Source organism: Paradesertivirga mongoliensis, from assembly GCF_024436395.1.
Taxonomy (GTDB): domain Bacteria; phylum Bacteroidota; class Bacteroidia; order Sphingobacteriales; family Sphingobacteriaceae; genus Paradesertivirga; species Paradesertivirga mongoliensis.
The window spans coordinates 57,672-115,342 of record NZ_JAFMZO010000003.1; the positions used below are offsets into that span (position 1 = coordinate 57,672).

Sequence of the window (57,671 nt, forward strand, 5' to 3'; positions counted from 1 at the left end):
GCTCATAGTTACTTTCCGATACAGAATTTGGAGAAGATGTTTTCTAAAAGATCATCGGTGGTCACCGTCCCGGTTATCTCGCCAAGATAATGCAGGGCCTGTTTGATGTCCATCGATAGAAAGTCGGATGTTACCGGGTTATCGATACCATAAAGTACCCGTTCCAATGCGTCCCGGGTTTTTTGTAAAGCCTCAACATGTCGCACATTACTTACCAAAACATCGTCTGTACTGATTTTGTGCAGGTTCACTTTTCGTAAGATCTCGTCCTTAAGTTCATCGATGCCTTCCTTGTTTTTGGCCGAGATAAAGCTTGGGTTTAATGTCGCTAACTCCTGCTGCTGTTGCGGGCTTAACAGATCACTTTTATTTACTACGGTTACATGAGGAATATGTAACTGGCCGACTTCTTCCGTCTGCTGTTTGATTGTGTCGGTACTTTGCAATGGATCCACCAGGTAGATGATGAGCTTGGCCTGTCGCATCTTTTCGTGCGTGCGTTCCACACCTTTAGCCTCAATAATATCTTCCGTTTTTCGTAGTCCGGCGGTATCTATAAAGCGAAAGAGAATCCCGCCGATGGTCATCTCGTCTTCAATAGTATCCCGGGTGGTTCCGGCAATGTCGGATACTATGGCGCGCTCTTCGTTAAGGAGTGCGTTCAGGAGGGTTGATTTTCCAACGTTTGGCTTTCCGGCAATGACGACTGGGACACCGTTCTTCATAACGTTACCTTGCTCGAAGGAACGGATAAGCCGGGTTAATACTCTGGTGATCTGAAGAATGAGTTGTTTTAATTGATCGCGGTTTGCGAACTCAACATCCTCTTCCGAGAAATCGAGTTCGAGCTCAATAAGCGAGGCAAAGTTGATAAGTTGTTCCCGCAAGGCTTTTAATTCGCTGGAAAATCCACCGCGCATTTGCTGCATAGCTACCTGATGAGAAGCGGAAGAGTTGGACGCAATTAAATCGGCCACAGCCTCTGCCTGAGAAAGATCAAGTCCTCCGTTTAAGAACGCTCTCAAGGTAAATTCGCCCGGTTTAGCAGCTCTGGCACCCTCTTTTATCATCAGCTTTATGATGCTCTCAATAATATAAGGAGATCCGTGGGTGGAGATCTCAACCACATTTTCTCTGGTGTAAGAATGTGGTGCAATAAACAGCGACACGAGCACTTCATCCAAAATCGTCTCCCCTTCACGGATAGTACCAAAATGAATAGTATGCGAAGCTTGCTTCTCGAGATCCCTGCTTTTGAATACGCGGTTAGTTATCCCAATAGCATGGGGGCCCGAAAGCCGGATAACAGCGATTGCGCCGATTCCGGAGGGGGTGGCAAGAGCTACAATGGTGTCGGGGTTGGTGTTATTTATCACAGGGCACAAAGGTAGGATTTATTGCACAGGAATTCGAGAACCGATTTTCTGGGGGTCGGCTGTGGCCATCCAAATAAAATTTCAAAAATCTCGCGAAACGGATTCTGGTGGCATGATTTTTAAGCCGATAAGGAATATAATTGGACTGTGAGCGAGGGATACTGCGAAGATTAATCAAATAAATTGATCACAATTTTAAATCTAAAACTATGCGAACTGCATTATTAATTTCTGCATTTATAGTACTTTCAATTGTTATTGCATTTACTATCCGCACTGATGTTGTTGAGGTTCCGAAACTTGTGGCGAATTCAAAGTCAGACCGCCATGAGCTTAAAGCCGGAAATGAAGACGTGGAACTGAATGTTTTACACAAATGGGATGTCCCAGCTCAACTTAAAGAGATATCTGCATTAACGTATCTTGAAAAAGAGCGTTTCGCCTGCATCCAGGATGAAGCAGGCAAGATTTTCATTTATAATACACACGAAAATAAGATCGAAAAAGAAATCCCTTTTGCCGGGCCCGGCGATTATGAGGGACTGGCAATTGCGGGAAAAGACGCCTACATCTTGCGTGCTGACGGCCGGATCTTCGAGATTAAGAATTACAACGGCTCCTCTCCAAAAACCATTGAACACAGAACTACTCTAAACAGGAAACACGACACCGAAGGTTTGTGCTTCGACAGCAAAAACAACCGCTTGCTGATTGCCATAAAAGGTAGTGAATCGGAATCTGACGATTACAAGGGGATTTACAGCTTTAGCCTGAACAATAAAGTATTTTCCGATCAGCCAGTGTATAAAATAGACCTGAAGAACAGTGTTTTTGAGGACATTAAAGCAAAGAAACCGACTGATGTAATGCAACCCGCTGCTATTGCAGTGCACCCTAAAACCGGCGACCTGTATATCATGGAGGGCGCCAAACCCAAGTTATTAATAATGGGCAGCGATGGTGTGATAAAGAACCTAAAAAAGCTGAAGGATAAAGAATTCGCGCAGCCCGAAGGAATTAGTTTCAGCCCCGAGGGGCAGCTTTTTATTTCTAATGAGGGTGGGAAGAAAGAGCCTGGGAATATTTTGGAGATTGTAGAGAGGTGATAACGAGATGCGTTCTGGCAGGGAATTGCAATTTACTGGAGTCACTTGAGATTATTCACGTTCCTTCGCCGTAAAAGAGGTTTTGTCCGATTCGCGAAGTGTGAGCCTTGATTAAAGGTCTCGTTAAGATTTTCTGCGTTCGCCCTCATAGCCGGGCGGTGGCCTAGTCCTTTTTTCTTGATAAAAAAGTACCAAAAAATCATGAAAAGAAATAAGCTCAGCCGCATTTCTTTTCATCCCCACGCTCGCACTTCGGCTACTTAAGAAGGATTGAACTGTTACTTTCTTATGGGTCTGCGATTTCCGTGCAACTGTTCATATTAAGCGCCAAACATATAAGCATCCAGCAACCTCTCAACTTTACCAAACTCAAACTACGAAGACCTGCCGTCCCGTAAGTGCCGGAAAATTTCGCCAGCAGCAGGACTTGTAGGCAGGAAAAGGCATGGGCTGGTTTCTTAGGCTAAAGCGAGTGCGCCAGGGAAAGCAGACGCAGCCTGAGCGCTGCTGGTGAAATGTGCGCGGGCCCTGCGCCCAAAAGGCACCTTCGGGATGGCTTGATTTTTTGCCAACTTTTTTATCAAGAAAACCGATCCGCCAGCTGGCGGAGAGCTCATGAAAACCGATAAAAAAAACAATAAACTCCTTGAATAAAAGCAGGGTGCCTCCGCGGCGGAGAGCGGACGAAAGGAAATCATGAAAACTTAAGCTCTTCCCATCATTACAACTTTAATAGACTTCAATAATAGAGCAAAAAAAGGAAGGAGGCATCTGCCTCCTTCCTTCGTTTAAATATTTCGTAATTCTTATTTCAATCGATACGTCATCGCCATACCGCTAAAACCATTACCCATTAAAGGCTGAACGCTTAGGCCGTCTACCGCGTTCTTCTTTTTATGGAAGTGAGGCACTAAAATCCCGGTTGCCATACCAATACCGAATCCAAGAATATTATCGCTTAAGAAATGTTGACCGGCTTTTAAACGCATGTAACCAACACTACCGGCTGTTAGAGCTGCGGCTCCCCAGATGTAGGGCTTTAGCTTTGAATCAGGATTAAAGTCGGCGAACACTTTTGCGGCGAAGAAACTCGCTGCTGCCGTTGCCGCTGTATGTCCGGCGTAGAAGGAACGCTGTGAGTTCTTGCTCATGCGTTTACCATCGGCAGCACCACCGGTAGCCTCCCGGCCGTATACCAAAGGCCTCGGTCTGTCGATATAACCTGCTGATAAGGTAAATAATGCACCTGTGATGGCCATTGTTTCGAGGTATAGACCCATCACCTGCCCTGCCTTTTTACTGGTTCTTTTGTTTAGCAAACCTATAACTGGATAAGCGAAGGAAGCATAAAATGGAAGGTAACTATTATCATCTGCTTTATTGGAGAACCAGCCTGCGCTAAAGCGGTCAAAACCGTTAACATCCTCTTTCGTCAAAGCATTAGCTTTCTCCAGGGTAAGCGGATCTTTATTTTGGATCCCTTTAAATCCTAAAAAAGTAAGACCGAGTGCGCCCGCAATGATCGGAGCATCAACAGCAAAGCGGGTAGTATAAGGCGATTCGTTCCCAGCTGCCCTAACCGGATCGCTTACAGCTAGTTGCGTGGAATCGCTTTGTGCTAATGCCCCAAAAGAAATTTTAAATACTAAGAGGAATATAAGTGTGTTTTTCATACAATTTCTAATTTATAAGTTAACACCACTTATCAATAATTGTTTAGTGAGGCCCGTTTAGAATTGCTCTTCTATACCCAGGCCGAAAAGTGCAAAATCATATTTTACAGGGTCTGAAGGATCAAGTTCACTGAGGTGGCGGGTGAGTTCCACAGCAGTCAGCCAGTCTGTCTGCCTGCGTGTTATAAGATTTAGCTTTCGGGCTACCCGGTCTACATGCACATCGCAGGGGCAAATCAGTTTAGAAGGTTTGATTTTATTCCAGATACCAAAATCCACCCCCTTGTTGTCTTTGCGTACCATCCATCGAAGAAACATGTTTAAGCGTTTACAGGTGGATTTCTGAGCGGGTGAGCTTACATGTTTAATGGTACGGGGCGGAAAATCGGGCAGACTAAAGAAGTACGTTCTAAAATAATTCAGACTGATTTCTGTATCCAATTCCTGAGTCCGGGAGTTCAATTCTCCGGCGTAACAAACCGGGGAAGAAAGCTCGGAGTCTCCCGTATGCGCGGATTCTTCCAGGTATTCTTCCCGGTAAATGCTGCTCTTTGGCGAAGGAATAAAAGCATCTTCGAGCGAATTATAATTAAGATAATGATGTTGAAAGAAGTGGACGAAATAAAGAAGGTCGGTATCGTTAAAAGTGCGGTGTTTAAATCCCAGCAACGCTTTTAGATCAGTCTCTTTGTGGTCTTTTATAAACTCAAAAGGCTGATTATCCATCCTATCAGACAATTCATTACATTTATTGATGATGGTTTTTCGCTGCCCCCATGCTAAAATCGCGGCAAAGAAACCCATAATTTCTATGTCCTGTTTAAGTTTAAACTGGTGAGGAATTACAATGGGATCTCTGGATATAAAGTCGGGACAATTATACTGCTCGACTTTTGCGTCTAAAAAAGCCTTAAGGTTTTCTATCATACAGGCAAGTCCAAATATTAAGAAAGCGCCTGTTTCAAATCCTCCAGTAAATCTTCAATATCTTCTACTCCCACGCTTAATCTGAGTAAATTATCTGTCACTCCAACTGCATCTCTTGCTTCTTTGGGGATAGAGGCATGTGTCATGCTTACTGGATGGTTCACCAGCGACTCCACTCCGCCTAACGACTCGGCCAGGGTAAACACCTTAAACCTGGAGGCCACTTCGAACGTTCGCTTCAGATCGGCGCCTTTTAATGTAAAGGAAATCATTCCGCCAAAATCGCGCATTTGTCTTTTGGCTATGGCATGGTTCGGGTGATCCTCGAAGCCGGGCCAGTGAATCTTATCGACGGCCGGTAATGTCTTTAAAAAGCGCGCTATCTCCCTCCCATTTTCGCAATGGGCCTTCATTCGTAAATGCAGGGTTTTAATCCCTCTTAACACCAGGAAACTATCCATCGGACCGGGAGTTGCACCACAGGCGTTATAAATAAACCAGAGCCTTTTATAAAGCGCTTCATCACTTAACATCAGAGCTCCCATCACCACATCCGAGTGTCCGCCCAAATATTTGGTAGCCGAGTGCATTACAATATCCGCTCCCAGGTCTATCGGATTTTGAAGATAGGGAGAAGCAAAGGTATTATCTACAGCAAGCAGTACATTATGAGCTTTAGCAATAGCAGCAACCGCCTCAATATCCACTATTTGCATAGTCGGGTTCGTAGGCGTTTCAATCCAAATGAGCTTGGTTTTATCGTTAATTAAGGGAGTGATATCGCCCGCGTTCGCGAAATTGATGTAGTGAAATTTTATCCCGTAATTAGAAAATATCTTACTAAACATCCTGAAAGAGCCGCCATATAAATCGCTGCCTGTAATCACTTCATCACCGGGCTGCAGCAGTTTCATCACGGCATCAGTAGCGCCCATACCGCTTGAAAATGCCAGGCCATATCTGGCGTTTTCAAGAGCAGCTAAACAATCTTCCAGCGCTTTCCTGGTGGGATTGGTACCACGCGAATACTCAAAGCCTTTGTGCTCTCCGGGAGATTTCTGCCAGTAAGTAGAGGTTTGATATATGGGGGTCATCACCGCACCGGTAGTTGGATCTGGCTCCTGACCTGCATGAATTGCTTTGGTTCCAAATTTCATGTTATAGTATTTATCCTGCAAAAGTATAAAACCTTTCGACACTCATCCGGGATAGCAAATGCATAAGCGGATATTATCGAAAGATTATAAGGAAGATATTGCCGCTGTCTGACTGAAGAAAATTTATAGATCTATCTCACCATGCTCGCCCCCAAGTGAACGTTCGTTGGTTAAAGCTGAACCAAGAATTCCCATGAAATGGACCATAGAACTAGAGTGGCTGTCCCAATATTCCGCATGATGGGGCTGCACTTTCAGTAACGCTAATTTGGGATCTTTTAATCCTTCGGGAAAAAACATCTTCACCGATGAATTAAAAAGTTCTTCCATCTTCGAACGATCGTTTACAATAGAAGCGGTTCCGTTGATGGAGATGTATTTACTATTGTCGTGATCGGTATAACAAAGTGTAATATTATCATTCTGCTCAACTTCTTCAACCTTTGACGAGTATTCATTGGTAAAGAACCATAGGTTTCCCTGCTCATCCAGATCTGAAGTAGCCATCGGCCGGCAATGTATATGATCTGCTTTAAGCGTGCATAAAACAGCAATATCGCCATTATCAATAAAGCTTCTTAGTTTATCCAGTCCTGAGCGGTGGGTATTTTCCATGATGATATTTTTCTTTGATGAACACTTATCACCCCCTTATGGTTTTTGTTGTATTACGATGCACCGGACATTCGCCCACTAAGGCCTGCTGATAAACTTATTGCCCGCAATATAAAACCGCCAGGGCATACTCTTATACGGTTCTTCTATATTTAATCCAATCCTGGGACAGGCTATTACATCTTCTTTGGTCAATTCATATCCGTGGTCTTCAATCCATATCATATCACCCTGCAAAGAGGTTCCGTTGTGGATTTTCCTTAATCCAAGAGCTTTTGCCAGCGCACCCGGACCTTTACATAAACGCTTATCGTCGTTATCAAAACCTCTGCGTTTTCTCATAACATCCACACCATCAGTAGGTTCTATCGCTCTGATCAGTATGGCATGAGATTCGCCTTCCTGGCCCGTTACAATATTGAGCATGTCGTGTATCCCATAGCAGATATACATATATACCACGCCGCCTTTTGAATACATAATATCATTGCGACTGGTGCGGCGATGGTTGTATGCGTGCGATCCGACATCTTCCGGTCCGCGATATGCTTCAGTTTCAACAATAATCCCTCCGCTAAGCTCTCCGTCAATCCGGGTAAACAGATGTTTTCCTAAAAGCTTCTGAGAAAGAGATATTACATCGTCGTTTTGATAAAAAGATTCGGGAAGTTTCATGATTCTGCTCAACAACAAATTACAAGGGCTTGTGTTGCTTTGCAAAGCAAAATAATGAATTTCGGGGTTTTCTGATTTTGTAATTTTTGATTACCTTATTGCGTTTGTATAATTTAGATATGAGATATAGATATGTTTTAGCTACGGCCCTCGGCATAGGATGCCTGAGTACTGGCCAGTTAACTGTCACTGCACAAACCACACCTGCAGAAAAGAATTTTAAAGTAACGGCAGAATCATTTGCCGACCTGCAAATACTACGCTATCAGGTGCCCGGATTTGATGAATTAACGCTTCAGCAGAAAAAACTGGCGTATTATCTTTCCGAAGCTGCCCTTTCGGGGAGAGATATTATATATGATCAAAGCGGAAAGTATAATTTACTGATCCGTAAAACGATCGAAAATATCTACAGCACCTATAAAGGAGACCGTAAATCTGCCGACTGGCAGAAATTCTTGACCTATGCCGGACGTTTTTGGTTCAGCAACGGTAATCACCATCATTACGGGAACGAAAAGTTTATCCCCGAGCATTCTTACGCTTATTTTACAAGGCTGGTGCTGAACTCGAATCTTAAAGGATTTCCGGTGAACAAATCAGAATCCATTACCGCCTTTCTTACCCGGATCAGACCGATCATTTTTGACCCGAAGTTTCAGCCAAAGATGACAGATACTTCTCCCAACATCGACAATGTGGTAGCCTCTTCCAACAACTTTTACGAGGGAGTGACTCAAAAAGAAGTGGAAGACTACTATGCCAAGTTTAACACAGAGGGTAACGCTCCATCTTGGGGTTTAAACACCAAAGTGCTTAAACAAAACGGGAAGGTTGTTGAAAAAACCTGGAAGGTTGGTGGAATGTACAGTCCGGCAATCGAACGGATTGTCTATTGGCTGGAAAAAGCTGTTCCGGTAGCAGAAAACGCAAAACAAAAAGATGCGCTGCAAAAACTTGTGAAATATTACCGTTCGGGTGATTTAAGGGATTTCGACGAATACAGCATCGCCTGGGTTAATGATACTGCATCACGCCTGGATGTTGTAAACGGATTCATCGAAGTATATAAAGACGCCATCGGAAAAAAGGGAAGCTTTGAGAGTGTCGTCTCACTTAAAGATATGGAAGCTACTAAACGGATCAAGGCTATTGCCGATCAGGCGCAGTGGTTTGAAGACAACTCACCTTTAATGCCCGAACATAAAAAGAAAACTGTGAAGGGAATCACAGCAAAGGCGATCACAGTCATCATGGAATCAGGAGATGCCGCCCCGGCCACTCCCATAGGGATAAACCTTCCAAATGCAGATTGGATTCGCCGCGACCACGGTTCAAAATCAGTTTCACTAAGTAACATTGTTCATGCTTATAATGTAAGCAGTGCAAATAGCGGAGTGCTGGATGAATTTGCGTTCGATCCAGCTGTTAAGGCCCGCATTCGCCAGTATGGAACTCTGGCGTCTGACCTTCATACAGACATGCACGAATGTATCGGACATGCATCGGGTCAGATTAATCCGGGTGTGGCTACTACTGATAAAACACTAAAAAATTACGCATCAACCCTCGAAGAAGCACGTGCAGATTTAGTAGCTCTTTATTACATCATGGACCCAAAACTGATCGAAATCGGTGTAATGCCATCGCTTGAAGTGGGAAAAGCTGAGTACGACAGCTACATCATGAACGGTTTAATAACCCAGCTTACCAGATTAAAACCCGGGAATAACCTTGAAGAAGCGCACATGCGCAACCGTCAGTTGAATGCGCTTTGGGTATATGAAAAAGGCAAGACTGATAACGTCATCGAATTTGTTAAGCAAAACGGCAAAACCTACACCAGGATTAACGACTACAATAAACTGCGTATTCTTTTCGGGCAATTGCTGCGCGAGATTCAGCGTATTAAATCGGAGGGCGATTTTGAAGCCGGAAAGAGTCTGGTAGAAAACTACGGCGTAAAAGTTGACCAGGAGCTATTAAAAGAAGTACTAGCTCGTTACGCTAAGCTAAACGTAAAACCATACAAAGGTTTTATTCAGCCGAAGCTGATACCCGTTATGAATGGAAATGAAATTACCGATATAAAAGTTACATACCCGTCTTCGTTTTACCAACAAATGATGGAATTCGGAAAAAAGTACTCTTATCTTCCTGTTATGAATTAATATTCGATAATTAGAACCAGAAAGGCCGGACACTGATCCGGCCTTTCTGGTTTCAGATAAATATAAATCATACATCAGATTCAAATTATTATTTAATTTAGGGCATTAACCTAAAACTAGACCATATGAGACTTTTAGCAGGATTGATTTTATGCCTGGTACTGGCAAATTGCAATGTTACAACTCAGCAATCAAAACTCCGGAAACCATTACGGGTATTGTTGATTACAGGTGGCTGCTGCCATAATTATCCTCTACAATCTCAAGCCTTGCAAGACGGTTTGGCGAAATTAACAACCGCAGAATGGACCGTTGTAAACGAAGGCGGAAGCGGCACTCAGGCCATGATTAGCCTTTACGATAATCCTGAATGGGCAGAAGGTTACGATGTGGTAGTTCATAACGAATGTTTTGCTGACACCAAATCGCCTGAATACATAAAAAAAATAACACAAGTACACCATGCAGGGGTTCCTGCGGTAGTGATCCATTGTGCAATGCACAGCTACAGAACTGCAGAAATCGACAACTGGCGTGAGTTTTTAGGCGTAACGAGTCGCCGCCACGACCATCAGAGTAATTACCCTGTAACGAAGGTTGACGCAAAGCACCCGATAGTAAAAGATATCCCTAACAACTGGATCACTCCGAAAGACGAGCTCTACATCATCGAAAAAACCTGGCCGAATACCCGGGTACTGGCTACATCTATCAGCGAACGCGATGGAAAAACACATCCTGTTATCTGGACCAACAGATACGGCAAAGCGAAAGTTTTTGGTACCACTTATGGACATTCTGATGCCACGTTCGCAGATCCGGTGTTTCTGAATATGCTTTCTAAAGGAATTCTCTGGGCGGCGGGAAAGCTCGAATAAAAGCCGCTATTGCGGATTCTTCTTAAGTTTAATAATCCCTAAGATACTTGCGGTAACCACAATATAGGCGAGAGACTGATCCAGAGATGCCTCTGCAGCAGAATAGGTAGCGTTACTCAGATTTCCGCTAAAGACCCCGTAAACATCGGCGAGCACTGCCAGGCAAAAGAAAAAAATAAAAGCTACTTTCATGGTTAACAAGTTTAAACCAGCTTTTTCACTCATCAGTATGCTATTCATAACCAGGCCTTGAAAGGCTTGATTGCGGACGATATGTAAAATTGGAAAAAAATACTCAGACTGAGAAATTTTTCCCCATTTTTTTATCTCAAATATTCGATACGCTTAATATTTCATAAAAAATCTTTTACCAAATCGACTTTTTTCGACTCCGGCCACCCAAACCTAATGCCCCAAGTAAACTCCTGGTAATGATGGTTGCGGCCGTTCTACCGGCACTTCTTACAATAGGATTGTCAAAAAAACTCCCTTCCTTTTCTTTTGAAACTTTAGTTTCTTCTTTTATTTCTGCAGATTTTACTGCGGCTTCTTCGAGTTTGGCATTCAATATTTCATAAGCGCTTTCGGAGTCGGTTTGCAGATTATATTTTGCTGCAAGCTTACTCTTATCTACAATTGATTCAACTTCGGGTTGGGTCAGAATATCCATCCGGCTTCGCGGCGCGGCAAGCATTACATGGGCTAAAGGGGTAGGTATTCCCTTTTCATTAAGCAGCGTAACAAGAGCCTCACCTATCCCAAGTTGTGTAATGAGTTCATCGGTCTGGTAAAATTCAGTGTCAGGATAATTTTCTGCTGTCTGTTTGATCACTTTACGGTCTACTGCTGTAAACGCTCTCAGCGCATGCTGGATTTTCATACCCAACTGACCCAGAACACTCGCCGGAACGTCCATAGGATTCTGAGTGATGAAAAATATCCCAATCCCCTTCGACCGGATAAGTTTAATAACCGTTTCAATTTGTTGCAAGAGCGCCTCGCTGGCTTCCTGAAAGATGAGATGCGCCTCATCAACAAACATTACCAGCTTAGGTTTGTCAAGGTCGCCCTCTTCGGGGCTGCTCGCATATAATTCGGCTAAAAGCTGAAGCATAAAGGTAGAAAACAACTTAGGCCGGTCTTGTAAATCACTTACCCGAAGTACATTGATCAACCCTCTTCCCTCGCCGTCTATACGCATCAAATCTTCTACTTCAAAGCTTTTTTCGCCGAAGAACAAGTCGGCGCCCTGCTGCTGCAGTTCAATAACTTTTCGCAGAATGGTACCCGTAGTGGTAGTAGAGATTCTGCCGTATGACCGTTCCAGCTCTTCTTTCCCGTCTTCTGCCGCGAACTGAAGCACTTTGATAAAATCCTTAAGATCGAGCAAAGGCAGTTTATTATCATCACAATATTTAAAGATCATAGCAAGCACGCCGCCCTGTGTATCATTCAATCCGAGTATTTTACTAAGCAGCACCGGACCAAACTCGGTTACCGTGGCTCTAAGCCTTACTCCCTCTTCTTCACTTATGGTCAGCAATTCTACCGGAAACTGACCTGGCTGCCAGGTAACTCCTAAAAGCCGGGCTCTTTCTTCAATTTTAGGATTGCTGGAGCCGGGCATTGCTATTCCGCTTAAGTCGCCCTTGATATCAAGCATTAACACGGGTACACTGGCATCACTTAATCCTTCGGCTAAAACCTGCAATGTTTTGGTCTTCCCGGTACCTGTTGCACCGGCAATCAGTCCGTGGCGGTTTAGCGTCTTTAACGGCAAAAAAACATCCGCTCCTTCAACAATTTCGCCATTTAATACGGCACGACCTATTTTCAGGCTCTCACCTTTAAAAGTGTAACCTGCATGGATTGCTTCTATAAAAGCCTGTTTGTTTACCATAAAAAGAATAATAGTATTAAAGCGGAATTTACAAATGTTTCATGATAGAACCTGCCTCAAACTCTAACTTGTCTAAAACAACACTAAATGCTTTGTAGATTTCATACAGTCTATCCGGCTCAGTAATAGCCTCATCTATTCTAAGCTCTAGAAAAGCTGATTCTACATGCGTATTCGCCGAATGATGATGGCCAATGTGAAACGTGAACTCAGGAAGTGACCGTATCGTTCCCCGTACCTGCGTATCAGAGAAAATCTCTTTCAAGCGATCCGGATGATTGGTTTTTATTACGATTTTACGGTCGAATTCCGGGTAACCCAGATCCACATCCTGGATTCCGAAAAGCTTTCCGATCCCATCCAGTAAGCCCTGATGATGAATTGAAAAATGGAGGTCATCAAAACTTTTCAAACCCGAAGTGAAGCGGGTAAGTGCATATCCCCCTTCAAAGCCTCCCCCCAGGTCGATGTCAACATCAAGCGTTATAGAACGCCCATCTTGTTCTATAACAGCGCTGTAATCGAACACTTCAGGATTTTCAGTAAAATCCCGCCTAATCTGTTCCCTGACGTTCTCAGGAGAGTCTCCTGAGATAATTCTTACCTGTTCCATGCTGCTGGCCTTTTTTTAAAGAACCAGTGAACTCCTGATCTGTTTTTTTGAGCTGGCTATTCGACTGGAAACGCCGAACCTGTTACCGAAATCCATATTTAGTTTGGCAATTCTTCCCTGTAATCCTAAAAAACAGTACATTTGCTGTTCGATGAAGACTGTTCTGCTTATCCAGCTATTATTCTTCTAAAGGCAATTTCCCGTTGCTTTGTACACATCCAAATTTTTATGAGTAATCCCGAAATAGACAAAAGAAAAACCTTCGCCATTATCAGCCACCCCGATGCCGGTAAAACAACGCTTACTGAAAAGTTTTTGCTTTTCGGTGGCGCCATCAATACGGCAGGCGCGGTAAAACGAAACAAAGCCAACCAGAATACCACATCCGATTTCATGGAAATTGAGAAGCAAAGAGGAATTTCTGTGGCAACCTCGGTAATGGGATTTGAATATAAGGGCAAGCGCATTAACATTCTCGATACGCCGGGCCACAAAGATTTTGCCGAAGATACTTACAGAACCCTCTCGGCCGTGGATAGTGTAATTTTGGTAGTAGACAGCGTAAAAGGGGTGGAAGAGCAAACGCAGAAACTTATGGAGGTTTGCCGCATGCGGAACACCCCGGTTATTATCTTTATCAATAAGATGGACCGCGAGGGAAAAGATTCTTTCGATCTGCTGGATGAACTGGAAAATTCATTGAAAATCAGCGTCTGTCCGCAATCCTGGCCAATAGGACAAGGGTATACGTTTAAAGGAGTTTACAACATCTATGCTAATCAGCTTAACCTTTTCGAGCCGGATAAAGCTAAAGTAACCGAGCCTGTAATACAGGTTAAAAATCTTCAGGATGACCTTCTTAAACAATATCTTAAAGAGAAAGAACTGGATAAATTATCAGGCGACCTGGAATTGATCGAAGGGATTTACGGTCCTCTAGATACCGAAATGTATCTTGAAGGCTTACTTGCGCCGGTATTTTTCGGGAGTGCGATTAACAATTTCGGTATCCGGGAATTGCTGGACACTTTCATCAATATTGCTCCAAGCCCCTCAACCCGCGAGGCTGAGACCCGCGTTGTGGAGGCAACTGAAAAGAACTTTACAGGATTTGTGTTTAAGATACATGCCAACCTCGATCCCAATCACCGGGATCGGATAGCTTTTTTAAGAATCTGTTCAGGTAAATTCGAACGAAATAAATTCTTTTACCATACCCGCCTTGAGAAAAAATTGAAATTTTCCAATCCGATGGATTTTATGGCAAATGAGAAAAGCCTGGTTGAAGAAGCCTGGCCCGGCGATGTGGTAGGATTATACGACAGCGGGAACTTCAAGATTGGCGACACTCTTACTGAAGGCGAAAAACTACAGTTTAAAGGCATTCCAAGGTTCTCGCCCGAGATCTTTAAAGAGGTAGAGAACCGTGATCCGATGAAAACCAAACAATTGGAAAAGGGCATCCAGCAGTTAACCGAAGAAGGTGTAGCTCAGCTCTTTGTTCAGCAACCCGGAAACCGGAAAATAATAGGAACCGTGGGAGAACTTCAATTTGAGGTAATAAGTTTCCGACTGGAAAATGAGTATGGGGCTAAATGCGCCTTCCGTCCTCTCACTTTCAGAAAATCGAGCTGGATAACTTGCAGCGATAAAAAGATTTTGCAGGATATTATTTATCGCCGGGCATCAAATATTGCTTATGATAAAGATTCAAATCCGGTATTTCTGGCAGATAACGACTGGGCGATTAATCTCGCCAAAAGAGATTTTCCCGAAGTGGAATTCTTTACAACTTCAGAATTTAAGAAAGTAGAAACTGAGTAAGAAGCTGGCGCTAAACCAGCTTCTGTTTAATATTGCTCCTGCTCCCGGCTTAAGTTTCCATCAAAGAAAAACGGCCCCAGAGGCAGAAATGACGCTGCCAAAAATAAGCCTGTGCGTTTATAATTCCAGCTCAATGCCAGGGTTGCCCGCAAAACCGCCAGCACATATATTACAAACAGTGCCCCGTGCGCCCAGCCTACTACCTTAACCGGCATGGCGTTTCCATAAATATATTTCATTGGCATGGCTATAAGCAATAGCACAAGAAAACTAACTCCTTCGGCTATTCCTATCCATCTCAGATCTCTGATAATTTTTGCTTTATTACTTTCCATTCTTTCTTAATATGCCCTTGCAAACAACACTCTTTGAGTAGATGCTTTTCCACTGTAGATACAAACCCCTGCTTCCTGTTTATTATTCAACGGAATACAGCGTATCGTCGCCTTCGTTTCTTCCTTTATTTTTTGTTCAGTTTCGGGAGTACCATCCCAATGCGCCGACACAAAACCGGCCTGGCTGTCTAACACCTGTTTAAACTCTTCGTAAGAATTTACTTCGGTGGTATTTTCTTCACGAAACTTAAACGCTTTCTGGTAAATATTCTTTTGGATGTCGGCAAGCAAATTTTCTATCCTGTCGGCAAGCCCATCCCTGCTTACGGTTTCCTTCTCTTTAGTGTCTCGCCGGGCGATTTCTGCAGTACCATTTTCAAGATCGCGCCCGCCCAAAGCAATCCGTACCGGAACCCCTTTTAGCTCATACTCGGCGAATTTAAATCCGGGGCGGTGGGTATCCCTATCGTCATACTTTACAGAAATATTTTTAGCCTTGAGTTCCCTGCTCAGATTATCGGCAACTTCAGAGATTGCTTTAAATTCTTCGTCGCCTTTGTAAATAGGTACAATAACAACCTGTATAGGCGCCAGCATAGGGGGTAAAACCAAACCCGAATCATCAGAGTGGGCCATTATCAACGCTCCCATCAGCCTGGTTGAAACACCCCAGGAAGTTGCCCAAACGTAATCCAGCTTACCTTCTTTACTGGTAAACTTAACATCGAATGCTTTCGCGAAATTCTGCCCCAGAAAATGCGAAGTTCCAGCCTGCAATGCTTTACCATCTTGCATCAAGGCTTCAATGCAATAGGTTTCCAGAGCACCGGCAAAACGTTCGTTTGGTGTTTTAATTCCTTTCACAACAGGTACAGCCATCCAGTTCTCGGCAAAATCTGCATAGACCTCGAGCATTCTTTCAGCCTCCTCAACGGCTTCCTGTTGTGTAGCGTGGGCGGTATGCCCTTCTTGCCATAGAAACTCGGCGGTGCGCAAAAACAGTCGTGTCCGCATTTCCCACCTCACCACATTAGCCCACTGATTAACCAAAATGGGTAAATCGCGATACGATTGAATCCAACCCTTGTAGGTATTCCAAATAATTGTTTCCGATGTAGGACGAACGATCAGTTCCTCTTCCAATTTGGCGTCTTCATCGACAATAATATTCCCGTTACCATCATTTTTCAACCGGTAATGAGTTACAACTGCACATTCTGTCGCAAAACCCTCCACATGGGAGGCTTCCTTTGAAAAAAAAGACTTAGGGATAAAAAGCGGAAAATAGGCGTTTGAGTGGCCTGTATCCTTAAACATCTTATCCAAAGCAGCTTGCATTTTTTCCCATATAGAATAACCGTAAGGCTTAATGACCATACATCCCCTTACTGCAGAATGTTCTGCCAGGTCAGCTTTTGTAACAAGTTCATTATACCATTGAGAATAATCGTCTTTTCTGCTTGTAATACCCTTACTCATAGTGGCTTTTATAATATTTTTCTGTAACTTTAAAACACAAATACCAAGGCGGCAAAGTTATAAAAGTAGTCGAGGTATTTTAGTTAATGATGCAACCAATTTTCAATTGTTTTCGTCGTTATAATAATAATTAGATTATAGAACACTCACACACTTTTATAAACTAACACACAACGCAATGAAAAAATTTCTACTACCGGTCTTTGCAGTCTCAGCTTTGCTGCTGAGTTCTTGCTCCACCACTCAGCTTGCCAGGCAGGCCGATACGGGTGATGATGTATATTATACCGAAGCGAAAGCTAAGGAAATTGTTCCCGTTGTAGCTCAGGCTCAGCCGGAAAGAGAGAAAAACTACCGTACAGATGAAGAGCTGTACCGTGATGAAAGCACGTCCAACGACCAATATTATGATGATTACTATCATGACTATAGTTCAAGGATAAACCGGTTCTATTATAACTCGCCTTACAGGCCATATTATGACAGGTATTATTCTTACGGCTATAATCCGTGGTATACCTATTCGTACGACCCATTCTTCTATGACCCATTCTTCTACAGACCAGGTGTTTCTATCTGGATAGGTGCCGGAAGATATTCAAGATGGAATAGTTATGGATACGGATATTACGGAGGAGGATTTAATAATGGCTATTGGGGGCCATACTCTTATTATAACAGCTATCCGGGATATGGATACGGTGGCGGATATTACAACGATGGATATTACAGCACTCGTCCAAACGGAGCCCGACACCCTAACAGAGGAGGAAACGATTCATACAGACCCTCGCCTTCTTATGGCCGGGGCACTGTTGTTACCGGCGGACAGCCAAGAGGCTCGTCTACACGTGGTGGCGACCGGGTAAGCGGCGATAATAATAACACAAACACTGAAGGCAGAAATGGCAGACCTCGTCCATCTACGCCTTCTAATTCAGGCAGAGACAGACAAGCAACAACCAGCGCTGACAGACCAGCTCCGTCAACGCGAACTGAACGCCCTGCCCGTACCGAGACCACACGGGAACGGTATACTCCACCTCCATCTACCCGCGAAACCTATAGCCCTCCACCAAGCAGTTCTGGTAATAGCAGGGGAAGCAGTAGTGGTAGTAGTAGTAGTGGTGGCGGAAGCAGTAGCGGAGGATCAAGTCGTCCATCGAGAGGGGGAAACTAACATGAGATACATATTTTCTTTTTTGTTGATTGCAGGTATAGCAATTAACCAGGATACATACGCGCAAGACGCAGTGGACGCTTTAAGGTTTTCACAATATCAGTATGGCTCGTCAGCCCGGCTAAAGGCGCTAGGAAATGCACAGACAGCTGTTGGAGGAGATATCAGTTCTATCGGCGGAAACCCGGCTGGAATTGGACTATTCACCCGTTCTGAGTTATCACTAACTACAGAAATAATGAACTACTCATCTACTGGCACTTATTTCAACCAAAATACGAGCGCAAATCGTGGTCGTTTCGACATCAATAACGCAGGAGCAGTATTTGTACTTCCATTAAATAAGCTAAAAGGTCAAGACTTAAGATCGGGTGTCATCAGCTTAAACTTTGGAATTGGCTATAATAAAACCAATGATTTTGGAAATAAAATACGCTTTGCGGGACCAAACGAGGAAAATTCTATCGCGGACTTTTACGCTGATTTAGCGAACGATTATACTGGCGCCCTGGACGAAGGAAGCTTGGAAGACGCCGCTTATGAGGCAAATCTAATTAATCTGGACGGATCGAATTACGTTTCAACCACTAATTCAACCAACCGTTCACAAGATGAGATATTGATCCGTAACGGCTCACAATCCGAGTTGAACCTTGCTGCAGGGGTAAATATTGGAAATAAATTCTACATCGGCACAAGTCTCGGATTCTTATCTCTTGATTACACCTCCGATAATTCATTTAGAGAAACGGGAACCATATCATATTCTGATAATACTTCTGATAATTATGAAGCGAATTACTATCAGCAGTACAGATCTGAAGGATACGGCCTTAACCTGAAGCTCGGTGCGATTTACCGGCCAAACCAATATGTTCGCCTAGGTGCCAATTATCAATCACCAAACTGGTATACCATTGATAGGAACTACAGCGAAAGCAGCGAAAACAGGCTATCAGACAACCCTTTGTATCAGGATAAAACTGTGAGATCTCCCAACATCAGCTTTGACGAATTTACCTACGGACTCAAAAGCCCGGCGAAATTTTCGCTTGGCGCCGCGTTCTTTCAAAGTAAACTGGGATTCATAACCGGAGACATCGAATTTGTAGACTACAGCTCAATGGAACTACAGACCAAGGGCTACGACAATCCGAATGAATTTGTAGAAGATAACAGGTACATCGTTAACAATTATACAAATGCTGTTAACTATCGCGTTGGAGCAGAAATAAAGGCAGCTTCACCAATTATGCTACGTGGCGGCTATGCTTTTAATCAGTCTGCATTTGAAAATTCCGACCAAGACATGGACATTCATACTTATTCATTAGGAGCGGGCTACAGAACAGGGAACATCAATATTGATCTAGCCTATCAAAGCAGCACTATGAATTCTCAAACCAGCCCATACTTCGTAACCAACGGAACAAGCCCAAGCGCTTCTTTTAAATCGACGAGAAATGGAATTTTTATTACCATTGGAACGCGGTTTTAATTCGACCGTTAATAAGAAAAGGGAGTTTATAGCTCCCTTTTTTTATGCCAGCATCGGGGGATTGTAAAATTCTTCGGACAGGTAAACCAATCGATAGCTTCCACGTTATTGCTTCAACAATTAATTTTTAATTTAAATTTTATGTTGAACAATTCTTCTATTTTATTCTAAGGGAAAATGAACCGTATTTTACTCGTAGAAGATGATGAAGCTGTAAGAAATGTAATCCAGGAAGCGCTAAGCGATTATGCAGTAATAGCAACCGGGGACGCCAGCGATATTTTCAAATTGATCGAAGAACACAAGCCAGATTTGGTGTTGATGGATTATATTCTTCCGCATATAAACGGTGGCGAACTTTGTCATCAGATAAAAACCAACCCCAAAACCCAAGATTTACCGGTTATCATAATTTCCGGATATCCGCAAATTCTATATTCACTGGGATCGTACGGCTGTGATGCGATACTTGAAAAACCTTTCGATCTGTCGAAATTATTGGAAACAGTGGCAGCTTTCGACTAACTTCGGATGACCGGATGCAACATGAGCTATCCTCCAAAGACACTCTTTGCCTTTAAAACAGTTTTTTCCAGGTCGATACCTTTACCCATCACGCCTTTAAACAAATCACCTATGTCGCGCAAGCGATCAACGGCATTAAAAATTGTAAAGTCGCGCATACTCAAACCAGGCTTAACCTCATCCCATAACAATGGCATTGAAACGGTCGCTCCGGGCTTAGGGCGTAATGAATAAGGACCGGCAATGGTAGCCTGCGGACGATTTTGTAAAAAGTCGAGATACATTTTCCCTCCGCGCTTAGCAGTTAAGCGCTCTATACTGGTATATCCCGGAATCTGCTTATGAACAATGGTAACCAGCATCCTTGCGAACATCTGCGACTGGTCATAAGAATATTTTGCACCTAGCGGGATATAAATATGCAATCCGGTAGAACCGGAAGTTTTACAATACGACTCGACCCCTATTTCATCGAGAACACCTTTTACAACCTGTGCGGCTTCGATAACCTGTTCAAAAGTATTTTTATCGGGATCCAGATCAATAATGCACCAATCCGGGTTATCGGGATTATGTACCGTGCTGAGCCAGGGGTTCATTTCGATGCAGCCCAGCGATGCCATGTATAATAAACTTGCTTCGTCGGTACAGAGCATAAATTCTTTATCGTGCCCTTCCCGGTTACTTTCATAAGGGTAGGTTGCTATCCAGTCGGGAACCTTGCCATGCACATTTTTCTGATAAAAGCTCTGACCATGTATCCCGTTAGGAAAACGGTTAAGCGACTGGGGCCTGTCTTTGAGATAAGGAACGATGAAAGGCGCGATTTGATAATAGTAATTCAGGAGATCACGTTTGGTAACCTTATCTTCAGGCCAGTATATTTTGCTGAGATTTGAAAATTTGAGATCGTGGCCGTTTATCTTCCGCACCTGTGTCTCATCTTTTGGGTTAAGGAGAGTTTTCCGGGTCTTTCCTTTCAAAGGAGTGATCACCTTTTGCTTCACAAAATCATGATCTTCTGCGATTACCTCGGCCGTATGAACCGGAGTCTCTCTAACCACCTCGTCTGCGTTCTTATCCTCGCGTAAACCCTTAAATGAAGGGTGCCTCATCACTCCGTCCTGGGTCATTTCGCGGTAGCTAACCTCCCCTACCAGTTTGGGCTTTACCCAGGTGGCTGTAGCTTTGGGCGGGTTAGGTCGAAATCTCGAAGGTTTGTTAAACTCGGGCACTACGCTAAAGGGGCATTCTTCCGTTATGAATGGCTTTAACCGTTCAATAATCTCCGTTTGCAATTTATCACTAAAGCCGGTTCCCACTGGCCCGATATATTTCAAGGCATTATTTTCATAAACGCCCATCAGCAAAGCGCTGAACTTTTTCCGGCCATTTTCATTATTGGTATAGCCGCATATAATTGCCTCCTGCCGTTTCTCTGTTTTTATTTTGAGCCATTCTTTTGACCTGATATCGGGCGCGTACAGGCTGGTCAGCTTTTTAGCGATAATACCTTCCAGTCCCATTTTATCTGCGGCTGCAAAGAACTCCGTACCACTGGCTTCAAACAGTTTACTCAGAAGTATTTTCTCATTTCCCTCCGGGATAATTTGGTTCAGGATTTCTCTTCGGCTCTGTAGCGGCAAGACGGTCAGATCCTTATTATCCAACCAGAGAACGTCAAATACATAAAACACCAGTTCGCCGTCTGCCTCACTTCGCCAGTTTTGAAGCGCCGCAAAATCAGCCATTCCATTATTATTCAGCACTACAATTTCGCCGTCGAGTACTGCATTGATCTTCCATTTGCTTAAAGCCTGATATATAGGATAAAATTTCTCATTAAATGATTTGTTATTGCGCGAGTTAAGCTGTACTTCGCCGTTATTGATGAACGCCAGCGCACGGTATCCGTCCCACTTTATCTCATAAACCCAATCCGGATCGTCGAAGGGCTTATCCACCAATGTGGCCAGCATAGGTTTGATCCCTTCGGGGAATTTAGCCTTTTTAGCCTCGTTTAAAAGGACTTTCAAATCTGTATCAGGATTACCGGCAAGGGCGCCTGCCTGAACATTTTCGGAACGATTGCTGTTCCAGACATTCTCACTTGTTTTTGCCACTTTATCTATGGTGAACCCAGAAAGCACTGATTTATTTTTTTTTGTAATATCATTTTTAGATGCGTACTCATCGTCAATTTTCATTAAAAGCCAACTATTCTCGCCTCTGCCAAACGCCTTCGCTAGGGCAAATTCACCTCTTAATTTTTCTCCATGCAGAATAAACTTGAACTTTCCGCTGTGCAAACCATGTAACAAATGTTTTTCCTGCTCTTTTTTACTCTTCCCTTCAAACTCTGATGGCTCAAAAGTGCCCTCGTCCCACACGATTACCGTACCCCCGCCATACTGGCCCTTGGGAATTATCCCTTCGAAAGTCCGGTAGTCAAATGGATGATCTTCCACCATCATGGCGAGGCGCTTTACATCAGGATCCGTCGAAGGCCCTTTAGGCACCGCCCAGCTTTTAAGCATTCCTTCCATTTCGAGGCGAAAGTCGTAATGCACGTGTGAGGCATGATGCAACTGCACCACAAAACGCAGCTTCGAGGCTTTGTTTTTTCCTCCGATGGGTTCAGGAGTGATGTCGAACCGGCGTTTCTGTTTGTATTTGTCTAGAGCCATATGATAAAAAAGAAGAGTCTCAAATCGGCAAGTGATTGCCCTGCCGGCAATGCTAATGGGAGTCAAAGCCCGTCCTGGCAGGGACGGAACACAATAGCCGGAAACTTTACTTAGGTTAGGATCTTACCGATTTGAGATCCGCTGGCATTATTTGTTCTTATCTTTTATGTACTTTTCTATCACCTTGCGGTCGTTTGAACCGGTAGCACGTTTAGCGCCACCTATAGCCTGGCTGCTTACGCCAAGTTTTTCTGCAAGATATTTTACTTCGTATTCCTGAGAAGAGTTCACTTCCCTCCGCTCAGTCTTTGCTCCTCTTGTTGCCATAATAGATGTTTTTAATTTATAGGTTAGAGTTTTAACATCTCTGGTACAAGATGGTTTTCAGGACTTATACTTACAGGCTACTTAAAAGTCGTCACATACTAGCCATTGCGCTGATCGACAGCGAGCAGAATTAGAATTATGGCAATAATTTTTGATACAGGCTCAAGAAGGACGACCTGCCTTTGAGCTAAGAAGCCCCAGAAATGACAACTTTCAGAATGAGCCAGTCATTGTTATTAAAATGGCTTTATTGATCAGGCAGATTGAACACTGGCCAAGCTTTTGCCGGCTTCTAATAGCTCCGCTGTAATGGTGCGGGTATAGGTTTTTATTTCTTCTTTGAATTCATTTACCGATGCACCGGATCGAATTTCTTCCAATCGCTTCTCCCAGGATCCGGTTAGTTCTGCCTGGGCAATTTTTTTATCTTTCACTACATCGTAAACAGCCAGGCCTTTTGGAGAAGGCACCAGATTTTTCTTTTCCCGGGTAATATATTCGCGTTTTATAAGTGTTTCAATGATCGATGCCCTGGTGGCGGGCGTACCTAATCCACCGTCCTTCATAGCGTAACGCAATTCCTCGTCTTCAATTTCTTTACCTGCGGTCTCCAAAGCTTTTAATAAAGTAGCTTCATTATACAACGGTTTAGGTTTAGTTTGTTTTTCGAGCAATGATTTTTCCTCAATCGGAAGCAGGTCGCCGGTTTCAACCTTCGGAAGCGTCGCGTTATCCTCATCTTTCTTCTCTTCGTCGGTTTCGTTATACACCGAGCGCCAGCCCGCCGAGCGAATCACCGTCCCGTTGGCTACAAACTTAGCACCCGATTCTATACTTATCTTGGTGAGATCCTTGATACATTCTTTATGAAAAGCTTCTAACATTCGGCCAATTACCATATCGTAAACCGCCTGCCGGTCTTCAGCCAGATATCCGGGCGTTTCTCCTGTAGGCAAAATAGCATGGTGGTCAGTTACTTTTTTTGCATTAACACTCCGCTTGTTAAGCGGCACGGTTCCTAGAAACTCTGCCTGCTTACCGAAATCGGGATGGGTTTTAAGCTTTTCTATAAGCTGAGGAACTCCGGCAAACACATCGTCACCAATATAGCGGCTTCCCGTACGGGGATAAGAAATCAGTTTACTTTCATATAAATTTTGAAGGATAGTCAGCGTTTGATCGGCAGTATAACCCTTCCTCTTATTTGCTTCCTGCTGCAAGCTGCTTAGATCGTGCAACAAGGGAGGTGGCTCTTTCTTGGTTTTAGCTTCAACATTTACAACCATCCCGCCGTTTGGAAATCCGGAAGCAACATCCTGCACCTGGTCAAAAACGGACTGAGCTTTAGCCTTATCTTTAAAATTATCTACTGAAATCGCCTTAAATAACTGTCCATTCTTAGCGAGCTGTATACTCACCTGGTAAAAAGTTTGGGGGACAAAATTCTTTGTTTCAAGATACCGGGCGCAGATCATGGCAAGCGTTGGAGTTTGAACTCTCCCCAGCGAAAGCACGGCACGGTTTCCCGCCGAAATACTTAAAGCCTGAGTAGCATTCATGCCCACCAGCCAGTCAGACTCCGAGCGGCAGTGAGCCGAATAAAACAGGGTATCGTAATCAGTTCCGGGTTTTAGATTTCTGAAGCCGTCTTTTATCGCTTCATCCGTTTGCGAAGATATCCAAAGCCTTCTAAAAGGCTTTTTGCACTTCAAATAATAATATATATATCTGAAAATGAGCTCCCCTTCCCTTCCCGCATCGGTAGCAACTATAATCTCAGTTGCTTCGTCGAATAATCTCTTAATCGTATCCAGCTGCTTCCGAACAGCAGGATCTTCTACAATACCATCCTTAGTCTTAATTTTGCGAACTGCCAGTTTGAACTTAGGTGGAAGCATTGGAAGATGCTGGGCCCGCCAGCCATAGAAACCATAGTCCTGCGGAGGAGCCAACTGCAGAAGGTGCCCGAATGCCCATGTAAAGGAATAGTTTTTCCCCTCGATATAACCGTCCTTCTTAGCGGTAGCCCCAAATACTTTTGCCAGTTCACGAGCCACAGAGGGCTTTTCTGCAATTACAACTTTCATTTAAGGAGTAGTTTAAAACAATGAATATTGAGAGGTTAACGTTGCGGCGGGGCGATGCGGGGCTATTGGCATTGCAGAACCAGATCCAATCTGATAAACTGCCGATTCCTGATAACGAGAGGCGACTATTACCTCGGTATCTGCAGCATGGCTACTAAAAAGATTTTTTACCAGATCCGGGCAATTATTATCCTTCGAAAGATGCGATAATAATAAATGACTCATAAAAGCTGGCTTGTGAGTGATAAATATCTCGAGTGCCTGCTTGTTAGACAAATGACCCTTACCGCCGCGGATACGCTTTTTTAAATGATAGGGATAGCTTCCTTTCTCCAGCATCTCATCATCGTAATTAGCTTCTAAGAAAGCGGCATTACATTGTTTAAAATGGCGAATGACGTGATCACAGGGCCCGCCAATATCAGTAAACACACCCACTTTTATATCCTTGCAGTTAATAATAAAGCTATGGGGTTCTGCTGCATCATGGAACTTTGGGAAAGCTGCAATCGCAAGATCGCCAATGTTAATATTTTGATATGCCTTAAACGTTCTGACAAGATGAGAATCGAGAGTTAAACTACCATGATCCAATGTTTTTGTGGTGATGTAAACGGGAATCTGATACTTTTTCGCAAGAACCGGAATACCGCGAATGTGATCATGGTGTTCGTGTGAAACAAAAATCGCCCGCACCTTCGTCATCGATAAACCCAGACGATCCATCCGCCTTTCGGTTTCCCGGCAAGATATCCCGGCATCCACAAGAATTGCATCATGCTGATTTGCAACATAATAACAATTACCATTACTTCCCGAATTTAATGAGGCAATAAACACAGACATCAGGTGAAAGATAAGAAATTATGAGAGGGTATTTTTTAGAATTTAAAATTTCTTATCGCACATTTATGTGGTCGCGATTTTATGAAAAACACAAATTAGCTAAATAATTTTAACAGAAATTTGCAAGATTCATAATTCTATGTATCTTTAGATTCCAAACTAACCAAATACAACCTTTAACCCTTGCCCAAAAAGCAAGGGTTTTTTCGTTTATGCCTTACCTGAATGCCAAATGTTAAAATTTTGTTAAATTTCTGTACAGCACTTTGCGAGCTTGATAATTGACGTATCTTTGTTGCGGTTTATAATTGGTTAGTAAAAAAGTCTCCATTCTCCCCGTTTGGAGGCTTTTTTCATTTTTATCGACTTTAAAGTCGGCAACAAAAGAATTTACCTCCTTCACAACAATACGCTCTTCTCTCTGTTTAATATTTACAATCTATCTGAACATGATGTCTGACGCTCTATACAAACATACCCGTCTGGATGAACTGGGGTCGCATGATATTTCTGAAATTGATGCGGAATATGATTTAAGAAATTTCCTGGTGCTTGACGGCAACAAACACAAAATTGGCCGGGTCGTAGAACTCTTGTATGATGTCCAATCAAAGAAGATCAGATATCTGGTTATTGAAATCCACAGCGAAGATACGGAAGAAAATCTGAGGAGAATTCTGGCTCCGATAGGTACGGCAGAACCACACGACGACGACAATTATCTATATATCCCGGCGCTGAATCACGACTTGATAAATGCCTTGCCCGACTATGAAAAAGGCCATGTAAATCCAGGTGTAGAGAATATGGTACGGCTTGCTTATGCAGGAGAAGATCTGCTTGCAGAAGGTTCAGGCCTTACAGGCAATGATGTTTTGAATGATGAGGAAGCCTTTTATAACCATCTGCACTTTGACCTTGATAAACTATTTGGCAAAAAACCAAAACCACCAGAATATATCCAGACAATATGCGGGGTATTCGACGACAGCCTTGAAGCCGAAAATGCCATAAGCGACCTTATCAAAGAAGGGTTCAGTCAGGATGTGATCGATCTTTCATCCAGCAAGCAGAACGACGATGCGGCGCTCGACGAGAGTATTTCGGGGGGAGGTTCCATTGTGTGCGTAAAGGTTCAGACATCAGACGAGGCCTTTAAAGCGTCTGAGATTATCAATATAAACGGGTGTGTGTCTGTTTACGAAACCAACGATCACAAACAGGACATCAAATGATCAGGGAGCCAGCCTGCCTGCATTGATAACAATACCAAGACTAAAAACTGAACTACCCGCAGTAAGGTATTTCCGGTTTTTCAATCCGAAATTACTTCCTGTAGTGTATTGTAGCTGAACGGCATCGCTTAAATGCATGCGGGTAAAAAATACAGGCTCTATAAAAATATTATCTTCACGAGGCTGATTTACATTATTCAGTTTAAATTCCTTCATATTCAGGTAACTGCCCCTAATGGCGGTACCATAGTTTAAGGGAAAACTTTTGCCAAATAGTCGTAAACTCTTTTCCTTTTTGGAACTATAATTCACCTGAATAAATCCTTTCGAAAATTTCATCTCTTGCCGGTCGTAAATCATCTCGCCTGCCGGATCCTCATTGTTAAAAATACGTTCGCTCTTACCCTTACCTATGCCTCCATAAATTTCCAAAATGCGTTTATTGTCTGGACCAAAAGTGCTGAAATACCCGCCACCAACCTCTAAAAGATTCTGTCTAAAATCTTTTCTTCGTTGTTCTCTGTTAATAAAGGAACCGTTTAGCAAAACCGCAAAATTATTTGATACCGCATAAGCGGTATTTAAACTTGCGTTTCCTTTTAACGAGATGTGGCCGCTTGCATGCAGTTCTCCCTGGGTGCTAAGCATAGGCGTGTTAGGAACATTGGGCATATAAAGTGACGAACAGCTGCTTAAAAAAAGGATGCTGACTATTGAAATGTAAGCTTTGATCATTATGTGTGAAGTGTGTGTGCCTAAATTAATCACAGGGTTAATACATTCCAAGCTCGGAAGTGTTTAAATTAATAACCAACATTGCTGGAAAAAAATTGTGTAAAAACTGACCGGTAAATGCAGGTGCCTTGTAGCCCGAAGCGGTCAGTACTATAGATATCAGGGGTTAAAGGGTGGGCTTTTAATCACTTTCTTGAGAAGAAACGTTTTGGTATGAATATTGACTGCATATAATTAACTATAAGATAATAACCATAACACATCCTTTACACCAGACATCATGAAAAGATATATTTTAATCCCCTCTTTAATAGCTACTATGTTTATGATGAATACCTGCGCTGTCAACCCGGTTACCGGAAAGAAGCAGGTGGTATTAATGTCTGAAGAACAGGAAATAGCGATGGGAAAAGAGGCCGACCCGCAAATTATAGCCCAGTATGGTTTATATGAAGATAAAGCATTGCAGGATTTCATCAACCAAAAGGGAAAAGCCATGGCAGCTGTATCGCACAGACCCAGTTTAGATTATCATTTCAGAATTGTAGATTCTGAAGTAATAAATGCTTTTGCAGTGCCTGGCGGCTATGTATACTTTACGCGGGGTATTATGGCGCATTTTAATGATGAGGCACAATTTGCAGGCGTGCTGGGGCACGAAATCGGACATATCACTGCCAGACACTCGGTTATACAACAACGAAATGCCATGCTGGGCCAAATTGGATTAATTGCCGGAATGGTGATCTCGCCCGAATTCGGACAGTTCGCTCAGCAAGCATCACAGGGACTTGGCTTACTATTTTTGAAATTTGGCCGCGACGATGAGCGTCAATCAGATCAATTGGGAGTAGAATACTCCTCTAAAATTGGTTATGATGCCCAGCAAATGGCCGATTTTTTCACCACCCTTGAAAGAAGTTCAGCAAGAAGCGGTGCGGAAGAGTTACCGGATTTCTTGTCTTCTCACCCAAATCCCGGAAGCAGAAATGCAACCGTTACCAAACTTGCGGCAGAATGGCAGCAAAAATTGAGTCTTAACAATCCACAGGTAAACCGAAACAGCTATCTGCAAAGAATTAACGGGATGATTTACGGTGAAGACCCTAAACAGGGATTTGTAGAAAACAGCGCTTTTTACCACCCGGTATTAAAATTTCAGTTCCAGATCCCGTCAGGTTGGGCCCACCAAAACTCACCCCAAACTTTCCAAATGGCTCCACGTGACGGAAAGGCTATGATGATGCTGACAATGGCTCCCGGAAAATCCTTGCAGGAAGCGGCTAATGCGGTGCTACAGCAGAACCAATTAACCGTTGTAGAGTCAAGGGAAACAACAGTAAACGGATTGAGAGCCATAGCGATGGTGGCTGATCAGCGCCAGGAACAAGGTACCTTAAGGACACTATCATATTTAATCCAATATGGCGATGCAATTTACTTGATGCTGGGTGTAAGCAATGCCGCTAATTTTAATGCTTACAGCCAATACTTTAGCAATACCATGCAAAGCTTTAAGCAATTAACTGACGCCGCCAAACTTAATAAAAAGCCAGAACGCGTTCGAATTAAAACAGTTAGCTCGGCAACTACATTAGAACAAGCATTAAGAACTTTCGGCGCGCCTGCAGCCCGGCTTGAAGAGTTTGCGATTTTAAACGGGATGACTTTGAAAGACAGATTACCAGCTGGAACTTTAATTAAAGTAATCTCCGAATAGTGGAGAAAGCCGCGAAGTCAAAAAACTTCGCGGCTTTTTATATATCCATACAAACGCCCGGCCGCCAATGTCTGATATTTGAGTTTCAATAGTCCTGCTGTTTTTAAGTTCAATTCTTATATTTGCCGGCACCAGTAAAATACACATGCTTACACACCACGTATTGTTTTGGCTCAAGGCCGATACTTCAGAAGAGAAAAAAAATAATTTCAGAGCAGGACTAGAATCGTTAAAAGGCATTGAAACGATTAAATCAGTGTATATCGGCACTCCTGCACCCATCGAGCGGCCTGTTGTTGATACCACTTACACATTTTCATTACTTATTGTATTTGATGATCTGGCCGGACACGACATTTATCAGGTACATTCTATACACAAAGCCTTCCTTGACGAGTTCCGTTCACTATTTGAAAAAGTGGTGATATACGATTCGCAATAGACATTATTCAGCTTTAAATTCACTCAAAACTTCTAAAATCCTTTCCCGGGTAAAGGGCTTGATAATAAAGTCTTTAATAACCGGAAAGTGATGTGATTTTTCCTGATCCAGAGAACTGATGGACGAGCTGACGATATAGATTATTATGGCTTTGGCGATTTTTATTGTAACATACTGTTCTAAAAATTGCCAGCCGTCCATGAAAGGCATTTGGATATCTAGAAAAATCAGATCCGGTAGCTGCCCGGGGTTGTGCTGGTTTTCTAAAATATACGAAAAAGCCTCCTGGCCATCATAAAATTCAAGAATCTGGTCAGTTCCGGCATTTTCAATAACCCGGCGTGTTAATGCATGAAATATTTTATCATCGTCGATAATAGCTATCGTACTGGAGTTTGCCATCCCTAAAAAATCACTTCAAATGTTGATCCGCGATTCGGTTGGCTGGTAACGCTAATAGTACCTCCTAAAGTCTCTATCTGATTTTTTAAGATAAAAAGCCCCATACCCTTGCTGTCAAAACCTTTATGAAACACCTTATTCAGCTTAAAAATCTGGTGGCCATAGCGCTGCAGATCTATCCCTAAACCGTTGTCAGAAACCTCAAGCGCTATTTTACCACCTTTTATATAGGTGTGAATAACTACCTGCGATTTAACATTCTTTCTCCTGTATTTAATAGCATTTGTAATGAGATTATACAAAATACTTTCCAGATACACCGTCGGATAATCAATCCCGGGTACTTCAAGGTTCATTTTAAAAGAAACTTTTTCGTTTTGGATCTGGATATTTAACATTTTCTGAACGTTGGAAATAATCTCTTCAAATGAACACTTCTGATAGGCAATATCAGCATTTAGTTTAATTTCCAGGATCTTGATTAGTTCTTTTAGTGTACTGTCTAAGCCCACGGTAGCCTCTTTCAACATTGGCATATACAGTTCTGAAAGACTTTCATCTTCACTGATCATATCAGTAAGCTGCAAAATGTTTCCAACCGGACCTCTTAAGTTGTGGGCCACAATGCGGTTAAACTCTTCCAGTTGCTCAATCTTATTTTCGAGATCGATCGTGGTTAAATTCAGCTGCAAATTGTTTGCTTCAAGCTGACTTATTAAAGCCTTTGTGTTACTGATATTAACTACCTGGGCAATAAAGCTTTTAGGTACATTATTTTCGCGCCACATTACCGCTGCTGTTAGTAGTCCCCACACTATACCTCCATTTTTGTGTAAATAGCGCTTTTCGAACTTAAATGTATCTATTTCGCTTTTTTTAAGCTTATCTACATAAAGATTGCACTCCGGAAGATCCTCAGGATGCGTAATCTCACGAAAAGTAAGTTTTGACAGTTCAGTTTTACTGTAACCCAGCATTTCACAAAAAGCAGGGTTGACGTCAATCCAACGGCCCTCTACATCGGTTATCCCCATGCCTACAGCCGAATAATGAAACGCATTTTTAAACTTTTGTTCGCTCGCTAAAATCGCTTCCTCGCTCTTTTTCTGATCGGTAACGTCTTTTATAGTGCCTGAAAAGCGTTTTGGCGTACCATCCTCGGCCCGTGCTGTGATCTTGCCGATAGCTCCCACCCATTTATAATCTCCTTTTTGTGTATCTATACGATATTCTATTTTAAAACCTGGCGACAAATTGGCGAGGCAATCATTCACGTTCTTAAGAACGAAATCTTTATCCTCCGGATGAATAAGCTGCTCCCATTGTTCGTATGGATTATCCACTTCTGAAGGCACGTACCCTATTATTTTACGCCATTCGTTAGAAAAGTACAACTCCCTGGCTTCGGTATTGTATTCCCATACTCCAATCTCACTTCCCTTCAACGCATATTTCAAACGTTCTTTCGCCCGGGAAACCTCCTCCTGCAGATTATGCTTTTCGGTAATATCTATGAAGGTTGAAAACACATAATCAACATTATCATGATGTAGCGTTTGGGTGTTTACACTTAGCCATTTTATGTTCTTTTCAGACGCCTCCAGGCCCACAATAAAATCCTTTTGAATTTTACCGGTAGATCTGGTGATCGAACTGGGCAGATCTTCAACGCCTAAAGGCTCGCCCTTGGCATTGATCTGGCGCCAGTTGGGATGGACAAGCTTTTTTCCGAGCGGGTAATCCGGACTCAAACCTAATATTTCGGTTGCTTTCCGGTTATGGCCTACGATAATCCCTCTGCGTTAGAAACGAGTACCCCTTCTTCAATAGTGTCTAAAATCTTTGTAAGAAGATCAACATTTGAGAACATACAATAAGGCTATAGGTTAGTTTAACATCTTGTCTAAGATACAATTAAACGAGGCTTAACACCAAAACGTTACCCGCCTCCTAAAAACATACTTTTCGGGATAAGCTTGACACTCCAGGATTGGTCGAAAACTAAGTCCGTTTGAATTTGTTCAAAATCTATTCCGTTAATCTGAAAAATAATAAAGCTTATGAAAAAAAGACTTTTGATTGTGCTCGCCTGTGCGTCAGCCTTGTTTATCGCCTGCAATAATGCTCCCAAGGGAGACAAAACTCAAATAACCACCGCCCAGAAAGAGCAAGAATCCGAAGGACAGCCCTTTTCTGTTGATACTGCAAACTCCAGCATCAGATTTACAGGTAATGGTGTCGGAAAAAATCATCCCGGAAAATTTAAGTTAAGCTCGGGAACTGTAAGTGTTAACAATAATGAGATATCGGGTGGCGAATTTGTAATCAACATTAAGTCGATGGACCTGGAACAAAAGGAGGCGATGTTTCAGGATAAATTAAAACCGCATTTATTAAGCGGCGACTTTTTTGATGCCGACAAGTTTAGTACTGCCCAATTTGTAATCACAAAAGTTACGCCTTATCAGACAAGCGGCAGCGACACGTCTTTAACCAAAGGAGCTAACTTCAACATCAGCGGTAACTTTACACTGAAAGATGTTACAAAGAACATCACTTTCCCGGCGCGGGTTGACCTGGATGGAAATACTTTAAAGGCAGAAGCAAACTTTGACATAGACCGCAGGCAATGGCAAATGAACTATGGAAACGACAAAACACTGGGAGATAAGTTCATTTCAGAAACAGTGAATATCGAGCTCGACCTCCGTGCTATTAAATAAGCGGGATTGGAAAGATAAAATCAGAAGTTTATGAAACTTCTTGATCTTATAAAAGTATAAAAACATGTCCTTCCCAAAAGGACATGTTTTTCATAGGTAGATTTAGGGCTGAACCACGTTCAGCCCTTTTTACATTGCCATATTTAAACAACCCTCTTAAGGGCCATAATATAGCCAACGTGCAGGCCTTCATGAAAAGGTAAAAAAGTCAGGGCATCGTCTATACTATTCAGCTCCACACCATAGCGGGTTATCCACGAAGGGTAGTTTTTAAACCCTTCCTGCCCATAATCTTTTTCGAACTGATCGATAGTGGTAATTAAAATGATCTTAATATGTTCAATTTCAGTCTGACTGACGTATTCAGCCGGCTTGCTGTCTGGTTTATATTGATTAAAAAAATCTCCGTCAACCAACAATTCCAGTCCCGCCCGCTTGTAACACACCCCCTGCTGGCTGGCTACCAAATGCGCAATGTTCCAGATGATATTGTTGTTGAACCCTGCAGGTATTTTATTTAATTGCTCAGGTGATAAATCTTCAATGACCTTAAGAAGGAATTTCCTGGTTGCTTTTAAGCTTTCGATATTTTTGTTCATCTATCTGCGATGGTTATTTAAGTATTTCAGTGATATTCTTCCATAGCTTGAGCCCTTCTGTTTCATTTAATTTGTTTAGAAAAACAGCTATTTGTTAATTTGCCGGCCATGATCCACTTCAATTCAAAACTACCGCATGTTGGCACTACAATTTTCAGTGTTATGTCAAAGTTGGCGGCAGACTATCAGGCTATAAATTTATCACAGGGTTTTCCAGATTTCGAAGGACCAAAAGAACTGATCGAACTTACTAATAAATACATGCTTGAAGGGAAGAATCAATATGCACCGATGGCAGGTGTAACGATTCTGAATGAAAGGATATCCGGAAAGATATTTGAGTTATACAATGCACAGTATCACCCTGAAACCGAAGTAACCATTACCGCTGGAGGAACTCAGGCAATTTTTACCGCCCTGGCTGCAACCATACACCCGGGTGATGAGGTGATCATCTTTGAACCGGCCTACGATTCGTATGCCCCCTCGGTTAAATTGCTTGGTGGCTTGGTAAAAGCTTTCGAACTGTCTCCTCCAGATTATAAGATCGACTGGAACATGGTTAAAAAACTAATCAGCAACCGCACCCGGATGATCATATTAAATTCGCCTCAAAACCCTACAGGGACCGTGTTGAAACAAGAAGATATCAATCAGTTGATTAAGCTTACCCGGGGAACCGACATCTTTATTCTAAGCGATGAGGTCTACGAGCACATGGTCTACGATGAAAACAAACATCTTAGCCTTGCTAAATACTCAGAATTACGCGAACGAAGCTTCATAATCGCGTCATTCGGCAAACTATTTCATAATACCGGATGGAAAGTGGGATATTGCCTGGCGCCTAAAGCGTTAATGTCCGAATTCAGGAAAGTGCATCAATACCTGGTATTTAGTGTAAATGCACCAGTTCAATATGCTATTGCGGATATGTTATTGCAAAAAGACTATTTCGCGGCGTTGAATAACTTTTTTACCGAAAAAAGAAATTTTTTCAGACAATTATTGCAGCAAACACGATTTCAACTATTACCTTGTGAAGGATCTTACTTCCAATGTGTGGGAATTAAGAATATAACCGACGAAAAAGACACCGATTTCACCAAACGGCTAACTACAGAGTTCGGGGTGGCATCAATACCAACATCGGCATTTTACTCCAAATCAACAGATTATGGGGTAATAAGATTTTGCTTCGCTAAAAAGCAAGAAACTTTAGAAAATGCCGTTGAAAGATTAACTAATGTTTAATTAATATTCATTAAGATAAGTAATTAATGAGCGTATTAAAAATAACCACCTTCCAGGCTTACCTCTTCTGGGAAAATATTGATAAAAATCTCCAAAACTTAAGCTTGCGACTATCGGGCATACGGGAAAAGACGGATCTGATCATTCTCCCGGAAATGTTTAACACCGGTTTCTCAATGAACACTGCTGCGCTGGCGGAAGAATCAAATGGAAAAACAATGAAATGGATGCTGCAGCAGGCAGAGCGCTTCGATTGCGTAGTAACCGGCAGTTTGATTATTAAAGAAAAAGACAAGTATTATAACCGCTTAATCTGGATGCGCCCGGATGGCTCCTTTGAAAAATACGATAAAAGACATCTTTTTGCCATGGGCAAAGAAGACGATTATTACACACCTGGAAAAGACAAATTAATCGTCGAACTGAACGGCTGGAAAATCTGTCCCGTAATTTGCTACGACCTCCGTTTTCCGGTGTGGCTTCGAAATAAAAACCCCGAGTACGATCTGCTTTTGATTGTCGCAAACTGGCCGGAGAAACGGTCGCTTCATTGGCGAACTTTAATTCCGGCACGCGCGGTCGAAAATCTTTCGTATGTGGTTGGCGTAAACCGTGTAGGCCATGATGGAAACGAAATTTACCATTCCGGCGATTCTATGTGTATTGACCCGAATGGAAAAACAGTTTATTATAAGCCCAATGACGAAGATTTATATACTTTTTCAATTTCTATAGAAGAAGTGGTAAAAGCCAGACGCCTATTTCCGTTTTTAAAAGATGCGGATAATTTTAAACTGATTGATTAAGTTCAGACTTTATTAATCAAATTTGCTATTTAAAAACTAACACACAACAATCATTTAAGGGTTTACATTGTTAATCTTTGGATTTACTACACCCTGTTATTGATTAAAGCTAAGTCCTATCACTACATATGTTCAAGGAAATAAGGAATAAACCCCTAAGATACTTCGTCATCTTATTCTATTTTGTTGTTTTAACCTTTTGCGCCATAGAGATCAATTTCCTTTGGCTTTTTGGCTATTCACCCACCTACCGGGATATTCAAACTCCCAATATGAGAATCGCGTCTGAGCTTTACACAGCAGATGGCAAACTTATTGGAAGGTATTACAAAGAAAATCGTACCCCCATTGATTTCAAACAAATCACGAAAGGAACAATTAACGCACTGATCGCCACAGAAGACATTCGTTTTTATAATCATCATGGTATCGATATTCGATCTATATTTTCGAGTGCTGCTTCAACAGTTTCCGGCGATAAACGTGGAGGAAGTACAATAACGCAGCAACTGGCGAAAAACCTTTACCGCACCCGCAACAATAAGCAGCAGGGTTTTATTAAGTATATCCCGGTTGCAAGAACCATTGTCTATAAATTAAAAGAGTGGACTACAGCACTAAAACTTGAACATCAGTATTCAAAAAATGAGATACTTACCATGTATCTAAATACCGTAACGTTCGGTAATAACACCTATGGGCTCAAAACAGCGGCAAAAAAATATTTTAATAAAGAGCCCGAGGGCCTTGATATTCATCATTCGGCCATGCTGGTAGGAATGCTGAAAGCAACCACAACATATAACCCCGAAGTAAACCCTGACAAAACCCTTGAACGCAGAAATGTAGTTTTGTCGCAGATGCAGAAATACAACTATATCTCACCTCAGCAATATCAGAATTACAGTAGAAAGCCGCTCGGCATCACCATAGGCGAAATAATTGAAGACAACCGTGGCGACTCGTATTTGCGGTCGGCTGTAGCCAGATATTTGGAAGACTGGTGTGAATCAAATGGATATAACTTATACGAGTCTGGGCTGAAGATCTATACCACCATTGATTCCAAACTACAAAAATACGCGGAAGAAGCCATGCGCGAGCAAATGAAAATACTCCAGCAACGGCTTAATAACGCCTGGGGCAACGAAAATCCATGGAGAGACTCAAACGGGAATGAGATCAAAGATTTCCCTCAAAAGGCTGCTCAGAGACTTCCCCTTTACGACTTCCTGAAAAAGAAATATAACAACAACCAGGACTCGATCGACTATTACCTCAATAAACCTAAAAAGATGAAGGTATTTAGCTGGAACGGCGATAAAGAGGTTAGTTTTTCGACCATAGATTCTATAAAGTACTATGCGAAGATTTTGAATACAGGAATCATGACCATGGACCCTTTTAACGGCCACATAAAAGTTTGGGTGGGAGGCGTAGATTTCGACCACTTTAACTTTGACCATGTGAACCAGGCGAAGCGCCAGGCCGGATCAACCTTTAAACCTTTCGCCTACCTTGCTGCCCTTGAAAGCGGCATGAGTCCATGCGATAAGTTCACCGACAAACCCGTTCGCATTGCCTACGACGAAAACAACGAAAAGAAATATTGGGAGCCGAAAAATGCTGACTATTCCTTCAGTGGGCGGGAGATGACACTCAGACATGCAATGGGCCGTTCGGTTAACTCGGTTACCGCACAGATTACCGAACAGGTAGGTTGGGATAATGTGGTTAAATATGCACATGAATGCGGCATCGAAAGCGATCTGGAATCTGTGCCGTCTGTAAGCCTTGGATCTAATGATGTGTCGGTTTACGAAATGGTTAAGGCTTATAGCACCTTCCTGAATAATGGTAAGCGTACCGAGCCTATTTTAGTCTATAAAATAGCTGATAATGACGGCCGCGTTATCGAGGAGTTTAAAACCAAACAGAAGAAAGTATTAAGCGAAGAAATAGCCTGGTTGATGCTTTATATGTTCCGGGGTGGAATGGAAGAGCCGGGAGGAACCTCACAATCTCTATGGGAGTGGGATCTTTGGAAAAAAGGAAATCAGATCGGGGGTAAAACCGGAACATCATCAGATTACGTAGATGGTTGGTATATGGGTATCACTAAAGATCTCGTTACCGGTGTATGGGTAGGATGCGATGAACGGAGCGTGCATTTCCGTACATCGGGAACCGGAGAAGGTTCGCATACTGCGCTGCCTATTTTCGGGCGATTTATGGAAAAAGTTTATCGAGACCCCTCAACGGGATACACCTACGGCCCCTTTCCAAAACCAACTGTCGATATTACCCGGGAGTATAATTGCCAGACGGTTATTATCCCGGCAGATACCTTAACAGTTGATACGACAATGACGGATTCTTTATTTATCCCGGCGGATCTTCAAATTGACGAACCTAAAGACACCGCTTCACAACAAACAGTTCCAAAACCATCAGATAATAAACCGGTTACACCAGCGCCACAGCCCCAGACAGAGATAAGCACAGAGCCAAAAACTAACCGGGAGAAACGGCAGGAAGCGAGAAGACAACGAAGGGCAGAGCAGCAAAACAATTAACGGTTTTAACAGATTATATATTTAACCGTAGCGCAACTCTTAAAATAAACGTATTTTAGATAAAATGGCTTTTTATGACCAACCTTGACTCTATAAAGGGAAAAGTACTTAAGACAAGCTTTTCCCTCCTTCTAATAACCCTTCTAGGCATTTTGCCAACCCAGGCTCAATATTTCGGGCAAAATCTGGTCAGGTATAAGAACCTCGACTTCAAAGTAAACCAATCGAAGCATTTCGAATTGTACGACTACCTGAAAAATGATAGCATTACCCGTCGCTTTTTACAAGAGTCTGAGGTTTGGTATGATCTGCATCAGCAGGTATTCAGAGACACTTTTACGCGAAAAAACCCTGTCATTTTATATGAGAATCACCCTGATTTTCAATCTACCACAGCCATTTCCGGTGGTGTTGGAGTTGGAACCGGAGGGGTAACGGAGGGATTGAAAAACCGGGTAGTAATGCCTTTGATGCCATTAAATCATCAAACCCGACACGTATTAGGCCATGAGCTGGTTCACGCCTTCCAATATCATTCTTTAATAGAAGGAGATTCGACAAATCTTGAAAATATAGGAAACCTGCCGCTGTGGATGGTTGAAGGAATGGCGGAATATCTATCTATCGGAAAAGTGGATGCATTTACTGCCATGTGGATGCGCGATGCTTATCTGAACAGAGATATTCCCACCTTACGGGATTTAACAACCAACAACCGCTACTTCCCTTACCGCTATGGCCAGGCATTCTGGACCTACATTGGATCTACTTACGGAGATACCATTATTGTTCCTCTATTTAAAGCTACAGCTAAATACGGTTATGAGATGGCTATTCGACGAACATTCGGTTACGACGAAAGAACCTTGTCTAACTTATGGAGAACAAGCATTGAAAACACCTATAAACCTCTGTTAAAAGACACTGCTCAGGTACCAATTGGTAAAAATGTAATTAACTCGAAAAACGCCGGTGAGATGAACGTTGCACCTGCAGTATCGCCTGATGGCAAATACATCGCATTTTTGTCTGAAAAGGAATTACTCAGTATAGACCTCTACCTGGCCGACGCACAAACGGGGGCCATTATACGAAAGCTCACCAGCCGATCGTCTAATACGCATATTGATGAATTCAGCTTTATAGAATCGGCAGGCGCATGGTCGCCTGACAGTAAGCGCTTCGCGTTCAGCGCTTTCAGTGCTGGCAGAACAAAGTTATTTGTTATTGATGTTAACAGTGGCAAAAACCTTGAAGTTGAAGGCATGGGAGAGGTTGGCGAATTTAGCAACTTAAGTTTTTCTCCCAATGGTGACGACATAGCCTTTACTGGTTTAAAAAACGGTTACAGCGATCTGTTTATTTATAACCTTCGCACAAAAAAACTGACACAGTTAACCAACGATAAGTATTCAGACTACGCTCCAAGTTTTTCGCCTGATGGCCGCTCTCTGGTGTTCACCAGTGATAGAACAACCCTTGACGCCTCATCGCATAAAGGAGTAGATATAACACACACTCTTGCAATTATGGATTTGGCTACCCGCCAGATCAGGAATCTTCCGGTGTTTGAAGGTGCAAACAACATGAATCCCCAGTTTTCAGGCAACAGCCAGCAAATATATTTCCTTTCTAACAGAGACGGGTATAGAAACATGTACCGCTATACCCTGGCTAACGGAAAGGTGGAACAGTTAACGGATTACTTCACCGGCATCAGCGGTATCACCGAATACTCGCCAGCCTTAAGCTTATCGTATAACGACGACGTTGTTTACTCTTACTATCGTTCGCAGAAATACACTATACATAATGCTAAAGTGTCGGACTTTAAGCCAGTAGAAGTTTCCCCTACTGCCTTAGATTTTACTGCCGCAATCCTTCCTCCACCCAAAAGTACTGGGGTAGATTTGGTGAATGCCAACCTTAATAACTTCGAACGATTTGAAACAATCGCACCTGAATCTATTACACCAGTTCCTTACAGACCTCAGTTTAAGCTGGACTACCTGTCTAGCAGTGGCGTCGGCGCATCTGTTGGCGGTCGTTTTGGCTCTGGCCTGGCAGGCGGGGTACAGGGGATTTTTAGTGATATTTTAGGCACGAACCAAATTTTCGCTGCTGCGAATGTAAATGGCGAGATTCAGGACTTTGGAGCGCAGGTTGCTTTCATTAACCAAAAACGCCGTTTGAATATAGGGGCTTCCTTGTCGCACATTCCATATATATCAGGATATGCCACACAAGATTATCTTTATAGCGGAAACAGCGTAGTTGGCACGGTCATTAATCAGGATATTTTACGAACTTTTGAAGATCAGGTTCAACTGTTCATTTCTTATCCATTTTCCAGAATCCATCGCTTCGAATCCGGAACATCGGCTGCGCGATATAGTTACCGGTTAGACAGATATTCTACATATTATTACAATGGAGGAGCCGATGCTGACCGTACTAAGATTTCAAAAGACAGTTTAGCGGCCCTTGGTTTCACGCCCTTTACAGCCTATACTCTAAATGCTGCTTTTGTTGGCGACAATGCGCTGATGGGAATTACGGCACCATTAGACGGGTTCAGATATAGGGTTGGTATTGACCGGATATTGGGCGACATAAACTTTAGCACTATAACAGTTGATTTAAGAAAATATAAACGGTTCAATCCAATAACCGGAGCAGTGAGATTCTTAAATAACTCTAGAATTGGACAAGATGCAGATAGATTTTATCCTTTGTTCTTAGGTTACCCCTATCTGATCCGCGGATACGAGGCGAACTCTTTTTACAAGAGGGTGCAACAGCCCGGAGAATTTAACATAAACAATCTTACAGGTACAAGTATTGCCGTGGCTAATTTTGAGTTGCGACTGCCATTTACCGGACCAAAAAGACTTACTGCCATAGAATCGAAGTTCCTTTTGTCAGACTTGAATGCCTTTTTTGATATGGGAGTTTCTTATAGCCAGGACACAAAAATCCTTTTTGGAAGCCCTTCGGTTATTAGTCAAACCATCATTGGAAGGGATGGAAATGGACAACCAGTAGAACAGACAGTTTCGATAAACGACCCCAAAGAAAGCATCGTAGCTATGAGTGCAGGCTTGTCGCTTCGCGTAAACGTTTTCGGATATTTCATAATAGAGCCTTACGCCGCGATACCATTTCAACGGAAGGATATAAATGGTTTAGTGTTTGGATTAAACTTTTCGCCGGGCTGGTAAAAGTAGCAGGTATAAAAAAGAGGCAAATCTAATTGATTTGCCTCTTTTTTATTATATATCAAATTACCGCCCTGCCTCGCGTCTTTATCAGGCTTGATTGTTAGCACTCAGCCCCTCTTATAGGCCGATGATAAATCTCCCCAGCCTACATCACGCTGATTCTTCTGTCTACGCGAATAACCGGATGTATTAATATCTTCTCAAAGTCCAGGCCAATGCTTAGATCCAACCAATCCGGGTTTACCGCCCTAATCAGCTTTTCCTTCTGCGCTCTGGTAAATTTGCTGATCAGACTGAACCGCTGAACCGCGGCTTCTTCGGTACGCATCTCTTCAAAATATATCAATCGTGTTAATTGCTGCGCCGAGTCAAAAAACAAGTTTGGCATTTGCCGGTAAAAACTCACAGTCTTTAATAAATCAGCACTCATGCCCACATGTAGTGACGTGCGATTGCGGTCGGTAACAATAAACACATATCTTTTCATATCTTTTTCTTTAGTATTAAAAATATTTTGCTAATTTTATGAGCATAAAGTTACTAATAATATTAGCAAAACAAAATATTTTTTAAAATGGCTAACATCTCTGACAATCTGCGCTACCTCAGAAAGAAAAAAGGGCTTACACAGCAACAATTCGCTGATTTAATGGAAATTAAAAGATCGCTAGTTGGCGCATATGAAGAAGACCGGGCCGACCCCAGATATGATTTGCTAAAAAAATTCGCAACATTCTATGAACTGAGCATCGACGAATTGATTAATGAGCAGATTAACGACAAGTGGAAACCAAAGCCAAAAAGCGATCCGGCCAACCTGCGTGTTCTAAGTATTTCGGTGGATAGTGAGGACAGAGAAAACATCGAACTGGTTCCGGTTAAGGCGAGCGCGGGTTATCTAAATGGCTATGCGGATCCGCAATTTATCAGTGAACTTCCAAAATTTCACTTACCATTTTTGAAACAGGGTACCTTCAGAGCCTTCGAAATAAAAGGAGACTCGATGCTTCCCTTGCCTTCTGGAACAATTGTAATTGGAGAGTACCTCGAAAACTGGAATGACCTGAAAGTTGGAGACACTTATATCTTCATCACAAAAGACGATGGGGTAGTTTATAAAAGAGCCGGAAATAAGTTCAAGGAGAATAAGACACTTAAATTGATTTCGGATAATCCGGTTTATGATCCATATACCGTACCTACTGAAGATGTGCTTGAAATCTGGAAATCCAAAGCATACATCTCCACTGTTTTTCCGGACCCTGCTCCCGAGCCAACTATGGAAAGTCTTACTTCTATGATGGCGCAGATGCAGAAGTCGATTGCACAATTAAAAACCGGAAGTAATTAATCAGATCTCACCACCATTACGTTTCACTTGATTGACCTCTGAGCAGGGCAGTGCAACAAGGGCAGCAGGCCAACAAGTAAAGCAAAATAAAAAGCGGCGACAATATACGCCGCTTTTTTGCCTTAACATTTTTTAACATTCAGGGTTTTAAACCTTTGTCGCCAAATCTCTTCTATCTATAAAAACACAGTAGATATGAAAAAATTAATTTTAGGCGCCATCTTTTTCTTCGGACTAAGCGCAACAGGTTTTTCACAAGACAAATCTCCAAGAGTACAAAAATCACCCGAGGAAAGGGCACAAAAGATGACTGATGCCATGGCTCAAAAGCTGGCGTTAACTGAAAATCAAAAAACTCAAATTTATCAGATCAATCTCGAACGGGCTCAGGCGATGAGCAAGTTTAGAGGCGCCAAACAAGAGGGTGTTGACAGGTCGCAGATGAAAACACAGTTTGAGGCGAACGAAAGCCGGCTAATGAGTGTCCTGAACGAACAGCAACGTGCCACTTATGCTCAGTTGAAAGCTCAGCGCGATGCGAAATTCAAAGCTCATAAAGGCGAAAAGAGGCATCATTCTGGAGACAAAAAATAAAAGGTTCTATGTTTTTAAATAATAAAAAGCGGCTTATTCAGGTCGCTTTTTTAATTTAGGGCTTTAAAGAAGATTTTGGAAAGCGTAACCAGGTTTATAGAGAAAAAACTCAGCGAAAGGGCCGGAAATTCGTCGCTGCGAAGGCTTACTTCTTCTAAAAATCTTATTGATTTCTGCTCAAATGACTATCTGGGTTTTGCAAGGTCGCAACATCTTAAATCATTAATAGAGGATCACCTAAAACAACACCCCTCCTATCAAACCGGTGCCACCGGATCCCGGTTAATCTCAGGGAATGATGATTTTACAGAAAGGCTTGAATCAGAAATAGCCCTCTTTCATCATGCCGAAGCAGCTTTAATCTTCAATTCAGGTTACGACGCCAATCTCGGTTTATTCTCTTCTCTGCCCCAACGCGGAGACACCGTTATTCTGGACGAACTTATTCACGCCTCGATCATTGATGGTGCCCGACTTAGTCACGCCAACCGGTACACCTTTAAACACAATGATTTAAACAGCCTGGAGGATAAGCTAAAACTTGCAAAAGGCAACATTTTCGTCGGTGTTGAAAGTATCTATTCAATGGACGGAGACGAAGCGCCTTTGCGCGATATCATAAGACTTACGGAAAAATACTCAGCAGCCCTTATTATAGATGAAGCCCATGCAACCGGAATTTTTGGTAAAAACGGCAGGGGTCTTGTAGAGCATTACGATCTGTCTGAAAAGGTATTTGCACGCACCATAACTTTTGGAAAAGCGCTGGGCTGTCATGGTGCAGCAGTAATTGGCAGTGTTGAACTTCGAAAGTATCTTGTCAACTTTGCACGTTCCTTTATCTTCAGTACAGCCGCATCGTTTTATACTCATCTTAGTGTGAGCATGGCCTACAAACATCTGTTGGAAAGCGATCTGTCGTCGATTCATCAGAAAATAAATCTGTTCACAGAACATTCTGCAGAAATTCCATCGTTTATAAAAAGCAGATCTCCCATTCAAAGCCTGGTCATCCAGGGAAACGACAGAGCAAAAAAAATGGCTGCTAACCTGCAAACGAAAGGGTTTGACCTTAGAGCTATTTTACACCCGACAGTGCCTTCAGGAAAAGAACGGCTTCGCATTTGCCTGCACACATTTAACAGCGACAAAGAAATTACAGACCTTATAAAAGCTATAAAAGAAACTCTATGAAACCCTTATTTATAACCGGAATTGGTACTGATGTGGGTAAAACGGTTGTATCGGCGGTGCTTGTAGAAAAGTTAAAAGCTGATTATTGGAAGCCTGTTCAATCCGGAGACTTAATAAACTCAGATACTCAGAAAGTCCGGCACCTGGTTGCAAATCACAAATCTGTATTTCATCAGGAAACGTACAGGCTAAATCAGCCTTTCTCACCACATAAATCTGCCGCACTTGACGGAATTGAAATTGATCTGCAGTCGATCTCAGTACCTGACACCTCCAACCGCCTGATTATTGAAGGGGCGGGAGGCTTAATGGTTCCCCTAAATAACAAGCATTATGTTGTCGATCTAATCAAGCTATTTGAAGCGGAAGTTATCTTAGTGGTTAAGCATTATCTGGGTAGTATTAATCACACTCTGCTAAGTTTGGAACTATTAAACAGTAAAAACATCCCTGTTAAAGGGATAATTTTCAACGGAGGGAGCGACAGCTATTCCGAACAGGCCATATTTGACCACAGCAAAGTCTCCAGATTGGGAAATATCCCTTTTGTAGAAGGCTTATCTGCCGAAAAGATTACTATTTTAGGAAAGGAAATAGACCTTACCTGAACATTATCAGAAATGAAGTGTCTCACTTACTACGTTTAAGCTTATGAAAGTTACCGTAATTGGATCAGGCACTATGGGAAATGGAATTGCGCATACCTTTGCACAGTTCGCCAATCAAGTATCGCTGGTGGATATTTCTGAGGAAGCTCTTGAAAAAGGACTTGAAATGATCCGGAAAAACCTCAACCGGCAGTTAAAAAAAGGCACTATTACCGAGGCGGAAAAAACAGCAATTCTATCCCGAATTAACACCTTCACCGATTTACAGGCTGCGGTAGCCGAAGCGGAATTGGTGATCGAAGCAGCCACCGAGAATCCTCAGATTAAGCTGGATTTATTCAAAAAGCTGGATGCCATTTGCTCCGGCAGCACTGTTCTGGCATCAAATACATCTTCAATATCCATTACTTTGCTGGCCTCGGCCACGAAGCGCCCCGATAAGGTAATTGGAATGCATTTTATGAATCCGGTGCCCTTAATGAAGTTAGTAGAAGTAATAAGAGGAAAAGCAACCTCAGATGCGACAACACAAATGGTGATGAAAACCGCAATTACGCTGGATAAAACGCCTGTTGTGGTAAATGATGCGCCAGGCTTTGTAGCTAATCGGATATTAATGCCGATGATTAACGAGGCCGTTTACGCGTTATACGAACGAGTTGCCGGCGTTGAAGAAATTGATACCGTTATGAAACTCGGTATGGCGCACCCAATGGGGCCTCTTCAACTGGCGGATTATATTGGACTGGATATTTGCCTTGCTATTTTAAAGGTGATGGAAGAAGGATTGAATAATCCCAAATACAGTCCCTGTCCACTACTAACAACCATGATACAAGATGGTCACAAAGGGATAAAAACAGGTATTGGGTTTTATGATTACACCGGATCAGGTAATCAGGCTGTTATTGCAAGTCGGTTTCGTGAGTAAGTAATAATCGTTTTCTATTATAACAATCAGAACAACCCCAAACTTTATCGACGATAACCTCTTATTTAGTTATATTAAAGTAAACCGAGCTTAACAATGCAGAAAAGGAACAATCTTTGGGCAATACTTTATGTCAGCAGTGCTATGAAAGACTTAAGTCCCGCCGATGTTGAGTATTACTTAAATTTGAATAAAGAATTCAGAATAAAGAGCCAAATTTCCGGCATTGTGGTACTGGCACAAAACAACGTGTTGGTTTTACAGGAGGGCGAAAAAGAAAATGTGAAGACGGAATTCGAAGCCGAAAAAAAGCACCCGGCACAACACTCCCTTATTAAGGTATTTGATGGCCCAATTGAAGGTCGGTATTTCGAAGATTTCCCTTTGGCATTTAAACCGATTGGAAACCCCGATCTAGCCCATCTTGACGACTTCACCAAACCAAATACTAAAGAATACCTTGATGAGATTCTGGACCTCGACCAATCGGTCCCCAAAATAATCAAAGAGTTTATTCAGAATAATAGCTAGACCCGTTTACAGGAAGTTCGCCAGTCCAGAATACATTCTCTACATCCTTTCCGGAACATCGATTCCCAAAAGCTTCATCCCTTTTTTTATGACAGAGCCGGTTGTAACCGACAGCGATATTCTGAAGTTTTTTAACTGATCATCTTCCAGTTTCAAAATAGGTTCTTCGTGATAAAATTTATTATAGAGCTTAGCCAGTTCGTATATGTAATTCGCTATTTGCGCCGGACTGTATTCCTTCGCCGCCGCCGATAATGCCTCAGGATATTTATTTAAAGCGAGAATCAATTCACGCTCTGTCGCGGTAAAGGCATCAACCGTAAAATCACGATTCTCAACACCCGCTTTGGATATAATCGAACGTATGCGGGCATGTGTATATTGAATAAACGGCCCTGTATGACCCTGAAAGTCGATAGATTCATTAGGATCAAAAAGTAGTCGCTTTTTCGGCTCCACTTTTAACAGAAAATACTTGAGCGCGCCCAGGCCAATCATTCTGTAAAGTTCTTTCTTCTCATCATCAGAAAACCCTTCCACCTTTCCTAACTCTTCGGTTCGGCTTTTGGCAGTTTCTACCATTTCGTCGATAAGATCATCGGCATCAACTACTGTTCCTTCGCGGGATTTCATCTTTCCGGACGGAAGGTCAACCATTCCGTACGACAGATGATACAAACCACTGGCCCACGATTTCCCTAACTTATTAAGAATCAGAAACAATACTTTGAAGTGATAATCCTGCTCGTTACCAACAACGTACAACGATTCGTCTACGCCAAAATCATTGTATTTCAGTTGAGCTGTCCCCAAATCCTGGGTTATATAAACCGAGGTTCCGTCACCTCGAAGCACCAATTTCTCATCCAGGCCTTCGGCGGTTAAATCAATCCAGACAGAATTGTCTTCTTTTTTAAAAAACACTCCTTTTTCTAGCCCCTCTTCGATGATATCCTTGCCCAGTAGATAGGTATCCGATTCGTAGTAATATTTTTTAAACTCGACGCCAAGTTTTTGATATGTTTCTTCAAAGCCCGCATAAACCCAGGTATTCATGGTCTTCCAGAGATTGATCACTTCTTCGTTTCCGGCCTCCCATTGCTGCAGCATTTGCTGCGCCTCTTTGATTAATGGCGCATTCTTTTTGGCCTCTTCTTCGCTCTGACCAGCAGTCTTTAACTCATCAATCTGCTTTTTATATTCCTTATCGAAAATGACGTAATACTTCCCAACCAAATGATCTCCCTTTAACCCGGTACTCTGAGGCGTTTCTCCGGCACCGAATTTTTTCCATGCCAGCATGGATTTACAAATGTGGATTCCTCTGTCATTCACCAGATTCGCTTTTATTACGTCGTATCCATTGGCCGATAAGATCTCGGCTACAGAATAGCCTAATAAGTTGTTACGAACATGTCCGAGATGCAGAGGTTTATTGGTATTAGGCGACGAATACTCCACCATCACTTTTTTCCCGTTTGATGGGAAAAGTCCGAAACCTTCCTGTGAGATTTTTTCTTTATATAAATGATTAAGATATGAATCGCTGAGAGATAAATTAAGAAACCCTTTAATCACATTGAAATTGGAAACATGCTCTATATTATCAACCAGGTATTGCCCGATTTCAGCGCCGGTTTGCTCCGGAGATTTTTTCGACATCCTGGTAAGCGGAAAAGTAACAACGGTTACATCTCCTTCAAACTCTTTTCGTGTTTCCTGCAGGCCTATTTCTGTTTCTTTTAAGTCGGTATTATAGAGTGCTTTTACAGCGTTTAGGGTTCCTTCAATTATAAAATCCATCGGCCAAAATTAATCATTAAACAGTAACCGCTGAAAGATATTATTCAGAGAATTTACTTAAATTTAGTACACCACTGTTCTATGGAAAAAAGGAATTTGAAGATACAGGTAGGTTCGGAAATTGGGACGCTGCGCTCACTGGTTATTCATAGCCCGGATAGCGGCATTGGAAGAGTAGCCCCCACAAAAGCACAGGATTGGCTTTTTGAAGACATTGTTCACCTGGACACGGTAAGGCGAAAGGAATACGACTTATACGTAAAACTCCTTATGTACTTCCTTGATAGTGAGAACATAAAAGGCAAACTTAACGAAATTGACGCGCCGGAAAATAAACGACAGTATTTTAAGCCCGGTAAATCCGGATTCCATTCATCTTCAAAAGTTATTGAGTTTGAAGAGCTTCTAGCGCAGATACTTGAGCAAAAAAACATAAAAGAAAGCCTTACCGCCGCAGTTTGTGCCATCGAAGGCTGCAGCTATCATCTGCAGCAAGAATTGCTGAAGACATCACCAGTTGATCTGGCCAGAACATTTGTATCGGGTTCTCATCTGGATGGAGATATGATCTTCCCTCCTATCCCGAATTTAATCTTCACACGCGATATAGGAATTGCAATTAACAGCCATATTTTACTTAATAAACCGGCCAAAACAGCCAGATCGAGGGAAACCTTGCTCGCGCGGTATATTTTTTTCACACATCAAATATTTGAGAATTATAGAAACAACATCCTTGAAATACCCGATACGATAAAATACTTTATGCGTCCGGGCGAGGAACATGGCGAAAGAACAACTATCGAAGGCGGCGATGTAATGGTTGTAAGTCCAAAGCACGTACTGATTGGGGTAAGCGAAAGAACTTCGGCAAGCGGCGCCAGCGAATCGATTAAGCTTTTATTTACGAATGACGTGGTCGACAAAGTGACGGTAGTAAAGATTCCACCAAAGCGGGATTTCATGCACATTGATACGGTGTTTACCCAGGTGGATAAAAGCACATGGGTGGTGCTGGGTTCCATATCGTCTCAACAATTTAATAAAGGTTCGGAGGCTGTCGATTATTTATCTGAGAAGCGAAATAAAGAAAAACCTGAGATTGTTCAGTTTGAAAGAGGTAAGATTACTGAACCGAAAACATTCAACTGTATCGAAGCGCTGCTTGAAGATATCAGTAAAAATGATTTAGGATGTACTCTTCCGGTTCGCTTTATCTATTCAGGTAACAATATGTTTCCATTTGATGTACGCGAACAGTGGACCGACTCATGTAATTTACTGGCATTAAAAGAAGGCGTGGTAATAGGTTACGACCGAAACGACAAAACCGTTGAGGCTTTTAAAGACAATGGCTTTGATGTAATACTGGCAGCAGATTTGATAGAGAAACTGGAAAGCGGTGAGCTATCTGCGGAGGCAATGGAAAACACCTTGATATTGATGCCCTCGGCAGAACTGTCGCGAGCCCGAGGAGGTTTTCATTGCATGAGCATGCCGCTACTTCGGGAACCTTTAACATAACAATCATGCATACTACCTTTACAGTGTTTATGGTAAGGCCCGTAAACTTTGCTTTTAATCAGCAAACTGCTAAAAGCAATGCTTTTCAAGATGTTAAAACCCAAGAATTAAACTTGCATGACCAGGCTCTCAAAGAATTTGATCAGTTTGTAAAAGTGCTTAGAGATAATGATGTAAATGTTATTGTTATAGACGACAAGCCAGATCCGCATACACCAGATTCAATCTTTCCTAACAATTGGATATCTACGCATAGTGATGGCAAAGTATTTATCTATCCAATGGAAGCCAGTAACCGGAGAAATGAAAGAAGGCCCGAAATACTGGAAGAGCTCAGGAACAGATTTAGAATTGAAAGCGAAATAGATTTAACCTTTCTCGAATCGGAAGGAAAGTACCTTGAAGGTACCGGAAGTATGGTTCTTGACCGTCAGAATAAATTAGCCTACGCCTGCATCTCGCCGAGAACAGATAAGAAAGCTTTAACTATTTTTTGCGACCTGAGCGGATATAAACCAGTGGTTTTCCACGCCTTTGACAAGAGTGGCCAGGCAATTTATCACACCAACGTAATGATGTGCATAGGCGATCTTTTTGCCGTTATCTGCCTCGAGTCAATAACTAACGCTGACGAACGCGAACGAATAAGCAACCTGCTTCTGGCCTCGGGTAAAGAGATTATAGATATTTCATACGAACAGATGCGGAAGTTTGCCGGAAATATGCTTCACTTAACAAACAGCAAAGGGCAGAGTCTTCTTGTGATGTCTCGGCAGGCGCATCTTTCTCTCTCAGCAACTCAGCAGCATATTATTGATCGCTACTGCAAAATTGTTTCTTCTCCCCTGTATACTATCGAAAGCGGCGGCGGCGGAAGCGCCCGTTGTATGATTGCTGAAATTTACCTGGAGAATCGATAGTTTATATATCCTGGAACCATCGTCTTTATAAAGCTAATCTTAGCCCTATTACAACAAAAGCACTATTCTGTAACAAAAAATTCAAATAAAAAGAATAAGCTTATATTTCATTAAAAAAATCTCATTTTTGCCAAAATTTAATTAATGCAGAGTTACGAAGAATTTATAGACCTCAGCGTTGGCTTTCCACAAGAAGGCTTTGAAGTTATTGATGATGAGTTATATTTCCACGACCTTAATCTGATGGAAATGATAGAAACCTACGGCACTCCATTACGGTTTACGTATGTTCCTCTTATCAGTAAAAAAATCCAGCAGGCTAAGCTCCTGTTTAAAAAAGCGATCGTGAACAACAACTATCGCGGCAGTTATAAATATTGTTACTGTACCAAAAGCTCGCATTTTAAACACGTAGTTGAAGAGGCGCTTAAAAACAATATCCACTTAGAAACATCTTCGGCCTTCGACATGCCAATGATCGATGCACTTGAGAAGAAAGGAGTTTTAAGCAAAGACATTACCGTGATTTGTAATGGCTTTAAAACCTATCAATATAAACAGTATATCATCGATATGCTGCATGACGGATTCTCGAACATCATCCCCGTTTTAGACAATAAAGAAGAATTCAATCTTTACGATGATGAGTTAGATATTCCCTGCAATCTCGGTATCCGGATAGCTGCTGAAGAGCAGCCTGATTCGCAGTTTTATACTTCCCGTCTGGGAATCAGGATGGAAGACATTCTTGATTTTTACAATAACAAGATTGCTACCAACGCCAACTTTAAGGTAGTATTACTGCATTTCTTTATCAATTCCGGGATCTCCGATACTCCTTATTACTGGAATGAGCTTGAAAAGTACGTTACGCTTTACTGCAAATTCAAGAAGATCAATCCTGATCTGACTACCCTTGATATTGGCGGCGGAATGCCATTTAAAGATTCGCTGGTATTTGATTTCGATTACGAATACATGGTAAATGAGATCGTAAAACGGATAAAAGAGATCTGCGCCGAGCACGATGTGGTTGAACCAGATATTATTACCGAGTTTGGTAAATATACTTGCGCTGAAGCTTCCGGAATTCTCTACAAAGTACTGGGAAGAAAGCAGCAAAACGACCGTGAGAAATGGCTGATGCTGGACGGTTCTTTCATTACCAATTTACCGGATGTCTGGGCTTTAAACCAGAAATACATTTTATTACCCATTAACAATTGGGATTCTGAATACGAACGTGTTAACCTTGGCGGGATAACCTGCGATGGGCAGGATTATTACAGTCAGGAAGCACACATGAACAACGTGTTTATGCCTAAAACCCGTAAAGTTCAGTACGTAGGATTTTTCCATACAGGAGCTTACCAGGAAGTTTTAAGCGGCTATGGCGGGATACATCACTGCCTGCTGCCCTCGCCCAAACATGTAATTATTCGCCGTAACCGGGATGAGACGTTCAACTTTGAAGTGTTTGGAGAAGAACAAAATAGCAAACAGGTTTTAAAGATTTTAGGGTATACCTAGGCTTGTTAGTCATCGGATGAATATGTGTACTTCATCCGATGACTATACCGGGCTTAAAAAACAAAAAACCGCCTCGAATTTCTCCGGGCGGTTCTCTTTTATGATAGGTTTGCTAATTTATATTCAACTCAAGCTCGGCCGCTTGCACCTCATCTTTGCTTCCAAAATCTACAACACCGGTCAATTGATATTTCCCTTTTTCCAAGCTGGCTGGCAAGGTGAAAGTCATCTCCCTGGATCCGCCAGGTAATACGGTAAAGGCAGAAGGCTTTAACCGCTCTTTCTTCCCCGTTCCCAGATTCACGTACTCAATATATGCAGCGCAATCTAATATTGCATCGCCGGTGTTTTTAGTAAGGAGTGAAATCGACCTGTCGCCGGCTTTGTCGCCTTGAACTTGTTTTAAACTTACTATTTCGGCTTGTTTAAAGGTAACGTTTGGGGGTGTTTGAAAAATATGAACTACAAACTGAAAAGTTTCAAGAATACCCATACCAACGTCATTACTCCCTAAATTGCTGGCGTTTGCACGGTTTCTATCGAGTTTCAACATCAATGTCCCCCATTTTACTTTATTCGATTCCGGAAGGTTCGGCATCTCTAAGGTTACTTGAACATCCTGACTTTTCCCCGGCTCCAATTCGAAAAAAGAAGGGCTGGCACTAATATATTTCACCAATGAATTCGGACTTTCCCCGGCTTTCATCAATACTGATTTACCTGCGCTTCCCGGAGCAGAAAAATCGCCGAACGTGATTACAAAAGACTCTTTTGATTTCGAATTATTAGTAACTTTTAAATTTTGAGACTTGAGGCTCCCCGGATTAACTTTATAGTAAAATCTGCTGGGTGCTACAGAAATATTCTGAGCTTTTAAACCAAAACTTAATAATAGAATTACTGCGAAAGAGCTTAAAAATTTAGTTGTCATATAGATTGTTAGTGTATTAATTATTTTCAATTACGTTACCGTTCGAGTCGAACCTTTTAATGTTAATTTTTCTCTTCCTCTCTTTGATGAAGAAAGTTAAGTTGTAGATATCCGAAACGGTTATCATTTCAATAGTTGTAAGCTTTTGTTCAAGTTCAAAATTATCAGGCAAAGCATTTTCGTTAATACTTACCTGGTATACTCCGGCAGGCAAGCGTATACTAAAGCGTCCGTCTTTATCTGTCAGCGCTGTAAAAGTTTTACCTAATGAATCTAAAGCTGATACTCTGATCTTACTCAAATCAACTTTCTTATCAAAATCAGCAGCAGTAGGATCTCTCTCTGCAACCAAAACACCAGTTAACTGTACGCCCTGGTTTAACGGCATCATCAGATCTTGGTTACCATCAATTTTAACTACTTGTTCGCTCCCGGCAAAAAAACCGTCGCTCTCTGATAGCGGAACTATTTTAACGATGTAACTTCCTTTAGGCAAATTATTATAAGTTACTTTCCCCTGTTCGTTTGTAATAAAATGTTCTCCGTTGTCTCTTAAGCCCGAATAATTTGTGAGCGCCGTATCCTTAACAAGCGGCTTAATATTTACCAGAACATTTTTTAATCCCTGCTCATCTCTGTCCTGCTTGCCATTACCATTCAGATCTTTGAAAACAGCCACAGACAGCTTATGATACTTCCTGGCCGAAACCGGTACTCCGATCCTCTTTTTTATACCTACACCAAAAAACAGGTTCGACATTACAATTGGCCTGTTTATATCATTAAAGTTGTTGGTGAAATTATTTTGATTAAGAAAAGGGTTGTTCCGTTGATTATTGTTCATATACTGTCCATAGAACTTAACCTCCAGCCCACGTTTAGGTACATAATATAACTCCGGACGCAAGCTAATCCTGTTTCTCCGATACAAAGTTTCGTAGCTATAAATCATGCTGGGCTCCAGGGTAAGGGCTCGCTTTATTAACCAGAACCTCATATTGGTATTAACAAAAATTGATTGGTTATTAATCTTTGAAGTGGCAAACAGCAATTGCTCGTAGGTTTGATAGGGCCCGTAGTAATATCTTAAGTTAGTTGTTAAGCCTTTATATCTGAAACTCGACCGAACCTGTGTGGTAAAATAAGGATCGATATCATAATCCAGCAACTTGTTATATGCACCGGCTACGGAAACAAAGAACCGCATATCGTTAGTGGCTTTTGGTCTGAAATCGAAACCCAGGCCATTTGATTCGGATCTGAGATTAAAAATTTCGGTATACATGTGCTGCGCCCGTAGCGCCACATTGTATTCTGCTTTATTGATATTGTATTTCAACTCATAACGCTCGGTTGTGCTTTCCCGCGAATTCAGCAATAGTCCTGTCGAGGAAAAATATTGCGGCTTTTGATCGAAGATAAATGCACCGGCACTTAATGCACTCGACCTTCCCAGCCTGTATAACACATCAGCTCCAACACTTTTTATTCCGCGGTAGCCAATATTATACTCGCTCCCAAATGAGTTTGATAGGTTTAAGCTCAATTTATTGAACGTGCCGTTGTAATTTACTGCGTATGCAAAACCGTTTCTTTTCAATGGAGTCGTTCCGTCGTTATAAACTTCGTTAGACAGAGCACTATTAATAATAACGCTTTGGTTGCGCGAAACCATGAATCGAACCTTATTGCTATATTGAGTTCCTTTTGTGTTGAGCAGCGAATTCTCATTAAACTGAATAAAGTTTTCGACATGGGTGGCACCTTTTCTAAATTCGTAACTCAGTCCGTAGTCCGACTTATTATACTGATTAAAAAAACCCGGTCCTCTTAAATAAAAAGCACCCACGTTGTGTTTTTCTGTTAACTGGTATGTTCCTTTAATACCGCGGCCGGTAGGAGTGAAACCTAAGTTGGAATTACCGTTTACATCCCCTATTTCCACGTTGGTACGCGGTGTAAAATATCCCACATAGTGCGAATTACCCAGATAAGGTGTATATGTATAAAAGTTATTGATAAAGAAAGTCTGATACCTGTAGGTAAGACTACGATTCTTTTCAAGATTTGCATTACCATACAAACCCAAATTCAGCATTGTAGAGTTATCCAGGAAATTATCGACATTGGCTTCGATCGTCAGGGGTAGTGAAAGAGAATGATACTCATGCAGCCTGGCTTCAGTCCCAGCTTTAATAAAATCAACAGTTCCCCGCCAGGTTCTGGCTAGCGATTTGTCGCCAGGTTGGTTCTGAACAGATATACGCAATGGGTAATAATCATTTTTAGCTAACTGCACGGCCTCAAAATCTTCTCTAAAAGCTTGCTGAACAGGTTTTTGCTTCTCAACCTTGAAATAAATTAATGTGTCGGTATTAACCGGCAACTTAACATTATAGAAAAAGATCTGAGTGTGATTGTTAATATTATCAAGCACCTTTAACCTTTTATCGGCGTTAAAATTTACTTTTATTTCTTCGGGAGCGTTGCCCATGTTCTGAAGCCGGATCGAAAAATGAGCAGTGTCACTCTCATCCAGGAAAAATATCTTGTTATAGGTTAAAGAAGCAGCCCACTTAGACTCCTTTTTTATATTCATGTACCAGATTGCTGATGCGAACTGCATCTGATTCTCGGCAACTAAGGATGCATTGATAATGTGACTAATATTTCCGGTATTAATTTTTTTCGGAGCGAGATTAACCGGAATAAAAAGAGAATCGTTAGGTGAAATTACATATTTGGTGGATCGTCTGCTCACATTCGACCATCCGTCGGGCGAGGTTAAGTGCAAATCGAAAGCTATCGCGGTAGCTGAATTATTTCTTATTCTGAGCACATTAGATGATATGTCATGACTGCTGTGCTCGGTTCTTTTGTTGACGAATTCTACCTCAACTCCTCTTTTTCTACTAGCTTGTTGCGCATTTGAGAGAGACAAAGCAAACCCGATCAGGCTTACCTGTAAGAAAACTTGTCTAAGAATTTTATTGAGGATAGAGTTTCTCATGTTACAAATCTTGTATCAATACAAAATCTATTCTCAATGAATATGAGCCAGCTTTATAGGTTAAACCAGGAGTAGCTTTTAAGTCTACTTTAAATGAATAGCATTGCGGTTGTGTAGTGTATGATCCGGCTACGTTTGTACCAGAACTGGCACAGTTAACCGAAGCGTCGTTAGCTGCACTTCCAATCATATAAACCGGCGTTGCAATATCTGTAAGGTTAAAAAATGAGGTTCCTGTTTGAGATGTGCCGGAAGCATTGTAAACTCTCGCCTGAAGAATACTAACCGGAATTGAAGAATTACCTGAGGTACCATAACTGGTATTGACATCAAATAAACCACTTGCAGTAGTGGTAGTTCCCATGTAGAGATCCCATTCGGTGCCAACTGCATCTACTTTAAGAGTTACAAAGGATGGTATAACTATCCCTTTGTTGTACTTATCAATAGAGTCGAATACAAAATTGAGATTAGGACTTGTCTTTAATGCGAAGCTTACCGATTGTCCGGATGCAGCCAGGTTTAGGAGCACAAGTGACAATGTCAGGATGAGAGCCGTTTTTTTCACAGTTGTTCTCTGTTGTTGAGCGTTATAGAGAGTTATGAATGGAATGTATGAGCAAATGATTAACAGGAATCATTTGCTCATTTTTGATATCTACAAATCCTCTACCAGAGCGTAGACAACTTCCAGATAATAATAACCAGCTTGTGCAAAACCCGGTACACCTAACGCAACAGTTGAATTAGGGAAAGTAGCAGGAATACCTGGCTTTAACCTGTAGTGAATTCTGAACTGGTTAGTAGTAGGATTAGCAAGAGCTGATCCGGGTGCATACGACTGTGCCGCTGCTGTACCGATACGACCGGCAAGGAACTGAGTTGCTGCCGTTGGTACACCTGCTGCTACACCAGAGTTAGTCAATCCCTTTAAGCTAACAAATGAGTTAAAGTTATTGCCACCTGCGCTGGTGTTTGCTCTCACAGACTGAACCTCTAAAATCTCAGCAGGTAAAGTAGCTGTACCAGTTGTAGAATAAGCGTCTACCTGAACCCAGTTATCAGTGCTTGCATAAGCGAACAGATCCCATGCTACGGTAGCATCAACATCAAGTCTGGTAGTGTTATACTTCACAATACCTTGTTGATAAT

50 protein-coding genes (2 of these 50 cut by a window edge) are annotated in these 57,671 nt (G+C 42.2%); 24 read left to right on the top strand and 26 right to left on the bottom strand.

Annotated features, from left to right (window positions below; genetic code table 11):
- Together J3P43_RS11505 and mnmE are read right to left on the bottom strand one after the other, a co-directional pair.
- Nucleotides 1-6 carry the beginning of a DUF1456 family protein gene (locus J3P43_RS11505; protein ID WP_255902477.1) on the bottom strand. It extends 216 nt beyond the left edge of the window, so the window shows 6 of its 222 coding nt (coding positions 1-6); the start codon lies at nucleotides 4-6; its stop codon lies beyond the left edge, outside the window.
- Between the two features lie 2 nt (nucleotides 7-8).
- Nucleotides 9-1,376, bottom strand: coding sequence for a tRNA uridine-5-carboxymethylaminomethyl(34) synthesis GTPase MnmE (gene mnmE, locus J3P43_RS11510; RefSeq protein ID WP_379125777.1), 1,368 nt, complete (start codon nucleotides 1,374-1,376; stop codon nucleotides 9-11).
- 209 nt (nucleotides 1,377-1,585) lie between these two features.
- On the opposite strand from mnmE, the gene J3P43_RS11515 reads away from it, so the two are divergent.
- Nucleotides 1,586-2,482: an SdiA-regulated domain-containing protein gene (locus tag J3P43_RS11515; RefSeq protein ID WP_255902479.1), complete on the top strand. Its 897-nt coding sequence runs from the start codon at nucleotides 1,586-1,588 to the stop codon at nucleotides 2,480-2,482.
- Between the two features lie 806 nt (nucleotides 2,483-3,288).
- On the opposite strand, the gene J3P43_RS11520 is transcribed toward J3P43_RS11515, so the two are convergent.
- From J3P43_RS11520 to J3P43_RS11540, 5 genes are all read right to left on the bottom strand, one after another.
- Nucleotides 3,289-4,155: a phosphatase PAP2 family protein gene (locus J3P43_RS11520; protein WP_255902481.1), complete on the bottom strand. Its 867-nt coding sequence runs from the start codon at nucleotides 4,153-4,155 to the stop codon at nucleotides 3,289-3,291.
- Nucleotides 4,156-4,212: 57 nt separating this feature from the next.
- Nucleotides 4,213-5,082: a TIGR02757 family protein gene (locus J3P43_RS11525; RefSeq protein ID WP_255902483.1), complete on the bottom strand. Its 870-nt coding sequence runs from the start codon at nucleotides 5,080-5,082 to the stop codon at nucleotides 4,213-4,215.
- 17 nt (nucleotides 5,083-5,099) lie between these two features.
- Nucleotides 5,100-6,260 carry a cystathionine gamma-synthase gene (locus tag J3P43_RS11530; protein WP_255904027.1) on the bottom strand — a complete coding sequence of 387 codons (1,161 nt, stop codon included), beginning with the start codon at nucleotides 6,258-6,260 and terminating at the stop codon, nucleotides 5,100-5,102.
- A gap of 102 nt (nucleotides 6,261-6,362) precedes the next feature.
- Complete coding sequence (locus tag J3P43_RS11535) at nucleotides 6,363-6,854, bottom strand: pyridoxamine 5'-phosphate oxidase family protein (RefSeq protein WP_255902485.1); 492 nt, start codon at nucleotides 6,852-6,854, stop codon at nucleotides 6,363-6,365.
- Nucleotides 6,855-6,932: 78 nt separating this feature from the next.
- Nucleotides 6,933-7,529, bottom strand: coding sequence for a DNA-3-methyladenine glycosylase (locus tag J3P43_RS11540; protein ID WP_255902487.1), 597 nt, complete (start codon nucleotides 7,527-7,529; stop codon nucleotides 6,933-6,935).
- A gap of 119 nt (nucleotides 7,530-7,648) precedes the next feature.
- Between J3P43_RS11540 and J3P43_RS11545 the strand changes: the two genes are divergently transcribed.
- Together J3P43_RS11545 and J3P43_RS11550 are read left to right on the top strand one after the other, a co-directional pair.
- Entirely contained in the window at nucleotides 7,649-9,700 is a 2,052-nt protein-coding gene (locus tag J3P43_RS11545; protein ID WP_255902489.1) for a dipeptidyl-peptidase 3 family protein, read from the top strand.
- A gap of 125 nt (nucleotides 9,701-9,825) precedes the next feature.
- Nucleotides 9,826-10,578, top strand: coding sequence for a ThuA domain-containing protein (locus J3P43_RS11550; protein ID WP_255902491.1), 753 nt, complete (start codon nucleotides 9,826-9,828; stop codon nucleotides 10,576-10,578).
- A 6-nt stretch (nucleotides 10,579-10,584) separates the two neighbouring features.
- Here the strand turns inward: J3P43_RS11550 and J3P43_RS11555 are convergent, their stop codons facing one another.
- The 3 genes from J3P43_RS11555 to J3P43_RS11565 form a co-directional block, all read right to left on the bottom strand.
- Nucleotides 10,585-10,818: a hypothetical protein gene (locus J3P43_RS11555; RefSeq protein ID WP_255902493.1), complete on the bottom strand. Its 234-nt coding sequence runs from the start codon at nucleotides 10,816-10,818 to the stop codon at nucleotides 10,585-10,587.
- A gap of 127 nt (nucleotides 10,819-10,945) precedes the next feature.
- Entirely contained in the window at nucleotides 10,946-12,478 is a 1,533-nt protein-coding gene (locus J3P43_RS11560; protein ID WP_255902495.1) for a helicase HerA-like domain-containing protein, read from the bottom strand.
- 28 nt (nucleotides 12,479-12,506) lie between these two features.
- Nucleotides 12,507-13,091 (bottom strand): hypothetical protein, encoded by a 585-nt coding sequence (locus J3P43_RS11565; RefSeq protein ID WP_255902497.1) that lies wholly within the window; start codon nucleotides 13,089-13,091, stop codon nucleotides 12,507-12,509.
- A gap of 228 nt (nucleotides 13,092-13,319) precedes the next feature.
- Here J3P43_RS11565 and J3P43_RS11570 point away from each other — a divergent pair, with 228 nt between their 5' ends.
- Nucleotides 13,320-14,915: a peptide chain release factor 3 gene (locus J3P43_RS11570; RefSeq protein ID WP_255902499.1), complete on the top strand. Its 1,596-nt coding sequence runs from the start codon at nucleotides 13,320-13,322 to the stop codon at nucleotides 14,913-14,915.
- Between the two features lie 26 nt (nucleotides 14,916-14,941).
- On the opposite strand, the gene J3P43_RS11575 is transcribed toward J3P43_RS11570, so the two are convergent.
- Together J3P43_RS11575 and proS are read right to left on the bottom strand one after the other, a co-directional pair.
- Nucleotides 14,942-15,250, bottom strand: a complete 309-nt coding sequence (locus tag J3P43_RS11575) for a DUF3817 domain-containing protein (RefSeq protein WP_255902501.1) — start codon at nucleotides 15,248-15,250, stop codon at nucleotides 14,942-14,944.
- A gap of 6 nt (nucleotides 15,251-15,256) precedes the next feature.
- Entirely contained in the window at nucleotides 15,257-16,729 is a 1,473-nt protein-coding gene (gene proS, locus J3P43_RS11580) for a proline--tRNA ligase (protein WP_255902503.1), read from the bottom strand.
- A gap of 178 nt (nucleotides 16,730-16,907) precedes the next feature.
- Here proS and J3P43_RS11585 point away from each other — a divergent pair, with 178 nt between their 5' ends.
- The 3 genes from J3P43_RS11585 (at nucleotide 16,908) to J3P43_RS11595 (ending at nucleotide 19,932) form a co-directional block, all read left to right on the top strand.
- Complete coding sequence (locus J3P43_RS11585) at nucleotides 16,908-17,909, top strand: hypothetical protein (protein ID WP_255902505.1); 1,002 nt, start codon at nucleotides 16,908-16,910, stop codon at nucleotides 17,907-17,909.
- A gap of 1 nt (nucleotide 17,910) precedes the next feature.
- Nucleotides 17,911-19,407 carry an OmpP1/FadL family transporter gene (locus tag J3P43_RS11590; RefSeq protein WP_255902507.1) on the top strand — a complete coding sequence of 499 codons (1,497 nt, stop codon included), beginning with the start codon at nucleotides 17,911-17,913 and terminating at the stop codon, nucleotides 19,405-19,407.
- Between the two features lie 177 nt (nucleotides 19,408-19,584).
- Entirely contained in the window at nucleotides 19,585-19,932 is a 348-nt protein-coding gene (locus tag J3P43_RS11595; protein WP_255902509.1) for a response regulator, read from the top strand.
- 26 nt (nucleotides 19,933-19,958) lie between these two features.
- Here the strand turns inward: J3P43_RS11595 and ligD are convergent, their stop codons facing one another.
- The 4 genes from ligD to J3P43_RS11615 all read right to left on the bottom strand — a co-directional run bounded on the left by ligD (nucleotide 19,959) and on the right by J3P43_RS11615 (nucleotide 25,879).
- Nucleotides 19,959-22,619 carry a DNA ligase D gene (gene ligD, locus J3P43_RS11600; protein WP_255902511.1) on the bottom strand — a complete coding sequence of 887 codons (2,661 nt, stop codon included), beginning with the start codon at nucleotides 22,617-22,619 and terminating at the stop codon, nucleotides 19,959-19,961.
- 147 nt (nucleotides 22,620-22,766) lie between these two features.
- Complete coding sequence (locus J3P43_RS11605; protein WP_255902513.1) at nucleotides 22,767-22,946, bottom strand: DUF3606 domain-containing protein; 180 nt, start codon at nucleotides 22,944-22,946, stop codon at nucleotides 22,767-22,769.
- A 254-nt stretch (nucleotides 22,947-23,200) separates the two neighbouring features.
- The gene (locus J3P43_RS11610) at nucleotides 23,201-25,033 is read right to left on the bottom strand and encodes a DNA topoisomerase 3 (protein WP_255902515.1); all 1,833 of its coding nucleotides are present in this window, start codon (nucleotides 25,031-25,033) and stop codon (nucleotides 23,201-23,203) included.
- 12 nt (nucleotides 25,034-25,045) lie between these two features.
- On the bottom strand, nucleotides 25,046-25,879 hold the full coding sequence (locus J3P43_RS11615) for an MBL fold metallo-hydrolase (RefSeq protein WP_255902517.1): 834 nt from the start codon (nucleotides 25,877-25,879) through the stop codon (nucleotides 25,046-25,048).
- A 452-nt stretch (nucleotides 25,880-26,331) separates the two neighbouring features.
- Between J3P43_RS11615 and J3P43_RS11620 the strand changes: the two genes are divergently transcribed.
- Nucleotides 26,332-27,114: a hypothetical protein gene (locus J3P43_RS11620; protein WP_255902519.1), complete on the top strand. Its 783-nt coding sequence runs from the start codon at nucleotides 26,332-26,334 to the stop codon at nucleotides 27,112-27,114.
- Here J3P43_RS11620 and J3P43_RS11625 read toward each other — a convergent pair whose 3' ends face one another.
- Nucleotides 27,115-27,849 (bottom strand): hypothetical protein, encoded by a 735-nt coding sequence (locus J3P43_RS11625; protein WP_255902520.1) that lies wholly within the window; start codon nucleotides 27,847-27,849, stop codon nucleotides 27,115-27,117.
- Between the two features lie 280 nt (nucleotides 27,850-28,129).
- Here J3P43_RS11625 and J3P43_RS11630 point away from each other — a divergent pair, with 280 nt between their 5' ends.
- The gene (locus tag J3P43_RS11630; RefSeq protein ID WP_255902522.1) at nucleotides 28,130-29,569 is read left to right on the top strand and encodes a M48 family metalloprotease; all 1,440 of its coding nucleotides are present in this window, start codon (nucleotides 28,130-28,132) and stop codon (nucleotides 29,567-29,569) included.
- Between the two features lie 145 nt (nucleotides 29,570-29,714).
- Complete coding sequence (locus J3P43_RS11635; RefSeq protein WP_255902525.1) at nucleotides 29,715-30,011, top strand: Dabb family protein; 297 nt, start codon at nucleotides 29,715-29,717, stop codon at nucleotides 30,009-30,011.
- Nucleotides 30,012-30,014: 3 nt separating this feature from the next.
- Here the strand turns inward: J3P43_RS11635 and J3P43_RS11640 are convergent, their stop codons facing one another.
- Nucleotides 30,015-30,413 (bottom strand): response regulator, encoded by a 399-nt coding sequence (locus J3P43_RS11640; protein WP_255902527.1) that lies wholly within the window; start codon nucleotides 30,411-30,413, stop codon nucleotides 30,015-30,017.
- Nucleotides 30,414-30,415: 2 nt separating this feature from the next.
- The gene (locus J3P43_RS11645; RefSeq protein ID WP_255902529.1) at nucleotides 30,416-32,164 is read right to left on the bottom strand and encodes a PAS domain-containing sensor histidine kinase; all 1,749 of its coding nucleotides are present in this window, start codon (nucleotides 32,162-32,164) and stop codon (nucleotides 30,416-30,418) included.
- 309 nt (nucleotides 32,165-32,473) lie between these two features.
- Between J3P43_RS11645 and J3P43_RS11650 the strand changes: the two genes are divergently transcribed.
- Nucleotides 32,474-33,136 (top strand): YceI family protein, encoded by a 663-nt coding sequence (locus J3P43_RS11650; RefSeq protein WP_255902532.1) that lies wholly within the window; start codon nucleotides 32,474-32,476, stop codon nucleotides 33,134-33,136.
- A 143-nt stretch (nucleotides 33,137-33,279) separates the two neighbouring features.
- On the opposite strand, the gene J3P43_RS11655 is transcribed toward J3P43_RS11650, so the two are convergent.
- Entirely contained in the window at nucleotides 33,280-33,735 is a 456-nt protein-coding gene (locus J3P43_RS11655; protein WP_255902534.1) for a DinB family protein, read from the bottom strand.
- A gap of 108 nt (nucleotides 33,736-33,843) precedes the next feature.
- Here J3P43_RS11655 and J3P43_RS11660 point away from each other — a divergent pair, with 108 nt between their 5' ends.
- The 4 genes from J3P43_RS11660 (at nucleotide 33,844) to J3P43_RS11675 (ending at nucleotide 41,592) form a co-directional block, all read left to right on the top strand.
- A complete protein-coding gene (locus J3P43_RS11660; RefSeq protein WP_255902536.1) occupies nucleotides 33,844-34,989 on the top strand; it encodes a methionine aminotransferase in 1,146 nt (381 codons plus the stop codon).
- A gap of 26 nt (nucleotides 34,990-35,015) precedes the next feature.
- Nucleotides 35,016-35,795 carry an amidohydrolase gene (locus J3P43_RS11665; RefSeq protein ID WP_255902538.1) on the top strand — a complete coding sequence of 260 codons (780 nt, stop codon included), beginning with the start codon at nucleotides 35,016-35,018 and terminating at the stop codon, nucleotides 35,793-35,795.
- A 128-nt stretch (nucleotides 35,796-35,923) separates the two neighbouring features.
- Nucleotides 35,924-38,371, top strand: a complete 2,448-nt coding sequence (locus tag J3P43_RS11670) for a penicillin-binding protein 1A (protein ID WP_255902540.1) — start codon at nucleotides 35,924-35,926, stop codon at nucleotides 38,369-38,371.
- A 74-nt stretch (nucleotides 38,372-38,445) separates the two neighbouring features.
- The gene (locus J3P43_RS11675) at nucleotides 38,446-41,592 is read left to right on the top strand and encodes a DPP IV N-terminal domain-containing protein (protein WP_255902542.1); all 3,147 of its coding nucleotides are present in this window, start codon (nucleotides 38,446-38,448) and stop codon (nucleotides 41,590-41,592) included.
- Between the two features lie 145 nt (nucleotides 41,593-41,737).
- Here the strand turns inward: J3P43_RS11675 and J3P43_RS11680 are convergent, their stop codons facing one another.
- Nucleotides 41,738-42,079, bottom strand: a complete 342-nt coding sequence (locus J3P43_RS11680; RefSeq protein WP_255902543.1) for a GIY-YIG nuclease family protein — start codon at nucleotides 42,077-42,079, stop codon at nucleotides 41,738-41,740.
- Between the two features lie 87 nt (nucleotides 42,080-42,166).
- On the opposite strand from J3P43_RS11680, the gene J3P43_RS11685 reads away from it, so the two are divergent.
- From J3P43_RS11685 to J3P43_RS11710, 6 genes are all read left to right on the top strand, one after another.
- Nucleotides 42,167-42,943, top strand: a complete 777-nt coding sequence (locus J3P43_RS11685) for an XRE family transcriptional regulator (protein WP_255902545.1) — start codon at nucleotides 42,167-42,169, stop codon at nucleotides 42,941-42,943.
- Between the two features lie 195 nt (nucleotides 42,944-43,138).
- Entirely contained in the window at nucleotides 43,139-43,537 is a 399-nt protein-coding gene (locus J3P43_RS11690; protein ID WP_255902547.1) for a DUF4890 domain-containing protein, read from the top strand.
- 75 nt (nucleotides 43,538-43,612) lie between these two features.
- Nucleotides 43,613-44,731 (top strand): aminotransferase class I/II-fold pyridoxal phosphate-dependent enzyme, encoded by a 1,119-nt coding sequence (locus tag J3P43_RS11695; protein WP_255902549.1) that lies wholly within the window; start codon nucleotides 43,613-43,615, stop codon nucleotides 44,729-44,731.
- Nucleotides 44,728-45,339, top strand: a complete 612-nt coding sequence (gene bioD, locus J3P43_RS11700; protein WP_255902551.1) for a dethiobiotin synthase — start codon at nucleotides 44,728-44,730, stop codon at nucleotides 45,337-45,339. The genes J3P43_RS11695 and bioD overlap by 4 nt, the downstream gene beginning before the upstream one ends.
- Before the next feature lie 43 nt (nucleotides 45,340-45,382).
- Nucleotides 45,383-46,270 (top strand): 3-hydroxyacyl-CoA dehydrogenase family protein, encoded by an 888-nt coding sequence (locus J3P43_RS11705; RefSeq protein ID WP_255902553.1) that lies wholly within the window; start codon nucleotides 45,383-45,385, stop codon nucleotides 46,268-46,270.
- 96 nt (nucleotides 46,271-46,366) lie between these two features.
- Nucleotides 46,367-46,801 carry a BLUF domain-containing protein gene (locus J3P43_RS11710; RefSeq protein ID WP_255902555.1) on the top strand — a complete coding sequence of 145 codons (435 nt, stop codon included), beginning with the start codon at nucleotides 46,367-46,369 and terminating at the stop codon, nucleotides 46,799-46,801.
- 39 nt (nucleotides 46,802-46,840) lie between these two features.
- Here J3P43_RS11710 and argS read toward each other — a convergent pair whose 3' ends face one another.
- A complete protein-coding gene (argS, locus tag J3P43_RS11715; protein WP_255902557.1) occupies nucleotides 46,841-48,604 on the bottom strand; it encodes an arginine--tRNA ligase in 1,764 nt (587 codons plus the stop codon).
- Between the two features lie 81 nt (nucleotides 48,605-48,685).
- Between argS and J3P43_RS11720 the strand changes: the two genes are divergently transcribed.
- The 3 genes from J3P43_RS11720 (at nucleotide 48,686) to J3P43_RS11730 (ending at nucleotide 52,578) form a co-directional block, all read left to right on the top strand.
- Complete coding sequence (locus J3P43_RS11720; protein WP_255902559.1) at nucleotides 48,686-50,128, top strand: arginine deiminase family protein; 1,443 nt, start codon at nucleotides 48,686-48,688, stop codon at nucleotides 50,126-50,128.
- A gap of 5 nt (nucleotides 50,129-50,133) precedes the next feature.
- Nucleotides 50,134-51,048 (top strand): citrulline utilization hydrolase CtlX, encoded by a 915-nt coding sequence (gene ctlX / locus J3P43_RS11725; RefSeq protein WP_255902561.1) that lies wholly within the window; start codon nucleotides 50,134-50,136, stop codon nucleotides 51,046-51,048.
- Nucleotides 51,049-51,192: 144 nt separating this feature from the next.
- The gene (locus tag J3P43_RS11730; protein ID WP_255902563.1) at nucleotides 51,193-52,578 is read left to right on the top strand and encodes an arginine decarboxylase; all 1,386 of its coding nucleotides are present in this window, start codon (nucleotides 51,193-51,195) and stop codon (nucleotides 52,576-52,578) included.
- A gap of 112 nt (nucleotides 52,579-52,690) precedes the next feature.
- Here the strand turns inward: J3P43_RS11730 and J3P43_RS11735 are convergent, their stop codons facing one another.
- From J3P43_RS11735 to J3P43_RS11750, 4 genes are all read right to left on the bottom strand, one after another.
- Entirely contained in the window at nucleotides 52,691-53,509 is an 819-nt protein-coding gene (locus tag J3P43_RS11735; protein WP_255902565.1) for a fimbrial biogenesis chaperone, read from the bottom strand.
- A 16-nt stretch (nucleotides 53,510-53,525) separates the two neighbouring features.
- A complete protein-coding gene (locus J3P43_RS11740) occupies nucleotides 53,526-56,519 on the bottom strand; it encodes an SdrD B-like domain-containing protein (protein ID WP_255902567.1) in 2,994 nt (997 codons plus the stop codon).
- Between the two features lies 1 nt (nucleotide 56,520).
- The gene (locus J3P43_RS11745) at nucleotides 56,521-57,087 is read right to left on the bottom strand and encodes a hypothetical protein (protein WP_255902569.1); all 567 of its coding nucleotides are present in this window, start codon (nucleotides 57,085-57,087) and stop codon (nucleotides 56,521-56,523) included.
- 90 nt (nucleotides 57,088-57,177) lie between these two features.
- Nucleotides 57,178-57,671: the 3' portion of a hypothetical protein gene (locus J3P43_RS11750; protein ID WP_255902571.1), read on the bottom strand. It continues 166 nt past the right edge of the window; only the last 494 of its 660 coding nucleotides appear in the window; the start codon falls outside the window, past its right edge; it ends in the stop codon at nucleotides 57,178-57,180.

Bases quoted from the DNA above. Each gene is read 5' to 3' on its own strand.
- J3P43_RS11735 (WP_255902565.1), bottom strand. From the start codon at position 53,509: ATGACAACTAAATTTTTAAGCTCTTTCGCAGTAATTCTATTATTAAGT.
- J3P43_RS11680 (WP_255902543.1), bottom strand. From the start codon at position 42,079: ATGAAAAGATATGTGTTTATTGTTACCGACCGCAATCGCACGTCACTA.
- J3P43_RS11690 (WP_255902547.1), top strand. From the start codon at position 43,139: ATGAAAAAATTAATTTTAGGCGCCATCTTTTTCTTCGGACTAAGCGCA.
- J3P43_RS11575 (WP_255902501.1), bottom strand. From the start codon at position 15,250: ATGGAAAGTAATAAAGCAAAAATTATCAGAGATCTGAGATGGATAGGA.
- J3P43_RS11590 (WP_255902507.1), top strand. From the start codon at position 17,911: ATGAGATACATATTTTCTTTTTTGTTGATTGCAGGTATAGCAATTAAC.
- J3P43_RS11665 (WP_255902538.1), top strand. From the start codon at position 35,016: ATGAGCGTATTAAAAATAACCACCTTCCAGGCTTACCTCTTCTGGGAA.
- J3P43_RS11675 (WP_255902542.1), top strand. From the start codon at position 38,446: ATGACCAACCTTGACTCTATAAAGGGAAAAGTACTTAAGACAAGCTTT.
- J3P43_RS11635 (WP_255902525.1), top strand. From the start codon at position 29,715: ATGCTTACACACCACGTATTGTTTTGGCTCAAGGCCGATACTTCAGAA.
- proS (WP_255902503.1), bottom strand. From the start codon at position 16,729: ATGAGTAAGGGTATTACAAGCAGAAAAGACGATTATTCTCAATGGTAT.
- J3P43_RS11720 (WP_255902559.1), top strand. From the start codon at position 48,686: ATGGAAAAAAGGAATTTGAAGATACAGGTAGGTTCGGAAATTGGGACG.
- J3P43_RS11560 (WP_255902495.1), bottom strand. From the start codon at position 12,478: ATGGTAAACAAACAGGCTTTTATAGAAGCAATCCATGCAGGTTACACT.
- J3P43_RS11585 (WP_255902505.1), top strand. From the start codon at position 16,908: ATGAAAAAATTTCTACTACCGGTCTTTGCAGTCTCAGCTTTGCTGCTG.
- J3P43_RS11705 (WP_255902553.1), top strand. From the start codon at position 45,383: ATGAAAGTTACCGTAATTGGATCAGGCACTATGGGAAATGGAATTGCG.
- J3P43_RS11540 (WP_255902487.1), bottom strand. From the start codon at position 7,529: ATGAAACTTCCCGAATCTTTTTATCAAAACGACGATGTAATATCTCTT.
- argS (WP_255902557.1), bottom strand. From the start codon at position 48,604: ATGGATTTTATAATTGAAGGAACCCTAAACGCTGTAAAAGCACTCTAT.
- J3P43_RS11570 (WP_255902499.1), top strand. From the start codon at position 13,320: ATGAGTAATCCCGAAATAGACAAAAGAAAAACCTTCGCCATTATCAGC.
- J3P43_RS11545 (WP_255902489.1), top strand. From the start codon at position 7,649: ATGAGATATAGATATGTTTTAGCTACGGCCCTCGGCATAGGATGCCTG.
- J3P43_RS11740 (WP_255902567.1), bottom strand. From the start codon at position 56,519: ATGAGAAACTCTATCCTCAATAAAATTCTTAGACAAGTTTTCTTACAG.
- J3P43_RS11520 (WP_255902481.1), bottom strand. From the start codon at position 4,155: ATGAAAAACACACTTATATTCCTCTTAGTATTTAAAATTTCTTTTGGG.
- J3P43_RS11620 (WP_255902519.1), top strand. From the start codon at position 26,332: ATGTCTGACGCTCTATACAAACATACCCGTCTGGATGAACTGGGGTCG.
- J3P43_RS11670 (WP_255902540.1), top strand. From the start codon at position 35,924: ATGTTCAAGGAAATAAGGAATAAACCCCTAAGATACTTCGTCATCTTA.
- J3P43_RS11625 (WP_255902520.1), bottom strand. From the start codon at position 27,849: ATGATCAAAGCTTACATTTCAATAGTCAGCATCCTTTTTTTAAGCAGC.
- J3P43_RS11550 (WP_255902491.1), top strand. From the start codon at position 9,826: ATGAGACTTTTAGCAGGATTGATTTTATGCCTGGTACTGGCAAATTGC.
- J3P43_RS11515 (WP_255902479.1), top strand. From the start codon at position 1,586: ATGCGAACTGCATTATTAATTTCTGCATTTATAGTACTTTCAATTGTT.
- J3P43_RS11685 (WP_255902545.1), top strand. From the start codon at position 42,167: ATGGCTAACATCTCTGACAATCTGCGCTACCTCAGAAAGAAAAAAGGG.
- bioD (WP_255902551.1), top strand. From the start codon at position 44,728: ATGAAACCCTTATTTATAACCGGAATTGGTACTGATGTGGGTAAAACG.
- J3P43_RS11730 (WP_255902563.1), top strand. From the start codon at position 51,193: ATGCAGAGTTACGAAGAATTTATAGACCTCAGCGTTGGCTTTCCACAA.
- J3P43_RS11555 (WP_255902493.1), bottom strand. From the start codon at position 10,818: ATGAATAGCATACTGATGAGTGAAAAAGCTGGTTTAAACTTGTTAACC.
- J3P43_RS11610 (WP_255902515.1), bottom strand. From the start codon at position 25,033: ATGAAAGTTGTAATTGCAGAAAAGCCCTCTGTGGCTCGTGAACTGGCA.
- J3P43_RS11565 (WP_255902497.1), bottom strand. From the start codon at position 13,091: ATGGAACAGGTAAGAATTATCTCAGGAGACTCTCCTGAGAACGTCAGG.
- J3P43_RS11630 (WP_255902522.1), top strand. From the start codon at position 28,130: ATGAAAAGATATATTTTAATCCCCTCTTTAATAGCTACTATGTTTATG.
- J3P43_RS11615 (WP_255902517.1), bottom strand. From the start codon at position 25,879: ATGTCTGTGTTTATTGCCTCATTAAATTCGGGAAGTAATGGTAATTGT.
- J3P43_RS11595 (WP_255902509.1), top strand. From the start codon at position 19,585: ATGAACCGTATTTTACTCGTAGAAGATGATGAAGCTGTAAGAAATGTA.
- J3P43_RS11605 (WP_255902513.1), bottom strand. From the start codon at position 22,946: ATGGCAACAAGAGGAGCAAAGACTGAGCGGAGGGAAGTGAACTCTTCT.
- J3P43_RS11655 (WP_255902534.1), bottom strand. From the start codon at position 33,735: ATGAACAAAAATATCGAAAGCTTAAAAGCAACCAGGAAATTCCTTCTT.
- ctlX (WP_255902561.1), top strand. From the start codon at position 50,134: ATGCATACTACCTTTACAGTGTTTATGGTAAGGCCCGTAAACTTTGCT.
- J3P43_RS11660 (WP_255902536.1), top strand. From the start codon at position 33,844: ATGATCCACTTCAATTCAAAACTACCGCATGTTGGCACTACAATTTTC.
- J3P43_RS11525 (WP_255902483.1), bottom strand. From the start codon at position 5,082: ATGATAGAAAACCTTAAGGCTTTTTTAGACGCAAAAGTCGAGCAGTAT.
- J3P43_RS11650 (WP_255902532.1), top strand. From the start codon at position 32,474: ATGAAAAAAAGACTTTTGATTGTGCTCGCCTGTGCGTCAGCCTTGTTT.
- J3P43_RS11535 (WP_255902485.1), bottom strand. From the start codon at position 6,854: ATGGAAAATACCCACCGCTCAGGACTGGATAAACTAAGAAGCTTTATT.
- J3P43_RS11710 (WP_255902555.1), top strand. From the start codon at position 46,367: ATGCAGAAAAGGAACAATCTTTGGGCAATACTTTATGTCAGCAGTGCT.
- J3P43_RS11640 (WP_255902527.1), bottom strand. From the start codon at position 30,413: ATGGCAAACTCCAGTACGATAGCTATTATCGACGATGATAAAATATTT.
- ligD (WP_255902511.1), bottom strand. From the start codon at position 22,619: ATGGCTCTAGACAAATACAAACAGAAACGCCGGTTCGACATCACTCCT.